At 68.8% G+C, this 56,075-nt stretch carries 54 protein-coding genes, 1 tRNA gene and 2 pseudogenes (2 of these 57 cut by a window edge); 25 read left to right on the top strand and 32 right to left on the bottom strand.

Annotated elements, in window-relative coordinates; genetic code table 11:
- The 3 genes from J2S55_RS26460 to J2S55_RS26450 form a co-directional block, all read left to right on the top strand.
- On the top strand, positions 1–615 hold the 3' portion of the coding sequence (locus J2S55_RS26460) for an MFS transporter (RefSeq protein WP_306866143.1). The gene continues 621 nt to the left of window position 1, outside the view; 615 of the gene's 1,236 nt are visible here — the last part of the coding sequence; its start codon lies off the left edge, out of view; it ends in the stop codon at positions 613–615.
- 325 nt (positions 616–940) lie between these two features.
- Positions 941–1,162: a leucine-rich repeat domain-containing protein gene (locus J2S55_RS26455; protein WP_306866140.1), complete on the top strand. Its 222-nt coding sequence runs from the start codon at positions 941–943 to the stop codon at positions 1,160–1,162.
- Positions 1,163–1,168: 6 nt separating this feature from the next.
- The gene (locus J2S55_RS26450; RefSeq protein ID WP_306866138.1) at positions 1,169–2,149 is read left to right on the top strand and encodes a hypothetical protein; all 981 of its coding nucleotides are present in this window, start codon (positions 1,169–1,171) and stop codon (positions 2,147–2,149) included.
- A 176-nt stretch (positions 2,150–2,325) separates the two neighbouring features.
- On the opposite strand, the gene J2S55_RS26445 is transcribed toward J2S55_RS26450, so the two are convergent.
- On the bottom strand, positions 2,326–3,627 hold the full coding sequence (locus tag J2S55_RS26445) for an FAD-dependent oxidoreductase (protein ID WP_306866136.1): 1,302 nt from the start codon (positions 3,625–3,627) through the stop codon (positions 2,326–2,328).
- A gap of 293 nt (positions 3,628–3,920) precedes the next feature.
- On the opposite strand from J2S55_RS26445, the gene J2S55_RS26440 reads away from it, so the two are divergent.
- The 3 genes from J2S55_RS26440 to J2S55_RS26430 all read left to right on the top strand — a co-directional run bounded on the left by J2S55_RS26440 (position 3,921) and on the right by J2S55_RS26430 (position 6,831).
- Positions 3,921–4,790 carry a TIGR03619 family F420-dependent LLM class oxidoreductase gene (locus J2S55_RS26440; RefSeq protein WP_306866133.1) on the top strand — a complete coding sequence of 290 codons (870 nt, stop codon included), beginning with the start codon at positions 3,921–3,923 and terminating at the stop codon, positions 4,788–4,790.
- Between the two features lie 134 nt (positions 4,791–4,924).
- The gene (locus J2S55_RS26435) at positions 4,925–5,758 is read left to right on the top strand and encodes a patatin-like phospholipase family protein (protein WP_306866131.1); all 834 of its coding nucleotides are present in this window, start codon (positions 4,925–4,927) and stop codon (positions 5,756–5,758) included.
- Between the two features lie 38 nt (positions 5,759–5,796).
- A complete protein-coding gene (locus J2S55_RS26430) occupies positions 5,797–6,831 on the top strand; it encodes a 1-acyl-sn-glycerol-3-phosphate acyltransferase (protein WP_306866128.1) in 1,035 nt (344 codons plus the stop codon).
- 134 nt (positions 6,832–6,965) lie between these two features.
- Here the strand turns inward: J2S55_RS26430 and J2S55_RS26425 are convergent, their stop codons facing one another.
- From J2S55_RS26425 to J2S55_RS26410, 4 genes are all read right to left on the bottom strand, one after another.
- Positions 6,966–7,169: an SHOCT domain-containing protein gene (locus tag J2S55_RS26425; RefSeq protein ID WP_306866126.1), complete on the bottom strand. Its 204-nt coding sequence runs from the start codon at positions 7,167–7,169 to the stop codon at positions 6,966–6,968.
- Entirely contained in the window at positions 7,166–8,731 is a 1,566-nt protein-coding gene (locus tag J2S55_RS26420; protein ID WP_306866125.1) for a cobyric acid synthase, read from the bottom strand. The genes J2S55_RS26425 and J2S55_RS26420 overlap by 4 nt, the downstream gene beginning before the upstream one ends.
- 372 nt (positions 8,732–9,103) lie before the next feature.
- Positions 9,104–10,117 (bottom strand): cobalamin biosynthesis protein, encoded by a 1,014-nt coding sequence (locus J2S55_RS26415; protein ID WP_370879701.1) that lies wholly within the window; start codon positions 10,115–10,117, stop codon positions 9,104–9,106.
- A complete protein-coding gene (locus tag J2S55_RS26410; protein WP_306866123.1) occupies positions 10,101–10,901 on the bottom strand; it encodes a phosphotransferase enzyme family protein in 801 nt (266 codons plus the stop codon). Before J2S55_RS26410 ends, J2S55_RS26415 begins: the two co-directional genes overlap by 17 nt.
- 326 nt (positions 10,902–11,227) lie before the next feature.
- On the opposite strand from J2S55_RS26410, the gene J2S55_RS26405 reads away from it, so the two are divergent.
- Positions 11,228–11,301, top strand: a tRNA-Arg gene (locus J2S55_RS26405).
- A gap of 246 nt (positions 11,302–11,547) precedes the next feature.
- Here the strand turns inward: J2S55_RS26405 and J2S55_RS26400 are convergent.
- From J2S55_RS26400 to J2S55_RS26355, 10 genes are all read right to left on the bottom strand, one after another.
- Positions 11,548–12,930 (bottom strand): tyrosine-type recombinase/integrase, encoded by a 1,383-nt coding sequence (locus J2S55_RS26400; RefSeq protein WP_306866121.1) that lies wholly within the window; start codon positions 12,928–12,930, stop codon positions 11,548–11,550.
- The gene (locus J2S55_RS26395; RefSeq protein WP_306866119.1) at positions 12,927–13,118 is read right to left on the bottom strand and encodes a helix-turn-helix transcriptional regulator; all 192 of its coding nucleotides are present in this window, start codon (positions 13,116–13,118) and stop codon (positions 12,927–12,929) included. The genes J2S55_RS26400 and J2S55_RS26395 overlap by 4 nt, the downstream gene beginning before the upstream one ends.
- A complete protein-coding gene (locus J2S55_RS26390; RefSeq protein WP_370879700.1) occupies positions 13,115–14,869 on the bottom strand; it encodes a replication initiator in 1,755 nt (584 codons plus the stop codon). The genes J2S55_RS26395 and J2S55_RS26390 overlap by 4 nt, the downstream gene beginning before the upstream one ends.
- On the bottom strand, positions 14,866–15,066 hold the full coding sequence (locus J2S55_RS26385; protein WP_306866118.1) for a hypothetical protein: 201 nt from the start codon (positions 15,064–15,066) through the stop codon (positions 14,866–14,868). Before J2S55_RS26385 ends, J2S55_RS26390 begins: the two co-directional genes overlap by 4 nt.
- On the bottom strand, positions 15,066–16,511 hold the full coding sequence (locus J2S55_RS26380; protein ID WP_306866115.1) for an FtsK/SpoIIIE domain-containing protein: 1,446 nt from the start codon (positions 16,509–16,511) through the stop codon (positions 15,066–15,068). The genes J2S55_RS26385 and J2S55_RS26380 overlap by 1 nt, the downstream gene beginning before the upstream one ends.
- 81 nt (positions 16,512–16,592) lie before the next feature.
- On the bottom strand, positions 16,593–16,907 hold the full coding sequence (locus J2S55_RS26375) for a hypothetical protein (protein WP_306866112.1): 315 nt from the start codon (positions 16,905–16,907) through the stop codon (positions 16,593–16,595).
- The gene (locus J2S55_RS26370) at positions 16,904–17,176 is read right to left on the bottom strand and encodes a hypothetical protein (RefSeq protein ID WP_306866109.1); all 273 of its coding nucleotides are present in this window, start codon (positions 17,174–17,176) and stop codon (positions 16,904–16,906) included. Before J2S55_RS26370 ends, J2S55_RS26375 begins: the two co-directional genes overlap by 4 nt.
- On the bottom strand, positions 17,176–17,604 hold the full coding sequence (locus J2S55_RS26365; RefSeq protein WP_306866107.1) for a plasmid replication, integration and excision activator: 429 nt from the start codon (positions 17,602–17,604) through the stop codon (positions 17,176–17,178). The genes J2S55_RS26370 and J2S55_RS26365 overlap by 1 nt, the downstream gene beginning before the upstream one ends.
- Positions 17,605–17,726: 122 nt before the next feature.
- On the bottom strand, positions 17,727–18,458 hold the full coding sequence (locus tag J2S55_RS26360) for a GntR family transcriptional regulator (RefSeq protein ID WP_306866105.1): 732 nt from the start codon (positions 18,456–18,458) through the stop codon (positions 17,727–17,729).
- Between the two features lie 143 nt (positions 18,459–18,601).
- Complete coding sequence (locus tag J2S55_RS26355; RefSeq protein WP_306866102.1) at positions 18,602–18,901, bottom strand: hypothetical protein; 300 nt, start codon at positions 18,899–18,901, stop codon at positions 18,602–18,604.
- 645 nt (positions 18,902–19,546) lie between these two features.
- Here J2S55_RS26355 and J2S55_RS26350 point away from each other — a divergent pair.
- Positions 19,547–21,040: an NsdA family TPR-like regulatory protein gene (locus J2S55_RS26350; protein ID WP_306866099.1), complete on the top strand. Its 1,494-nt coding sequence runs from the start codon at positions 19,547–19,549 to the stop codon at positions 21,038–21,040.
- On the opposite strand, the gene cutA is transcribed toward J2S55_RS26350, so the two are convergent.
- Together cutA and J2S55_RS26340 are read right to left on the bottom strand one after the other, a co-directional pair.
- Entirely contained in the window at positions 21,006–21,350 is a 345-nt protein-coding gene (gene cutA, locus J2S55_RS26345; protein ID WP_306866096.1) for a divalent-cation tolerance protein CutA, read from the bottom strand. The two genes, J2S55_RS26350 and cutA, sit on opposite strands and share 35 nt — an antisense overlap.
- A gap of 241 nt (positions 21,351–21,591) precedes the next feature.
- Positions 21,592–22,197 carry a hypothetical protein gene (locus J2S55_RS26340; RefSeq protein WP_306866093.1) on the bottom strand — a complete coding sequence of 202 codons (606 nt, stop codon included), beginning with the start codon at positions 22,195–22,197 and terminating at the stop codon, positions 21,592–21,594.
- Positions 22,198–22,562: 365 nt separating this feature from the next.
- On the opposite strand from J2S55_RS26340, the gene J2S55_RS26335 reads away from it, so the two are divergent.
- The 6 genes from J2S55_RS26335 (at position 22,563) to J2S55_RS26310 (ending at position 27,691) form a co-directional block, all read left to right on the top strand.
- Positions 22,563–22,784, top strand: a complete 222-nt coding sequence (locus J2S55_RS26335) for a hypothetical protein (RefSeq protein WP_306866091.1) — start codon at positions 22,563–22,565, stop codon at positions 22,782–22,784.
- 193 nt (positions 22,785–22,977) lie between these two features.
- Complete coding sequence (locus J2S55_RS26330; protein ID WP_306866088.1) at positions 22,978–23,313, top strand: Imm8 family immunity protein; 336 nt, start codon at positions 22,978–22,980, stop codon at positions 23,311–23,313.
- Between the two features lie 695 nt (positions 23,314–24,008).
- Complete coding sequence (locus J2S55_RS26325) at positions 24,009–25,067, top strand: WD40 repeat domain-containing protein (RefSeq protein WP_306866085.1); 1,059 nt, start codon at positions 24,009–24,011, stop codon at positions 25,065–25,067.
- 480 nt (positions 25,068–25,547) lie between these two features.
- Complete coding sequence (locus J2S55_RS26320) at positions 25,548–26,171, top strand: DUF6000 family protein (protein ID WP_306866081.1); 624 nt, start codon at positions 25,548–25,550, stop codon at positions 26,169–26,171.
- Positions 26,172–26,567: 396 nt separating this feature from the next.
- Entirely contained in the window at positions 26,568–27,098 is a 531-nt protein-coding gene (locus J2S55_RS26315; RefSeq protein ID WP_306866078.1) for a transposase family protein, read from the top strand.
- A 131-nt stretch (positions 27,099–27,229) separates the two neighbouring features.
- Positions 27,230–27,691, top strand: coding sequence for a Clp protease N-terminal domain-containing protein (locus tag J2S55_RS26310; RefSeq protein ID WP_306866076.1), 462 nt, complete (start codon positions 27,230–27,232; stop codon positions 27,689–27,691).
- 95 nt (positions 27,692–27,786) lie between these two features.
- Here the strand turns inward: J2S55_RS26310 and J2S55_RS26305 are convergent, their stop codons facing one another.
- Together J2S55_RS26305 and J2S55_RS26300 are read right to left on the bottom strand one after the other, a co-directional pair.
- Positions 27,787–28,560, bottom strand: coding sequence for a bacteriocin fulvocin C-related protein (locus J2S55_RS26305; RefSeq protein WP_306866073.1), 774 nt, complete (start codon positions 28,558–28,560; stop codon positions 27,787–27,789).
- A 450-nt stretch (positions 28,561–29,010) separates the two neighbouring features.
- Complete coding sequence (locus J2S55_RS26300; protein ID WP_306866070.1) at positions 29,011–29,418, bottom strand: helix-turn-helix domain-containing protein; 408 nt, start codon at positions 29,416–29,418, stop codon at positions 29,011–29,013.
- Positions 29,419–29,749: 331 nt separating this feature from the next.
- Here J2S55_RS26300 and J2S55_RS26295 point away from each other — a divergent pair, with 331 nt between their 5' ends.
- Positions 29,750–29,983, top strand: coding sequence for a hypothetical protein (locus J2S55_RS26295; protein ID WP_306866067.1), 234 nt, complete (start codon positions 29,750–29,752; stop codon positions 29,981–29,983).
- A gap of 587 nt (positions 29,984–30,570) precedes the next feature.
- Positions 30,571–31,569, top strand: a pseudogene (locus J2S55_RS26290) (IS256 family transposase); the annotation flags it as partial.
- Between the two features lie 25 nt (positions 31,570–31,594).
- Here J2S55_RS26290 and J2S55_RS26285 read toward each other — a convergent pair.
- Positions 31,595–33,250: an IS1182 family transposase gene (locus J2S55_RS26285; RefSeq protein ID WP_306866064.1), complete on the bottom strand. Its 1,656-nt coding sequence runs from the start codon at positions 33,248–33,250 to the stop codon at positions 31,595–31,597.
- 98 nt (positions 33,251–33,348) lie between these two features.
- On the opposite strand from J2S55_RS26285, the pseudogene J2S55_RS26280 reads away from it, so the two are divergent.
- Positions 33,349–33,597 (top strand): annotated as a pseudogene (locus J2S55_RS26280) (transposase); the annotation flags it as partial.
- A gap of 308 nt (positions 33,598–33,905) precedes the next feature.
- On the top strand, positions 33,906–34,970 hold the full coding sequence (locus J2S55_RS26275; protein ID WP_306866061.1) for an IS110 family RNA-guided transposase: 1,065 nt from the start codon (positions 33,906–33,908) through the stop codon (positions 34,968–34,970).
- A 672-nt stretch (positions 34,971–35,642) separates the two neighbouring features.
- On the opposite strand, the gene J2S55_RS26270 is transcribed toward J2S55_RS26275, so the two are convergent.
- Positions 35,643–35,861, bottom strand: a complete 219-nt coding sequence (locus J2S55_RS26270; protein ID WP_306866058.1) for a hypothetical protein — start codon at positions 35,859–35,861, stop codon at positions 35,643–35,645.
- 393 nt (positions 35,862–36,254) lie between these two features.
- Between J2S55_RS26270 and J2S55_RS26265 the strand changes: the two genes are divergently transcribed.
- Complete coding sequence (locus tag J2S55_RS26265; RefSeq protein WP_306866055.1) at positions 36,255–36,821, top strand: GNAT family N-acetyltransferase; 567 nt, start codon at positions 36,255–36,257, stop codon at positions 36,819–36,821.
- Between the two features lie 113 nt (positions 36,822–36,934).
- On the opposite strand, the gene J2S55_RS26260 is transcribed toward J2S55_RS26265, so the two are convergent.
- The 8 genes from J2S55_RS26260 to J2S55_RS26225 form a co-directional block, all read right to left on the bottom strand.
- Complete coding sequence (locus tag J2S55_RS26260) at positions 36,935–37,753, bottom strand: protein phosphatase 2C domain-containing protein (protein WP_306866053.1); 819 nt, start codon at positions 37,751–37,753, stop codon at positions 36,935–36,937.
- Between the two features lie 417 nt (positions 37,754–38,170).
- Complete coding sequence (locus tag J2S55_RS26255) at positions 38,171–39,763, bottom strand: AMP-binding protein (protein ID WP_306866050.1); 1,593 nt, start codon at positions 39,761–39,763, stop codon at positions 38,171–38,173.
- Between the two features lies 1 nt (position 39,764).
- Complete coding sequence (locus J2S55_RS26250; protein WP_306866047.1) at positions 39,765–41,123, bottom strand: carboxylesterase/lipase family protein; 1,359 nt, start codon at positions 41,121–41,123, stop codon at positions 39,765–39,767.
- Positions 41,120–42,430, bottom strand: coding sequence for a M28 family peptidase (locus J2S55_RS26245; protein WP_306866045.1), 1,311 nt, complete (start codon positions 42,428–42,430; stop codon positions 41,120–41,122). Before J2S55_RS26245 ends, J2S55_RS26250 begins: the two co-directional genes overlap by 4 nt.
- Entirely contained in the window at positions 42,427–43,236 is an 810-nt protein-coding gene (locus tag J2S55_RS26240) for a carbohydrate ABC transporter permease (protein WP_306866042.1), read from the bottom strand. The genes J2S55_RS26245 and J2S55_RS26240 overlap by 4 nt, the downstream gene beginning before the upstream one ends.
- On the bottom strand, positions 43,233–44,114 hold the full coding sequence (locus J2S55_RS26235) for a carbohydrate ABC transporter permease (RefSeq protein ID WP_306866039.1): 882 nt from the start codon (positions 44,112–44,114) through the stop codon (positions 43,233–43,235). Before J2S55_RS26235 ends, J2S55_RS26240 begins: the two co-directional genes overlap by 4 nt.
- The gene (locus tag J2S55_RS26230) at positions 44,111–45,364 is read right to left on the bottom strand and encodes an ABC transporter substrate-binding protein (protein ID WP_306866036.1); all 1,254 of its coding nucleotides are present in this window, start codon (positions 45,362–45,364) and stop codon (positions 44,111–44,113) included. Before J2S55_RS26230 ends, J2S55_RS26235 begins: the two co-directional genes overlap by 4 nt.
- A 10-nt stretch (positions 45,365–45,374) precedes the next feature.
- The gene (locus J2S55_RS26225) at positions 45,375–46,232 is read right to left on the bottom strand and encodes a poly(ethylene terephthalate) hydrolase family protein (protein WP_306875575.1); all 858 of its coding nucleotides are present in this window, start codon (positions 46,230–46,232) and stop codon (positions 45,375–45,377) included.
- Between the two features lie 65 nt (positions 46,233–46,297).
- On the opposite strand from J2S55_RS26225, the gene J2S55_RS26220 reads away from it, so the two are divergent.
- Positions 46,298–46,984, top strand: coding sequence for a TetR/AcrR family transcriptional regulator (locus J2S55_RS26220; protein ID WP_306866033.1), 687 nt, complete (start codon positions 46,298–46,300; stop codon positions 46,982–46,984).
- On the opposite strand, the gene J2S55_RS26215 is transcribed toward J2S55_RS26220, so the two are convergent.
- From J2S55_RS26215 to J2S55_RS26205, 3 genes are all read right to left on the bottom strand, one after another.
- On the bottom strand, positions 46,954–48,840 hold the full coding sequence (locus J2S55_RS26215; RefSeq protein WP_306866031.1) for a hypothetical protein: 1,887 nt from the start codon (positions 48,838–48,840) through the stop codon (positions 46,954–46,956). The two genes, J2S55_RS26220 and J2S55_RS26215, sit on opposite strands and share 31 nt — an antisense overlap.
- Positions 48,841–48,860: 20 nt before the next feature.
- The gene (locus J2S55_RS26210; RefSeq protein ID WP_306866028.1) at positions 48,861–50,441 is read right to left on the bottom strand and encodes a zinc-binding metallopeptidase family protein; all 1,581 of its coding nucleotides are present in this window, start codon (positions 50,439–50,441) and stop codon (positions 48,861–48,863) included.
- A 69-nt stretch (positions 50,442–50,510) separates the two neighbouring features.
- Positions 50,511–51,521, bottom strand: a complete 1,011-nt coding sequence (locus tag J2S55_RS26205) for a LacI family DNA-binding transcriptional regulator (protein WP_306866026.1) — start codon at positions 51,519–51,521, stop codon at positions 50,511–50,513.
- Between the two features lie 157 nt (positions 51,522–51,678).
- Here J2S55_RS26205 and J2S55_RS26200 point away from each other — a divergent pair, with 157 nt between their 5' ends.
- The 5 genes in view from J2S55_RS26200 to J2S55_RS26180 are tightly spaced (at most 14 nt apart) and all read left to right on the top strand, a layout consistent with a single transcriptional unit that may run on beyond the window.
- On the top strand, positions 51,679–52,968 hold the full coding sequence (locus J2S55_RS26200) for an ABC transporter substrate-binding protein (protein WP_306866024.1): 1,290 nt from the start codon (positions 51,679–51,681) through the stop codon (positions 52,966–52,968).
- Complete coding sequence (locus J2S55_RS26195; RefSeq protein WP_306866021.1) at positions 52,962–53,816, top strand: carbohydrate ABC transporter permease; 855 nt, start codon at positions 52,962–52,964, stop codon at positions 53,814–53,816. The genes J2S55_RS26200 and J2S55_RS26195 overlap by 7 nt, the downstream gene beginning before the upstream one ends.
- The gene (locus J2S55_RS26190; RefSeq protein WP_306866018.1) at positions 53,813–54,631 is read left to right on the top strand and encodes a carbohydrate ABC transporter permease; all 819 of its coding nucleotides are present in this window, start codon (positions 53,813–53,815) and stop codon (positions 54,629–54,631) included. The genes J2S55_RS26195 and J2S55_RS26190 overlap by 4 nt, the downstream gene beginning before the upstream one ends.
- Complete coding sequence (locus J2S55_RS26185) at positions 54,628–55,617, top strand: serine hydrolase domain-containing protein (protein WP_306866015.1); 990 nt, start codon at positions 54,628–54,630, stop codon at positions 55,615–55,617. Before J2S55_RS26190 ends, J2S55_RS26185 begins: the two co-directional genes overlap by 4 nt.
- A gap of 14 nt (positions 55,618–55,631) precedes the next feature.
- Positions 55,632–56,075, top strand: the 5' portion of a protein-coding gene (locus J2S55_RS26180) for a family 78 glycoside hydrolase catalytic domain (protein ID WP_306866011.1). It continues 2,160 nt past the right edge of the window; only the first 444 of its 2,604 coding nucleotides appear in the window; it begins with the start codon at positions 55,632–55,634; its stop codon lies beyond the right edge, outside the window.

Genomic DNA, 56,075 nt, shown 5'->3' with positions numbered 1-56,075 from the left:
CTGCGCGACCACCGCATCCTGCGCGCGCTCGCCGCCTTCGCCGGCGTGCTCAACTTCGCCAACGCCGCCTACTTCGCGGTCTTCGTGCTGTGGGTCGTCGGCGAGGAGTCACGGGTTGGCCTGCCCGCCGGCGACTACGGCGTCCTCACCGCGGCGCTGGCCGCCGGGGCGGTGACGGGCTCCCTGCTGGCCGGGTGGGTGGCCCGCCGCGTCGGCCAGGTCAGGACGATGCTCACCGCCAACCTCGCCAACGGCTTCCTGCTGCTGGTGCCCGTCCTGCTCCCCACCCCGGTGGCGATCGGCGTCACCGCCGTGTTCCTCGGAGCGACCAACGCCGCCTCCAATGTCATCCTGGTGTCGCTGCGGCAGCGGCTCATCCCCGAGAACTTGCTCGGCCGGGTCAACTCGGGCTACCGCCTGATCGGCATGGGGGCCTCGCCCCTCGGCGCGGCGGCCGGCGGGGTCCTCGGCACCTACGCCGGGCTGCCCATGGTCTTCTGCACCGCCGCCGCGCTGTGCGTCGTCGCGGTCGTCCTCGTCTCACGCGCCGTCTCCACCCGCTCGGTGGCCGCCGCCGAGGCGGCGTCCGACCGGCCCGTCCTTCAGCCGGCATGACCGGGACACCCGGTACGCCCAGATCGGCGCGGCACGTGATCAGCCGGCAGCGGGCTGAGGTGGAACGGCGACAGCCGGCGGAGCCAGGAGGCCGCCTCCACGTCATCGGCGCAGGGAGAGAGCTGGCTGATCTTTGACTCGTGAAGTTCGGCGGCCTGAGAGTCTCACCGGTCCACGGCCTCCCCGTGATCGACAAGTCGTTCACCAGTGGCGACCCCTAGCCTCGCCCTTGTTCCTCTGTTCCTCGTTCCTCTGTTGTTCCTCGGGTCCGAGGCGGTACGGCGGGAGCGGATCCGGGCACGCGCGCGACATCGAGGGAAGCATCTTGGGCGGGATCGGCTACGACGAGGAAGTCGTCGGAGACGGGATCAGCAGGTGCCTGAGTGACGGATCGACCGTACTCGGCATGCCCTGGCAGCACATCGACGTGTTGCCCGAGCCGGTGAACGACGGCCTCACCCATGTCGTCGAACTGGACCTGAGCCACAACCGGCTGACCGCTCTGCCCGAGTCGCTGACGGGCCTTTCCCGCATCGCGCGTTTCTGACCCGCGATGACAGATCCGTACCGCGGGGTGCGTGTTCCGCCGCCTCGGGCTGAGCCGGCAGGTGGCGTCCGCCAGGACGGTGCCCTTCGGGAAGAAGATTTCGATACCCAGAAAGGCGACAAGAACGTGTTCCGGCAGAAAGGCGCGGTAAAACCGCGCCACGTACTGTGCGTGCTCGGCTCGGACCTGGACGTGGAGACGGTACGAGAAGTCGTCGGCGACGTCGCGGGGATCGGCTTCACCGTCGACCGTGAGGGGCACCGGCGGGCCTTCGACCCACGGATGCCGAGTTCGTTCGAGGCTTGCATGGCGGACGTCTCCTTCACCGAATCGGACTGGGAGGCGGTGAAGGGGCACGACTCAGTGGTGTACGTGCTGTCGCCGCCGATGCAGCAGCACCGCTCTTTCGACCCCCGGTACGCCACACCCGCCGACGACGCGATCTCCGAGGAGTTGTGGACGCGGACGTTCGACGTCTCACGGCGGATGCTGGAGGTGACGGCCGCGCTGTTGCGTTCGGGCGCCACCGCCGTGAAGAACGAGAGCAGCGGCCTGACGCACGGCCGGGACCGGTGGCTCGCCCTGGCCGACAAGGTGTCCGGCGCGCCGAATTGGGCGGAGTCGGCCATCACGCTGTTCCGTGCCTGGGTCAAGCGGCCGATCAGCGATGGGAGCCTGATGAGAAGTTGCGGCATGCATCTGCTGGGTGCGCCGGATGTGGAGGTCGACCTGGTCCAGCCGGTCTCGCGGCACCTGCCCGGGGAACTCCTGGAGGGCGGCGTGCAACTGATTGACGAGGTGGCGTTCTACCTGCTGGTCGAGTCGCGGGCACTGGAGATCACCGACGGGGAGGGGTTCCGGCTCGCACCCGATGCGCAGCGCTGGATCATGCACAGGCACCCTTGCCAGGGCTATGAGGAGGACAGTTTCTTCTTCAATCCTTACGGGTACTGGCGCTTGACGCCCGACGGGTCTTCCCCCGGATAAAGCTCGGTGACAGAGCCCAAGATCTTGCCTCCGGCGGGGGCGCTCCAGCCCTGGGATGAGCGGGCTGCGCGAAGGCGGGGGAGATACGCGGATATCCGCACAGTACGGCCCGGGCGAGCCCTCCGCGCGGCCCGCCCGGCCCGGGTGAACCTCCCGGCCCGCCGCCCGGCCCCGGCTCAGCCCCGTACGGCCCGCCACACCACGGCGGGCCGCATGAGCGCCGAGGGCGGGTCCAGCAGACCGCTCACCCGGCTGAAGGCGACCGCGACCCGCGGGTCCCGCGCGGCGACCCGCTGCAGCCTGCCGATGTAGGCGTTGAGCAGGCGGACCCGCAGGGTCCGTTCCGCCTCGGCCTCCCGCAGGGCGAGGTCGGCGCCGGTGGACAGCTGCCAGGCGGGATCGAGGGCCCTGGCGACGGCGGCGAAGTAACGGCGGGCGAGGCCGTCGGCGCCCCCGCGCAGGCACTCGCGCATCGCGAGCGCGTCCAGGGCGCCGATCGACATGCCCTGGCCGTAGATCGGGTTGAAGTTGCAGATCGCGTCCCCGGTGACGAGCAGCCCTTCGGGGAAGCGGCCCAGCCGCTCGTAGCGGCGCCGCACGCTGGTGGGGATCCGGGCCGAGCCGATCTCGCCGAGAGGTTCGGCCGCGCGCACCGCGGCGGCCACGTCGGCGGGGGCCACCTCGTCGAGCCAGGCGAAGAACCCCTCGGGGTCGGTCGGCGGGCGCATCCCAGCGCTGCCGCCCAGCGTCACCAGCCAGCGGTCGCCCTCCACCGCGCAGAGCGCGGCGCCCTTGGGCTGCCCCCGGTAGGTGCCCACGAGGATCATGCGGTCCTCGCCCAGCGCCCCTGCGGCGAGTCTGAGGTACCACGTCGCGTAGGCGACCTCGACCTTGACGGTCTCCTCCTCCGGCCGCTCGTACCCCATGGACTCCAGCCAGGCGAGCGTCCGCCCGCCCCGGCCCATCGCGTCGACGACGAGATCGGCGGGCAGCTCCCGCTCGCCGCCGTCCCCGGCGATCCGCGCGCCGGTGACCCTGTCCCCCTCGGCCATGATCCCGGTGACCTGGCTGCGGTCCGCCGTCACCAGGTTCGGCAGCCGCCGTACCCTCCGCAGGATGTGACTCTCCAGGAAGGGACGGGTCGCCGACACTCCCTTCTCACCGGTCGGCATCCGCGCGAACTCGTGGCCTCCCATGATCATCCGGAGCTGCACGATCATCTCGTACGGCACAGCGCCCCCGGCGACCAGTTCCCCGGTCAAGCCGGGGAACAGCTCCTCCAGGATCCGCAGGCCGCGCGGGAGCAGGGCGTGCGCGTGGAACCCCTGGGGCACGCCTCTGCGGGGGGTGTCCTCCCCCAGCGCGTCGCGTTCGACGAGGGTCACCCGGTCGTAGCGGTCGGCCAGCACCCGCGCGGCGAGCAGCCCGCTGACCCCCGCTCCCAGGACGATCGCGTGCTCTGCGGCCTTACGGGCCATGGATGCCTCCGGGATGGCGGGGATGATGCCATGCAATCTGCCGGAAAGCCCATGAAAGATCGAGACTTGACGGCCTCACCGACGTGACGGCGTCAGGCCGGGCCGTCCCGCCGCTGAGCCGGTGGCCGGGTCGCGGCGCGGCCGGATCGGCCGCTCCCCGCAGTCGTGACCGGACACGTGTTGCCTTGACACCGGCGACAGGGTTCTAACGTGACTGCGACGGGCGGGTGAGGAGGCCGGAGCCCGGCCGACGGCCACACAAGTCATCGCACCGGCCGACCAGAGGAATGACGATGAAGTTCGCGATCAGCTACAACACCGCCTACTACGGCGCTGACCCTGACAGGATCGTCGCCTGTGCCCGGCACGCCGAGGACTGCGGTTTCGAGTCGCTGTATCTGCCTGAGCACATCGTGCTGTATCCCGGAGCGATGGCCGGGCCCTTCGAGCTCCCGCCGTCGCTGCCCTACGTCGATCCGCTCGACTGCCTGAGCTTCGTCGCCGCGGCCACCCGACGGATCCTGCTCGGAACGGGTGTGCTGCTGCTGCCGTACCACCACCCGGTGGTCCTCGCCAAACGCCTGGCGACCATCGACGTGCTGTCCAGGGGGCGGATGCGGCTGCTGACCGTGGGGCTCGGCACCCTGCCGGGCGAGGCCCGGGCGGTGGGGGTCGACTTCAGCACCCGCGGCCGCCGTGCCGACGAGGCGATCGACGTGATGCGGCTGCTCTGGGCCGGCGGCGAGGACGGCGTCAGCTTCGCCGGGGAGTTCTTCTCCTTCGACGACCTGTGCAGCTTCCCCAAGCCTTATGGGGTCACACACCTGCCGATCCACATCGGCGGATCGAGCCGGGCGGCCGCGCGCCGGGCCGGGCTCCGCGGCGACGGATACTTCCCGGGTGGCGCGCTCGATCCGGAGGAGCGCGCCACCCAGCTGGACCTCGCCCGGTCGACCGCCGCCGAGGCCGGCCGCAGCCCGGAGGCACTGGAGTACACCCGGTGGGGATCGATCGACATGACCGCCGAACAGGTCGAGGCACTCGCCGCACAGGGCGTGACCCGCATCGTCGTGACCCCCACCGCCACCGAGCCGGACCGGCAGCGCGACGAGATGTCCACGTTCGCCCAGCGGTTCGCCCTCCCCGAACACCTCCCCAGCTAGGCCGGTACGGCATCACCGGCACGGCGCCCGGGGCGACGCCCGCCCGGGGCAATGTCCGCCCGGCACGGCAGGCGGGCACGGGCACGCGGGCCAGGTCTGTCGTGAGGCCGCGACTCCGGGTCTATCGTGAGGCCATGAATGTGGACACGGCCTTCGTGCTCGGCGGCGGAGGCGTGCTCGGCGCCCACGAGGTGGGCATGCTGCAGGCGCTGGACGAGGCTGGCATCAGGCCGGACGTGATCGTCGGCACGTCCGTGGGAGCGCTGAACGGCGTCATGCTGGCAGCCGCCCCCGGCGACGCGGTGGCCGCTCTGACCCGGCTGTGGCGCTCCGACGTGGTCCGCACCGCCTTCGGCGGGTCGTGGATGACCCGGCTGTCCACCCTCGCCAGGACGGGCACCCACCTGCACTCCCCCGGCCCGCTGCGCGGCCTGCTGGCCGAGATGCTCCCGGTCTCCAGCATCGAGGACCTCGCCGTGCCGTTCCAGTGCGTGGCCGCCTCCGTCGAACGCGCCACCGCCCACTGGTTCACCGAGGGCCCCCTGGTCGACGCCGTCCTCGCCTCCTGCGCCGTCCCCGGCCTGCTGCCCCCCGTCCGCATCGGCGACGACCACTTCCTCGACGGCGGCCTGGTCCACAGCATCCCGGTCGGCCGCGCCGTCGCCCTCGGCGCGCGCCGCGTGTACGTCCTGCACGTCGGCCGGATCGAGCGGCCCCTGGTCGCCCCGCGCCGCCCGTGGGAGGTCGGCCTGATCGCCTTCGAGATCGCCCGCCGCCACCGCTTCGCCGAGGAGATGGCCGCCCTCCCCGCCGACCTCGAGGTCCACGTCATGCCCGCCGGCGGCGGGACCCGCCCCGGAGTGGACCTCTCCCAGCTGCGCTATCGGGACGCGTCACGTATATCTGAATACATAGAACGCGCCTACAGGGCATCGTCCCAGTATCTGGCCCAGCACTCGACGCGCTGAGCCGGGCCGTTCAGGCCATGTCCCGGCAGGAGGTCTCCATGCTCCCTCCCCGCATCCTCCGCCGCCTGATCCTCGCGCCCCTCGTCATCGTGCTCACCGTGGTCGCGGTGGTCACGCTCCCGATCTGGCTGCTGGTGGTGACCGCGGCCTCCCTGCGCCTGCCGCCCCCGCAGCGGCGCGGCACCCGGCTGGTCTGGTTCGCGGCGGCGTGGCTGACCCTGGAGTCGATGGCGCTGGTCGCCTGCCTGGGGCTCTGGGTGGCCGGCGGGTTCGGCGGGAGGCTCCACCGGGACGAGCAGCAGGAGCGGCACTACGCCCTGATCCGGTGGTTCCTGTCCCGGGTGTACGGCGCCGCCGTACGGATCTTCGGCCTGAGCGTCGAGGTCGACGAGCCGGCACGGACCGCCGACGAGCTCTCCCGCCGGCTCACCCGCCCGGTCATCGTCCTGTCCCGCCACGCGGGCCCCGGCGACTCCTTCCTCCTGGTCCACCATCTTCTCAGCGTGTACGGCAGGCGCCCGAGGATCGTGATGAAGGCGATCCTCCAACTCGACCCGTCCCTGGACGTGGTGATCAACCGCCTCCCCAACGCCTTCGTCCCCCGCAGGACCGCCGAGAGCGGCATCCTCACCGAGATCCGCCGCCTGGCCTCGGACATGGACGCCGACGACGCCCTGGTGATCTTCCCGGAGGGCGGGAACTTCACCCCCAGGCGCCGCCTGCGGGCCATCCTCCACCTGGAGCGCAAGGGGCTGGCGGAGGAGGCGGCCCGGGCCCGCCGGATGGAGCACCTGCTGGCCCCCCACCCCAACGGGGCCATCACCGCCATCGAGTCCTGTCCCCAGGCGGACGTGGTCTTCGTCGCCCACACCGGCCTCGACGACCTGGTCACCCTCGGCGACCTCTGGCGCAGGCTCCCGATGCGCGCCGAGATCAAGGCCCGGTGGTGGCGGGTGCGGGCCGCCGACGTCCCCCGCGACCGCGAGAGCCGGATCCACTGGCTCTTCGACCACTGGGAGGAGATCGACGCCTGGATAGCCAAGAACCGGCCCGCCCCGGCGGCGAAGACCTGACCACACCCGCTCGACCTGGCCTCGACCTGCGCTGTCGGATGAAGCGGCGCTGGGCCCCGCCGATCAGCCGCCGGCCGGCACGGCGCCTCCCCCCGGGTCCTGTCACCAGTCCCGGGAGAGGCCGGACACGCGGCTCACCAGTCCTGGGAGAGGCCGGACATGCGGCGGAGGTATTCGTCCTCGTCGATCTCACCGGCCGCGTAGCGGCGCTTCAGGATCTCCTTGGGGTCGTCGAGCCCGGGCCGGCGCGCCCGCGACGCGCGGAACACCAGGGCGGCGCCGAGGACCACCGCGGCGACCACGGCCATGATGAAGAGGATCAATACGACCCGGGTCATCTTTCACTCTCCATGCCTCTGTTCTGCGAGATGCCTCTGTTCTGCGAGATGCCTCTGTTCTGCGAGAAATCCGGTGCGCCGTGCGGAGACCCGCCAGGAGGCAGCAGCGGCAGGCCCCGCGGGGCGCCGCCTTCCAGGAGCCGCAGCAGGGCATCGGTGTCCACATGGCGTTCGATCAGGTCGCCGAGGGCATCCAGCCGCTCCTCACGCGCCGCGGCGAAGGAGACGCCGGGGGCGGGGGTGAAGTCACGGCCGGAGACGGCCGCCACGTCGGTGAGGAACGCCCGGCGGAAGTCGTCGTTCTCCAGGGCCCCGTGCCAGGTGGTGCCCCAGACCGAGCCGGACCGGCAGCCGTCCAGGAAGGGATCGCCGCCCTCGGCCGTCACGATGCCGTGATGGATCTCGTAGGCCGCGACGCGGCAGCCGTACGCCTCGCCGACCGGGCGGCCCAGCGTCTTCTCGGCGGCGAACTCCACCGTCGCGGGCAGCAGCCCGAGCCCCTCGACCGAGCCCGCCCCGGACTCGACGTCGTCGCGGATGGTCCGGGTGAGCATCTGGTAGCCGCCGCAGATGCCCAGCACGGTCCGGCCGGGCAGGGCGTCGGCCAGGCCGGTGGCGCGCAGCCAGGCCAGGTCGGAGACCGTCGCCCGGGAGCCCGGCAGCACCACCAGGTCGGCGTCGTCCAGCTCGGCCGGGGAGGTCACGAAGCGGACCACCACACCCGGCTCGGAGGCCAGGGCGTCGACGTCGGTGAAGTTGGAGATGCGCGGCAGCCTGACCACCGCGACTCGCAGGGTCTGCCCGCCGTACGGCGGGCGCGCCCCGACCGCGGGGCGGTTGTCCAGGGCGAGGGAGTCCTCGACGTCCAGCCAGAGGCCGTCCAGCCAGGGCAGCACGCCGTACACCTCGCGGCCGGTCAGCTCCCTGATCATGTCGAGGCCGGGTTCGAGGAGCTCGCGCGCCCCCCGGAACTTGTTGATCACGAACCCGGCGATCAGCGCCTGGTCGGCGGGCTCCAGCAGGGCCACCGTCCCGTACAGCGAGGCGAAGACCCCGCCCCGGTCGATGTCGCCGACCACGACGACCGGCAGACCGGCGGCGCGGGCCAGGCCCATGTTGGCGATGTCGCCCCTGCGCAGGTTGATCTCCGCCGGGCTGCCCGCGCCCTCGCAGACCACCACGTCGTAGGTGTCGCGCAACCGCTCCAGCGCCTCCACCGCGACCTGCCGGAGCCGGTCCTTGACGTCCCAATACTCCATCGCGTCGACGTCGGCCAGCGGCCTGCCCATCACCACGACCTGGCTGCGCCGGTCGCTGCCCGGCTTGAGCAGGATCGGGTTCATGTCGGCGGTGGGCTCCAGTCCGCACGCGGCGGCCTGCATCGCCTGCGCCCTGCCGATCTCGGCGCCGTCGGCCGTGACGAAGGAGTTCAGTGACATGTTCTGCGCCTTGTACGGTGCGACCTTCACGCCCTGCCGGGCCAGCCAGCGGCAGATCCCGGCGGTGACGACGCTCTTTCCGGCGTCGGAGGTCGTCCCGGCGACCAGCAGGGAGCCTCTCACGCGCCCACCGGACACGATCGTGCGGACGGCGCGGCGGACGCGGTCACGGTGCGAACGGGCCTGGGATCGCCGGGACCGGTCAGGACCACGGGCAGCTCCTCGAATGGATCGACAATCATGGTGACCAGCATGACGCGCGACATGCCGCACCGCCCACTCAGGTCATGGGATTGTCAACGCCAGGATCCATGACGCCCATCCGTGTCATCCGGCCACAGGCGTGTGAGCCCATACCGCCCACCCGCTCATGACGCGGAGCCCGTACCGCGCGTGACCACCGGCGCGAGGACCCCAGCACCGCGCATGACCACCGGCGCGAGGACCCCAGTACTGCATGTGACTACCGGCGCGAGGTCCGCACGCCGCACATGACTACCGGCGCGAGGTCCGTAGCGCCGCGAGAACGGCCAGGCCGGCGGCGGCGCAGCCCACCGCCCGAGCCAGCCGTACGGACCTGCGGATGTCCTTGACCGACGGCTTGGGCCCGTCGCCCATCTCGGGCCGGTGCTCGACGCGGTGGCCGTAGACGTTGGTGCCGCCGAGGGTGACGTCCAGCGCCCCGGCGAAGGCGGCCTCGCACCGGCCCGCGTTGGGACTGGGGTGACGGTGGCCGTCCTTGCGCAGCACTGCCGCCGCCCTGCGGACCGAACCGCCGGCCAGCGGGGCGGCGAGGACGGCGAGCACCCCGGTGATCCGGGCGGGGACGAAGTTGGCCACGTCGTCGAGCCGGGCCGCGGCCCAACCGAAACGCTCGTAGCGGGCGCTGCGGTGGCCGACCATCGCATCCAGCGTGTTGACCGCCCGATATGCCAGCAGCCCCGGGACTCCGGCCACCGCGCCCCAGAACAGCGGCGCCACCACGGCGTCGGAGGTGTTCTCGGCGATCGACTCGACGGTGGCCCTGGCCAGCTCGGGCGCCTCCAGCAGCGAGGGGTCGCGTCCGCACAGATGGGACAGTCTCCCGCGTGCCCCGGCCAGGTCGTGAGCCTCCAGGAACTCCGCCATGGCCACCCCCTCGCGCCCCAGCGTCGTGCCGCCCAGCACCGACCAGGTCGCCACGGCGCTCAGCGCGCCCCTCGCCACCGGGTTCCCGGCGCGGGCCGCGGCCACCCCGAGCAGCGCCGCCGGGCCGACGCACAGCGCCACGTACAGGACTCCGTTGGGCCGGGCGTCGCCGTACACCCGCCTCTCCAGCGCCGCGGCGGCCCGCCCGAACAGCGCCACCGGGTGGGCGCGCCGCGGGTCGGCGAAGACGGCGTCGAGCGCGACCCCGGCGAGCATCCCCAGCGCCTCGGCCCGTCTCGACGCGGGCCGGCCGGACGAGAACCTGAATCCCGGTCGCTCAGACGAGAACCTGGACGCGGACCGGTCAGATGAGATGGGCATGGAGCTCGTCCTGGTTGGTCTCGAGCCAGGCGCAGGCCCGGCGGATGCGCTCCCCCGCACCCCCGTCCCACATGCGGGACCAGCCGCCGCCTGTGGTGAGAGCCTTGGTGCGCATGGCGTGGTAGGAACGGTCGAAGCGGAGCCGGGCCAGATCGAGGAGACGGCGGCGGTCGCGCGACGCCAGGCCGTACGCGTCGCAGAACAGCCGCAGCCGCGGACCGACCTCCAGATCGCGCTGGAGGGGCCCCAGATCGAGGGGGTCGGCGATCGGCGCCCAGTGCCGCAGGGTGGTCACCACGTCGAACAGCCGGGTCGTCGGCCGGGCCATGTCGAAGTCGATCAGCGCGGCGGGGAGCCCGTCACGGAAGATCACGTTGTCGAGGTTGACGTCGCAGTGGCCGATCAGCTCGGGGGCCGCGTCGTCGTTGGAGCCGTCCTCCCAGACGGCCTGCGGCGGCGGGACGAAGCCCGCCGAAGCGTCATGGAAACGCCGCAGCAGCCCCGCCAGAGCGGCGAGCGACTCGTCGGTGACCGCGTAGGCGGCCGGCGGTGTGACCGCGGAGTCACCCTCGACGAAGGTCAGGACCTCCCGCCCCTGCGCGTCCAGTCCCACCACCCGGGGCGCGCCGCCGAACCCGGCCGCCTCCAGATGCCGCAACAGCGCGTGCACGGATGGAGTGGAAGGCCGGGTGGGCCTGCGGACGGTGTCACCGACCCGCACCACCCCGTCGGTCACGTCACCGCCCAACAGGGGGATCTCCTCATGGACCGTGCCGGCGAACATGACATACGAGCCTAGACCGGTCCACCAGCCGAGAAGACCCGTTTCGGATAACCATGTCCCCCCACCAAGACATCTCCGGCCCGCCCGTAAAGCCCTCCCGCCCGGCCACCCCCGATCTTTTCCACGCGGATCGCCACCGGTTCCAGGAGAGTCACCACCGGCCCGCCGGAGCCGCCAGAACGGTCGCGGCGCCGGTCAGCCCCCCGGACAGGCACCTCAGACACCCCCTCGACAGCACCGGCCACCGGCCCCGTAAAGTGATCCTCGCGACACGACCGCCGATCCGATGCATGGACACTCCTCAGATCATGCACAATTAGGCGGGAGCGCCCTTAGCTCAGCTGGATAGAGCATCGGACTTCTAATCCGACGGTCGCAGGTTCGAATCCTGCAGGGCGCGCAACCAAGACCAGGTCATCTCCACTCTGACCTGGTCTTTTGCATGTGTACGGCCCGCACGGCTCATGCAGCCGCAGGCAGTCGGACGCAGCCATGTGCCAGTACTCGCGGAACATACGCGGAATGCTCCGGGGCGCGTTTTCCCAGGTGGGGTCGGGGATTTCGGAGGCATGCGGAACGATTCCGGGGCTGGAACGACGAAGGACCCCGAGGGGTCCCGGAGTCCTGTCGATGTGCGGTGTCGAGGTCATGCGGCGAGCGCGTCCAGGATGCGCTGGTTGGCCACGTCGCGTTGGCCGTCGATGCACTTGGCGTAGACCTTGAGCATCACATCCACCCCGTGGCCGGCCCGTTCGGCCGCTTCCGGCGCATGGACTCCGGCGTTCAGCCAGAGGGAGACCGCCGCGTGCCGCAGGTCGTACGGCCGGGTCGCCAGAGGCAAGGCGACCTGGTCCGGAGTGAAGGCGTAGGTCCGGGCCTCCTTCCAGACCTTGGCGTAGGCCGATCCGGAGATCAGGCCACCCGTGCGAGTGCGGAACAGCCGGCCATCCTCACCGACGCCGTGCTTGTCGATGTGCTCACAGAGGATGGTCACGAGCTCCGGCGGGATCGGAACCTCTCGGGTCTCCTTCGTGTGCCGGTGCTTGAGGCCGCGATCGTCATGGGCCTCCCCCGAGTCGGTGAACCGCTTGTTGCTCTGCGGCATGGTCTTCTCCAGGGTGAGCAGACCCCACCCGGTCGCCGGAAGCTGACAGTCCTTCTTACGGAGCCCAGCGGCCTCAGCCGGACGGAGACCGCCGAAGTACATGCAGGCGAACATGGCCGCCAGCATCAGCCCCCGCGACCGGCCCACATAGGTCACCGCGGTGAGCAGCTCACGGGCCTGGGCCGGGTTGACCACCGAGCGCCGATCGATCTCCCCGTTGGACTTGATCTTGCGGAGCTTCACCTTGTGCAGCGGATTCGCCGAAAGCTCCTCCAACTCCACCGCGTACTCCAGCACGTGATGGAAGACCGCCCGCTTGCGCCGGTAGGTCGAGGTGGCCGCCGCCTTGCCGTCCAGGAGCAGCGCCAGGGCCTCCAGGGCCGCCCGCGTGTGCTTGGCCTCTTCAAGAGCACTCAGGGGCAGCGACGCCGCCTCCAGCCACCGCACCGCACGAACGATCTCCGGCGAGGGTTCCGGGCGACGATCCTCCGGGAGGAAGGAGAACTCTCGCAACGCCCGCCGGATGACCTCCTCGTCGGGGCGGCCGGGAAGGTCACGCATGAGAACGGGTGTCACGTTGGCCAGTGCGTCCGTCATGCCCTCGCGAGTCTTGGCCGCCGCATGAGGCCACCAGGCGTGAACGTAGGTCACCGCGAAGGCGTACCAGGTGCGCGCATCCTTCGCCTTGCCCATCGATGAGGGAAGACCGCTTTCCAGGTCGAACGCCTCACCGTTCTTGGCCGCCTGTCGCAGGGACGACAGGAAGCTCTCGGCCAAGCCCTTGGTCTTGAAGGTCGAGGACCTCTCCCGGTTGCCCACGGTCCAGCGAACGGTGTGGGAGACGATACGGGGCTTCTTGCCTGTCCCCTCAGATCGGGTGTTGGCGCGAATCCCCCAGAACTTCACCTTGTACGAGGTGGTCACGCTACCTCCCGGAGGCTCTCAAGCCAGGCTTCGAACTCGCTGCGGTAGACCCGGATCTTGCCGTTGGGCAGCCGGATACCGGTGGGGAACTTGCCGATCTCACGCCAGCGGTAGAACGTGCGTTCCGAGATGCCACCCAGTTCGTCGAGGATCTCGGGAACGGTCATCAACTCGTCCCTCTTCTTCATGCCGCCACCCCCAGCGCTGGAGTTGCCGAAAGTTCTTCGATGGGTCGTCCTTCCGCTCTGGCCTGAAGTTCGAGAAGGCGTTTTCGAGTGCGGTGGCGGTTGGCGACGCCACGCAGCAGGCGTTTGGCCAGCGGAGCGCGGTTCGGGTCCTTGGTGGAGACCGGCCGCCAGACGTAGCGGTGCGGGTCGGTCGTGGTGTCGTCGGGCAGGCCGAGCATGTCGAGGACCCAGGCGCGGCGGTCCTGCTTGTGTTCGCGGAGGGTCTTGTTCGACCACTTGCGGGAGACCAGAACGCGGCGTCCGGCGTAGCCGAGGTGTTCGGCCTTGTGCGCCTTGCTCTTGCACCGGCCCGGTGTCATGCCGGGTTTGGCGCCCTTGGGCTGCACGCCGTAGCGCAGCCAGTTGGGGCACGTCGGCGAGCAGGGTTCGTAGCGCAGCGCCTCGACCATCCGGGCGGCGTGGTCACGGCGGGCGGAGTTGTCGTCGTCGGGGTCGAGGGGGTCACCGAGGCTCTTGGTCAGGTATTTGGTGAGGTAGCCGATGCGCTTGTGAGCGTCCGGCGAGCCGGCCACGATGCCCTGGACATCGACCTGGTCACCGAAGCGGAGCACGTGCAGGGGTTCGGCCGCGTCGTCGGCGTCGAGCCGGTCGAGCGCCTGATCCCAGGTGGGCAGCAGTTCCCCTGTGGTGGGGTCGAGGTAGTCGCCGGACTGTCCGTCCGGGTAGGCGGCCCCGTCGCCGAGGTCGGCCCGTGCGCTCCAGACCGGCAGATGCTCGCCGTCGAACTTCACTTGATCTACCTGGGGCCACCACACCTGGTGGTAGGTGGCGGCGGCAATTTGCTTGATCTCCGCGCGGGGCAGGGTGCCGCGGATGGCCATGTGCAGATGCGGCGCGAGCCGTTTCTGGGGTTCGACGGTGGCGAAGTACTGCACGTCGTAGCCGGCCACTCGGCGGAGGTTCTGCACGAACCGGTCGACCAGCTTGGAGAAGTGCAGGGCGTCGCGGACGGCGCGGGCGTAGTCGTAGGCGGCCGGGTCGACCGGTACGCCCAGACCGGAGCGGATCTTGCCGTAGGACGGCAGGGTGAGGGTGACGAACAGCGATGGCCGGTAGACCCTGCCGTCGGCGGCGATGAAGGTCCGGCCGAGGGTGGTGTCCTGCTTGGCCCGCTTGGGCAGGTCCGGGGCGTCCTGGCGGCGCCGGGTGGAGCGGGAGCGCTTGGGAGCCGTGCGACCGCTCAGGACGGTGCCGCGCATCCCGGCGGCGTTGATCTCGGCGTCGATGCCCGCGATGGCCTCGTCCCAGTCGGCGGTGTCTTCGCCGGCGCGTTCGGCCTCGTCGCGTTTGGCCTGCACGTCGGCCCGGAACTCGATCAGCCACCGCTGGTCGGCGGTGGAGGGGTGGGGTTCGGCGATGGGCTCGGCCTCCAGGTGCCAGCCCTCGCGGCATTGGGCTCTGCGGAGTTGCTGGTTGCGTTTGGCGCACGGCGGGCACTTGGCCTCTTGGGTGGTGCCGCAGGGGAGGTCGAACGGTTCGGTCGTGCCGGTGTGGGTGTCCAGGCGGCGCATCTCGATGGGGTGGATGCAGACGCCGTTGAGCTTGGCGACCTCGACGGCGACGTCCAGGGCCAGGGGCAGGGTGTCGCGTACCAGGCGGGGCAGCGTGCGATCCGCGGCGTTGACGGGATCAGAGCCGTTCGGCGGGGTGGCGGTGGAAGGGGTGGACGGGTGGGCGGGGGTGTCGGTCACATGGCCTCCTTCCGGCCGGGGTCGAGTACGTCGGCACACAGCCGGTAGGCGTCGCCGTAGGGGTCCCTGCGCAGCCGGGCGGAGTCGAGGTCGACGATCACGATCACTTCGGCGAGGTCGGCGCCGTCGACGGTCCGCAGCCGGCGGAACGGCAGGGCGTCGATCTCGTCGGCGGTGCCGCAGATGGTGATCCTCATCAGGCCCCCTCTCCCGTCTGGGGCAGGGGCAGGGTGTCGGCGGCGAAGGCGGCGACCATGGCGCGGATGTCGGCGTCGCAGACGTAGCCGGCGCGGGCACGCGTCGGCTCGGGCGAGGTCTCCAGCCGGGCGTAGGCGATGCCCGCGCCGAGCGTGGGGTTGGGTGAGATGAGGTCGGCCAGCGCACCGCGATCCCGAGCGCCGTCGCCGAGCACCATGTCGACCTGTTCCGACTCATCCAGCCGAAGGGCGATCTTGTCGGGGAACAGGTTGCGGATGCTCAGCACGTCCTTGCGCGGGTCCTGCAACGCCGCCAGCACGCCCACGCCGACCGCCCGGCCCTGCGTGGTCAGGGTGGCCAGGGCGGCGGAGATGCGGAGCTTGAGGCCCTTGTCGGACTGGTAGGCGGTCAGGAACGCCACCTCGTCGACCACCACCAGGACGAACGGATCCTCCACCATGGGGATGTGGTCGCGCTGGACTCCGGCGAACCGGCCCGCCCGCTCCTGCATCACCTTCACCGCGGCTTCCAGCAGCTCGGCGCAGGCGGCCGGATCCGCGGCGTAGCGGTCGAACAGCGCCCGGCCGAAGGACAGCTCCATCAGCTTGGGGTCCAGCGCCCACACCTGCACCAGGCCCGCGCGGACGGCGGGCAGCAGCCCGCGGATGACGGACCAGATGATCGACCCCTTGCCCGCCCCGGTGGCGCCGGCGACCAGGAGGTGAGTGCCGTGGACCTTGAGCCGCCAGGGGGTGCCGTCCTCGCGTTTGCCGATCTCGACCGGTCCGACCGAGGGCACCCCCGGGATGGGCAGCGCGGGTAAGGGTGTGGCCAGTGGGTCGCGGCGGGGGAAGGCCAGCAGCAGCCGGCCCGGCCGGGCGACGGTGACCCGGCAGGAGGTCGCGCCGAACCCGTGGGCCAGGTGGTCGATGCGGTCGGCCCAGTCGGTGACCGACTGCCCGGTGAGCATCTTCACGGTGACCAGGTCGGCCCAGGAGGTGCAGGAGACCTTGGCCAAGTGAGGCAGGTAGTCGCGGCCGCGCACGTGCCGCCCCAATCCGGAAATGATCATCACGGGTTGCCAGTGCCGCCGGTAGATCCACACCAGCCGCCACCAGGCCAGCAGCCGCCAGCCGATCCGGCGTAGGAACGAGGAACGGTCGGCCAGTGCCCAGGCGGTGAGGCCGACGAGGGCCAGGGTGACGAGGGCGGCGCTCCACTGCCAGCCGTACAGGGTCCAGATCACGCCGGGAACGGCGACGACGGCCGCGGCGATCGGGTGGCGCCACAGCAGGCGTACGGCGCCGGCCAGCAGCCGCCAGGCGAAGATGACGAGGGTGACGATCGCCGGGGTCTGGACGACGGCCGGGCGGAAGACCACGGCGGTGTCGGGGGTGGTGGAGACGAGGTGTTGTGCCTCGTCGCCGGGCAGTTTTTTGAACATTAGGCTGGTGCCCTCTCTTGATTCGCATCCGGGGAGATGAGGGGCCGCCGGAAGGACCAGTTCCAGCGGCCCCGCCTCATGTCAGGCCGCGCTCTCGTCGGCCCGGTCGGGGTTGTCCTGCTGCTGGGTGTGCAGGCGCTGGCATTCGGCCAGGTAGCAGGCGGCGGCGTCGGTGATCTTCCGGGCCAGGGCGACATCGGCGGCGGTGACCGGTCCGGCTCCGGTGGTGGAGATCTTCAGCTCGCCCTCGGCGCTGTAGAAGTCCAGGGTCGGCCGTCCCTCTCCGACGCCCAGCACCATGACCTGTAGGTCGGCGGTGTAGAAGGCGACGTTGAGCCGGGTGACTCCCTCGTCAATCGACGCGGTCAGGTAGGTGTAGGGCTTGCGCTCGCTCATGCCGCCGCGCCCCGTCCGTTGGCCAGGCCGTGGAAGGAGCGCTCGACCGAGCGGGCGAACCGGTCGGCCTCACAGGCGAGCTGGCGGGCGAAGGCGACGTCGGCGCCGGTGACCTGGTCGCCGGCCGTGGTGGTGACCAGGACCGACAGGGCGCCGAAGTCGAGCGCCAGGACCGGCGTGCGGGACGGGTAGGGGTGGCTGGTCGCGTGGGCACCACGGCCGGTGTTCAGGGTGATGATGCTGACGCGGTGGGTTCTGCGACGGGTCATCAGGCGGCGTCCTTTGCGGTGGTGACGGTGTTCTTGGTGGGAGTGCCAGCGGTGCGGGGGGCGCGCATCGCGCGGGCCCGGATGGACCAGGCCAGGCGGCCGGTGTTCTGGCCGACGTACGGCGTGACGGTCATGGCGTCGAACTCGACCGGCGTGAACGGCAGGCCCGGCAGCGGGGCCGGGGGAACCGGCTGGACCGGGGACAGGATCTTGACCGACACGGTCTTCTGGCCGGCCTTGACGGTGGGGTCGGCGTCCATGACGGCGACCTGCCAGACGAGTTCGCCGGTGGTCTTGTCCTTGGCGTAGACGGTGCGGCCGTTGGTGGAGGCGTCGAAGTCCTTGACCTGCTCGACCTCGCCGACGATGTAGCAGCCGTGCGGGAAGACCTGGTCGAAGCCGATCGGGATGGGGCCCTGGATAGCCATAGCGCAACATCTCCTTGTCTTGACTGGCCAGTCTGCTTGACTGACCAAGTTGCATCTTCATTAAGCACGAAGCCCGCTTGGTTAGTCAAGTGCACCAAGCGGGCTTCGTGAGGAAAGTTTGATTACCGGATCGGGTAGGCGTCTTCCAGCTCGTGGCGATCACCCGGGAGAACCGTCTCCACCACGGCCCACGGCTTGCCGGTGGCGTCGCAGGCGACGGCGTAGACGGTCAGCAGCGCAGCCGAGCTCTTCACGTCCAGGAGCTCGCGCTCGTCGGCCGTGGGGTTGCGCGCGGTGATGTGCTCGATGATGTGATCCAGGGAGACGCCGGCGGCACTCTCCACGTAGCGCCGGATCCCCTGCCGGAGATCGGTCGACTCGGCCAGCGCTGTACCCTCGCCGATTTCCGCCGGTACCCACGTTGCGGAGATCTCGGTCGGTTCGCCGTCGCGCTCCACCAGGATCTTGCGCAGGGTGACGGGGGATTTCGGCTCGATGCCCAGGTAGGCGGCGATGCGGTTAGGGGCCTCCACCGGTCCGGCCGTGAGCAGCTTGCTCGCGACCTGGGTCTCTGTCCGATCAAGGAGTTCGCGGCCCGCCCGAGCCTGTTGGCTCGTGGGCATCGCCGGGCGGCCGCGTACGAAACGGCCCTTGCCCTGCTGCGTGACGATCCAGCCTTGATCGCGAAGTACGCCGAGCGCCTTGACCACCGTGGGCCGTGCCATCCCGAACTCCGCCATGAGCGTGTGTTCGCTGGGCAGCAGCGAGCCCGCAGGGTACTCGCCGGAGTCGATACGCCGTTCCAGCTCGGCGATCAACTGCGCGTACTTGGGAGGCGTGTATTCAAACGACATTAAAGCCTCACATTCAACATGCCTGTCTAGTCAAGCAGGCTATCAGCGCATGTTAAAGATGCGAAGGGCTTCATCCGACAGGAAGTCGTCACCCCGCGACGCGGCGGCATGGGCACGGGGGTGGACCATGCCGCCGCGCCCGCCTATCGGGCCTTGCCGGAGAGCAACGCCCTCCATACATCGTCGGCCTCACGGATCGGCCAGCGATAGGTCTCGTGAACTTGCCGGTTGTCATCGAGCTGGAGCGTGCGCCGGATGAACGCCTGTCCTCCGGCATGGCACAGCTCATACATCGTGGCCCGGCAGTGACAGGTCCAGGCGTTCACACGCAGTCGCGTCACACCCTTGTACGGCGCATGCCAGACCAGCCGCATGTGATCACGTAGTGGCATCACCACGTGCGGGCTCAGGCAACCGCCTTCCCCGATCACTGCGGAGCCCATGGGCTCGGTCCCGGATGGGGATGCGTCCTGCGCAGCTCCGCGTAGCGGTCGGCCACCCGGCATGCAGTCGTCACCGGATCATCGGCAGGGCCGAAGGCATGCCATCCACGACGATCACGCTCCGGCCCCTCGCCCGTGCCCCACCGGAAAACGTGACCATCGGTCCACACGACCAGCCCGAACCAGACCGACACCAGCGCGAGCCCGTACCCATCGTGAACGTCCGAGGCGATCCCCAACTCCGCCAACTCATCATGTAATCGCCGTGCCGCGTTCAGAGGCGTGGTCGCTCTGTTCCGTCTGATGGCCGGAAGCTCGTGCATCTCCATTAGGCCGCCACCTCGCCGAGGCCTGAGCAGTCGAAGCACTCGACCCGGACCGGCTTCACAACCTGGCCGTCAATGCGGAACTCGACGTCCGCGCGGCTCCTGCGGATCCAACGCCAGCCGCGACCGCAGCAGGCCTCGCACCCCTCATTCGTCGGCTCACCCTCGGCAATCATGGGTCAAGGGTGTTCACCTGGACTTACGTAACCCATCCCGAGCCGGAATCCTCCGGCTGAATAGTCGATATCCCTTGACGGGATAACCCTCAGCGGGAAGCGTTGGATATCCGGCAGCCCAAGTGCAAAAGGGGACGCGTCCTATGCCCGCAGAAGCGACTGAACCAGTCGTTATCCTGCCGAAACTGTGGCAACGCCCTGAAATGCTGACGGCCCTCCGAAACCGTAATATCGGTCAACTCTTCCGGCTAATCCGCCAATACACAGGGTTCAGTCAGACCCGTATCGGTGTCGCGGTGAATCTCAGCCAGGGCAAGGTCAGCGAGATCATGAAGGGGGCCGCCCAGGTCACTTCCTTCGAGGTGTTCGAGCGCATCGCCGAGGGTCTGCGCATGCCCGACTCCGCCCGCATGGCTCTGGGCCTGGCTCCCACCTGGCCGGCAGCACCACGGGTGATCGACGCCGTCCCCCATCCCGCCTCAGTCATCCCGTCTCGGGATGGAACGCCAACAAGTGCCTTGCTTAGCCTGGAGAGCGCTGTTGCCGTTGGCCAGCCTCAGGGCGCCGATCCATGGGACGTCGACGTTCTGACCCTGGCCTGGATTGTGGGAAGGCTGGACGCTCACGTGGACCGCCGAACGATGCTCATCCTCGCCGCTGGAATGACCGCCGAAACCGCGGCCACCATCGCCGACCCCTGGGAGCGCCTGTCCCGCGCGCTGACCGGACCCCAGGCACTCGACGAAGACACCATCGAACGCCTCGAAGCCCGCACCATCGGCTTCCACCGCCTGGAGTACGTGCTCCCCGCCCGCGCCATCTACCAAGGGCTCACCACGCACATCAACGAACTGAGCAACCTGCTTCAGAGCGGCCCGCCCGACCGGTTCCGCCGACGCCTGGCGGCAACCGCCGGCGAAGCAGCCACCCTTGCCTCCTGGATCGCCTGGGACCTCAAGCAGGTCGGTCAGTCCGCCTCATTCGAGCGTGTCTCCGCTCTGGCCGCCAAGGAGAGCGGACACCCGATCATCCAGGCCTGTACCTATGCCTACAGGTCGTATGCCGTCGAAGGCCACGACGCCCACGAGGCCGTACGGCAGGCCCAGCAGTTCCTTCCCGCCCAAGGCGACGACGCCACCCGGGCATGGCTGCTCAGCCGGGAGGCCGAGGAGCTGGCCGCCCTTGGCGACCGACGCGCCATCGATCTGCTGCACCAGGCCGAAGAGGCCTACGGCCGTGCACGACCCCACCGCGAACGCGCCTGGACCCGCTTCCTCGACCCTGGCCGCATGGCCGCCTTCCAACTGTCCACCTACGTACGGCTCGGCGACGAACGCCGAGTGATCGAGGCCGGCCAGGCCGCGCTGTCGGCCGTCGCCCAGGACGCCGACCACAAGAAGGTGGCCGTCATCTACGCCGACATCGCCCAGGCCCAACTCCAGATCGGCGACGTTGCCGAAGGAGTCGCCTACGCCCGCCGCGCACTCGACGCCGTCCAGCGCGGCGAATCCACCTGGGGCCTCCAGCACCTCACGACGGTGGAGAAGGCCCTCGCCACCCAGCAGGACCAGGCCGCCCGGGAACTACTCGGCGACATCGTCTCTACGCGCCGGAGTCTGGGGCCGTCTCCCGCCTGATCCACTCCAGGTAGTCAGCGGTGCCGGCCACCAATGCAACTGCGACGATCTGCGGCACCTCATACGAGTGCAACTCCCGCACCCGCCGGGCAAGGTCCTCGAATCGCTCAACGGTGGTATTCATCAGCAGCAGCAACTCCTCAGAGCGCTGAATCTCTCCCGCCCACCAGTAGGTGGACTCGATCGGGGCGACGATCTGACAACCAGCGGCCAGCCGTTGCCCTACCACTGCCGAACAGATTCGATCCGCCTCCTCACGACTGCTGGCAGTGACACGGACCTCAAGGCAATCCAAAGCGTTCTGGAGCATCCCGCCACACTGCCGAATTGTTCTTATGGTTATCAAGCGGCGGCGCGCCGCGCCGCCGTACCCGGCCCTCCGCCGCCCGCCGGCCGGGCGTGCGGCCTGGGGGCCGGTCCCGGCCGGCGGCGCCCCGGGCCGTAACCGCACCGCGCACCCGCCGTACCCAATCCACTCGCCGACCCCAGCGACGCGCCGCTCCAGGGCGTGCGCTTCCGCGGCATCCCACGCGCAAGGCTGTCAGCGACAACTACAACGCAGCCCCACGGACACAAACGACACGGTCCGGCTCCCCCAGCCCTCGCGTGTCGACCCAACCCCGACCAGAGACATGCCCAGCGCGCATCAGACAGTCATGCTGACCAGGAGGCGCAAGCACACGGTTGTAGCTCTGCACCAGCGCTTCCCCCGTGTCAGAGAAGAGATACCGGGACGCGTAGACCTGGTCGGCGTGCAACCATTCGTAGCGGACGACGGAACGGCCAATGATGGCCTCGAACCAGTCCGCGGCCTGTTCCGCCAGGTACTCGGAAAAGCCTGACACGTCTACCGCGAAGCTGGTCGCTGTATCGGGCAGCGAGAAATCCTGGTTGTGGAGGCGATCACCTCGCAGATGGTGGCTCTCCAGATGAACCCCGACGGTCAGCAGGAGAAGGTTCTCCTTCGGCGCATCGATATCGAGGTACGCGACGAGCGCAGAGCCGTCCTCAGGCGGTAGCAGGCCACTACATGCCGGGTCCTCCGACCACCTCAGCGCACGCGTCCGCAAGGCTGCGACGAAAGCATTCTGAGCCTCGTCCAGCTCTTCGTCACATTCGAACCAGCCGTGCCCATCCACGGCGACACCGTAGAGCACGGTGTTCCAAACAGGCCATCGCACAACGTGAAGAAGATCGAATAAGCTCTTGCCCCCGGCGGGGGCGCTCCGGCTCCGGGATGGATCGCCAAGGACGTGCTCATCACCGCCGGCCCGTTAGTGGCTGAGGTAGGAGGCCTGATCATCCCGTCTGCCATCGACCCGGGACAAGCCGAGCAGACCCCAAGCCAGGGCGCCAGGTCGTTCGTCCAGTGGGGCGCTCCACCTGGCGCCCTGGCTCGTGGCCCGCTTCCCCTACGGGCGGGTCGACGGCAGACGGGATGATCAGGCGGGCGGAGTGTGCGGCATGAGGCCCCATGCTCCCTATGCTGCGTCACAGCGACGCGATCAGAGGAAGGCCCGACTTGTCCGAGCGGATCACCTGGACCATGCACCACTTCTCCCAGGCCAATCCGAAGGGACCGGGACAAGCAGACGTGCCCGCGCTCCTTCGCAGGGTGGCAGACAGCATCGAGGACCTGGGCAACGTCGAAGTCCACGACATGATCATGCACAACGAGATCACCGAGGACGGCGACTGGCCAAGTCTCACCGTGTACTTCGACTACGTGACCGACCACGCCTGACCTGGAATCCAGCTCTGGCCGCCGTGCAATTAGCGTGCAATTAGACAGGGGGACGAGGGGTCAACCACGGTCACTCACGACCAGCCTGGCGCCCAGCTCAGCAGCCCTGCCTGCTGTACTCCATACACTTCCCAAGCTGACAGCTCCTCCACCACGCCACTCACTGAGCGATCATTGGACGATGAGAGCACGAGTGGCCGACTTTCGCTGGCCAGATCTTGAAAGTCGGGGTGTCGGCGATCCCACCCACGCCTGTGAACTGCTGGAGATGTACGTCGGCCCGCAGAGCGAGCCAGGAGAGGAGCGGTTCCAGCTCACCGTCTGCACTCCACCGGCCCTCGCTGACCAGTTGCGACATCATCCCTTTCTCATCGGCCGGCACTGGCTCTTCGTCCGAGAGCTTCATCCCACCGAGGTGACCAATTGGCTGAGCGACCGCATCGCCGTACTGGAAGCCCCCACTTGGGCCGAACTCGCCGCGAAGATCGGCCGAATCGGAGAGTGGGAGTTCGAGGACTACGAGGACTGACGCTCCTGATACGGCCAGGCATGTGAGACCGCCATGTAGCATCGGCGCTCCGATTCTGGGAGCCAATGTGGGAGCCAACGGACCGCACGGCTCCGGACCGAGCTGGACTGATACGAACAGGCAATCCACGCGTGGCCTGCATGGTGAACCAGTCCGAACGGCTCCGGACATCGTTCGGGAATCTACGGATCAGAAGGTCCGGGTATACCGCTCGCGTACCAGTATGGACGGGCAAGCCCAGGGGAATCACGGGAGCCGTGGACCTCGCGGGGAGTCAGGCGATTGTGGATGCGATGGCTCCGGGGTGAGGATTGATCACCGTTTAGCGTGATCTACGGTGCAGGAGGCGTCATGATCTGAACAGCAGACGTGACGGCTCGCTTTCTCGGCTACCTGGGGCCGAATGGCTCCGCCCGGCCGTCCCGAGGTGTGATGTCGGACAGAAAGGACGGTGCGTGGTGCCCGATACGGGTCGGCTGGAGATGGATGATCCCGAAGCATCCGGCCACGACACGACCGGGCCGCACGCGAGTGCTCCCCCCGACCTCGCTCGGCCCTCACCCGCCGACCTCGCGACGCCGGTCATAACGGTCGCGGAGGACACGATTCCCACTGGGAACAGGACCCCGATGGCTCCGGCTGTGACGGCGAGGCCGGTGCTTTCCCGCCGACGCCTCGGGTGGATCGTCCTGGCGATGGCCTGCGTGGTGCTTGTCGCACTCGTCGTGAACTTCTGGCCTTCCGCAGAGCTGTTGGGCCGCCATACCGGCTCTGTCCAGACAGTGGCGGTCGGGCAGGTCAACGGCCGACTGGTCGCTGTCACCGGTGGTGATGACGCAACCGTGCGGGTGTGGGATCTAACTACTCGCGTCCTCATTGGCGAACCGATGACCGGTCACACTGGTGTTGTTATGGAGGTGGCGGTCGGGCAGGTGGACGGCCGACCGGTCGCTGTCACCGGCGGTGGCTTGGACGACGCGACCGTGCGGGTGTGGGATCTGATCACCCGTAAACCCATCGGCGAACCGATGACCGGCCATACCGATGCTGTTGCGGCGGTGGCGGTCGGGCAGGTGGACGGTCGACCGGTTGCCGTCACCGGCGGTGGCTCGGGCGACGCGACCGTGCGGGTGTGGGATCTGATCACCCGTAAACCCATCGGCGAACCGATGACCGGCCACACCGGCGACATCTTTGGGGTGGCGATCGGGCAGGTCAACGGCCGACCGGTCGCCGTCACCGGCAGCACCGACAAGACCGTGCGGGTGTGGGATCTGATCACCCGTAAACCCATCGGCGAACCGATGACCGGCCACACCGGCGACGTCTATGCGGTGGCGATCGGGCAGGTCAACGGCCGACCGGTCGCCGTCACCGGTGGCGGCTTGGACTACGAGAATGGCGGCGGGGACGACGAGAGCGGCGGCTGGGACGACGGGACCGTGCGGGTGTGGGATCTGATCACCCGTAAACCCATCGGCGAACCGATGAGCGACCGCGTCGGCACCGTTTTTGGGGTGGCGATCGGGCAGGTGGACGGTCGACCGGTTGCCGTCACTGGTGGTGATGACGGGACCGTACGGATGTGGGACGTGACCACCCGTGTACCTATCGGCGAACCGATGACCGGCCACACCGATGCTGTTGCGGCGGTGGCGGTCGGGCAGGTGGACGGTCGACCGGTCGTCGTCACCGGCGGTGGACTGGACGACGCGACCGTGCGGGTATGGGACCTGAGTGCCTACACAGGATGAGTCATGACCGCCTGGAAGCCTTTTCGGCTATGCGGGGACGGCAGCGCCAGCGTTCCTCGCCCGCACGGACAACCGGCGCGAGCCCGTTTCCAGCCGTACTGGAAAACAGGTCTGAAACTCAGGTCGCTCGACGTCAGGTTTCGGGGTGGACTCCGAGACTGCCGTTCCTGCGGGAACACGGCCACCTGCCCCCTCCCCGGGCATCCCAGCAACGATGGCGGTCTCAGGCGATCAATGAGCCTTCAATGGTCGCTATGCAATATGTGTGCAATGATCATGGATCCCATTGCGGCAAGACGCGGTCGTGTCGCAGGTGAGAGGCCATGCCTCAGCCGGAACGGTCACGGGCTGTAAAACCGCTGGCTGTTGGTACCCGCTGAAGCGCTCCCGGAAGTGAGTTCTGCTGGCTGGCTCCCATCATTGACCACGAGGACTCCCTAATGATCATCATGCTCTTGCGTCGCACGTCAGGATGTGTCCATGACTGATCCGATAGACGACCTGACGGTCGAGGTCATTGAGCGCTATGCGGTCGCCGCGCCGGAGCATGGAACCGCCCGTTACCTTGATCTTCTTCATGGCAACTTCGTCAACCTGGCCGACTGGGAGCGAACCAGGTTTCTCCGCTCGTTGGGCCAGGACGCTCAACAGGTCACCGACGCCGACCTTGAACGCATGCTTCAACGGGGAGAGTTCGCCGGCTGGCGGGAAAGGCTCGCCGCGGCGTGGCTCATCGGCCTTGACCGGCGTACTCAGTTCCGCGAAGTTCTGACCGACCTCCTCCTGGAAAGCGACCTCGTCTACGCCGGTCAGGGATACAGCTTCGCCATCACCCGATTCGGGCAGCCGGAAGACGCTGGCATTCTCACCGCCTACCTGGAGCGGTACCTGCCGCAGCGCGACTGCCATTACGACCAGGACTGGGTCCTCGGCGGACTCCTCCACCTCGACGAGATGCTGGGCACGGACCACGCCCCGGGATTCCTCACTCCCGACGGTCTCTGGAGGGGCTCCTCGTTCTCACGCCAAGATCCGGCCGACTGCCACCTCCGGATCGCCGGACTTCTCCGTTTCGCCGACCAGGCGATGGAAGCCGGCGCCTGAGGCCGCTCTTACGATCGCCTGGCGGTGGCTGATCTTTGTGCGTGGTTGTGGGCGATCGACGGGTTGGGGCTTCGTACCTCAGCCTCAGCCCACCGGATAACGTGGCTGGTCACGGTTCATCCTGGCGACGTGGTGGAGACGCCGAAGACTGCCGAAAGCCCGGCAGAAGAGGCGGACTCCAAGATCCGGAGTATGCGCGGAATAGCCGGTCCCGGAGGAGACTCGGCAGCCCACGAAGCGCCAGGTCGGAGCGTCGCGAAGGGTAAGAAGCGCCCTCCACTTCTAATCCGACGGTCGCAGGTTCGAATCCTGCAGGGCGCGCTTCGCATGAGCAGCCAAGAGAGCCTCTGACCAGCGCGTACGCCGGCCAGGGGCTCTCATGCTGTGTGCGGTGGTGTGCGGCTGCTGGCGGGCGACTGCTGGCGGGCGACTGCGGCTGGCTGCGCCAAATACGTGCGCAAGTTTCCGGGTTGGTTCGCGATCACTCGACGTCCTCCCCTGCTGATGGTGCTGGGCTGGTTCCGCGGCGAGAGCGACATCTGCAGGCTCGGCCGCGATCACCGCGTCTCCCACGTCACCGCCTACCGTTACATCCACGAAGGCATCGAGGTTCTGGCAGCTCAGGCGCCGAATCTTCACGAGGCTCTCGACCGCGCCCAGGCCGAGCAACTGGCGTACGTGATCATGGACGGCATCCTCATCCCGACCGACCGCTGCGCCGAGCAGACCCTCAGCCTCGACAACCACACCTACAACCGACTCCTGCGCGCCCTGCGCTGCCTCGGCAAAAACGGATTCGCCCTGCTTAAAGGCCGCTGGCGCACTCTCCAGCACATCACCGTCAGCCCCAGCCAAATCAGCGACATCGCCCGCACGGCTCTCGTCCTCACCCACTTCGAGCACGGCCACCTACCAGGAATTCATTGATATCACCTTAGTATTGCCCAGTGAAATTTCACCATGTAAGATAATATGCTTGACATCCGGACCTTCGGTCCAGTCCCGTATATAGGAGAAAATCCATGCGGAGAATGCGGAGAAGAAGGAAAGTCTTACGCATGCCTTTAGATCTCCTACTCACCGAGAACGCGACTCAGGTTCTCGACTTGGCCAAGGAGGAGGCTGCCGCCCATCGCCATGGACAGGTCTCTTCTGAACACCTACTGCTGGCGCTGACCCGCTTTGATGCAGGGATTGCTTCAGACGTCCTAATAGAACTGGGGATCAACCCTCAGGACGTACGAACCAGGGTTGAACAGCGGATAGGACAGGGGGCTCACGAACCTACAGGGGAGGTCTCTTTTACCCGGCAGGGGGAGCGGATCCTGGAGTTGTCACGCCACGAGGCCGCCCAGCTCGGAAACGTACATATCGGCACCGAGCACCTTCTGTTAGGGCTCATTAGGGAGGGGCAGGGTAATGCAGTAAGTGTCCTGGCACGCCTCGGCGCGGATCTCCCTGAAACCCGTCGTGGAGTTATTCGCGTACTAATAAGGGACACTGAAGCACAGCAGACGTAGCCCACGATGTGGGCAGAAATACAAAGATAGAATCCTCAATGAAAGCCATCGAGGACTCTATCCGATTTCCTAACTAGTCTGCCTCAGTAAGCAGCCTAGGCGCTTGGCGAATCGTCGCCCACCACGCACGTGCACATGCACATGCCAGTGCAGTCGTAGCTGTGCAGCCAGCCGCATGCGTCCCAGAGATTCCTACAGTCGCGATACCAGTAGCATTTCCAGCTACCCCCGCACCAATCGCTCTCGGGAGAACATTCGCAATCGACTGCGGTGACGAGATTGTTATCGGTAGGACCAGTCCGCACTGGCTCCGCTGGGCCGAGGTTGGCCACCAAGTTACGCGCCTCATCCTTACCGAATGCGTCGATTACCTCGAACTTGAGGCGTTCATCTCCCCTATCTTCATCCGGAGAGCGCCTTAGGAGGTTTGATTCAATCCTGACGTAGGCTTCGAGATCGGTCAAGATCCGCTGCTGCCTGGACGACAGGTTGGGATGGGTTCGACGGTACTGCGCAAAGTGATCGATCCACAGGCGAGACCTGACGCTCGGATCAAGCTTCGCGTAGATCGCCCTACGATAAGGCGCGCTATGCTGGGAGAACGCCACATAGTCCTGTGGAAGTCGGTCGAGATTGGCCATCACCCAGGCGCGAGCCTTCCCGGGGTCGTCGGCCAGGGCGGGCGCCTTGCCAGTGAGGACGATGCTGGCCGCGATGCTGATTCCCGCACTTAACTGGAAGAAGCGTCGTCGCCCGACCGAATCTTGACTCGACTCTGTCGCCTGACCAGCGTGGCTCAGTTCGCCGAGAGCCTTAAAAAGTTTGATGGCGGTTTGTGGGCCGAGGCGCACAAGAAGACGCAGACCCATTGCAAGCCCTGTCCAGGCACGAATTCGATCGCCATCAACTCGGACAAGGGTAGGTACCCATGGCGCATCGGCACCAAGGACTTCCGTACGCCACCGCTGCATATCTTCGTGCGCTAGTGGCAGCACTTCAAGCCTTCCCCGCGCGGTGTCCCTAGCGACATCCGCGATTTGGCTGCACCTCCCACATGAAGCGTCGAAGCCAAGGACCCAGCGCATGCTCGAACTATCGCTTTACTCTCCGTTCCGCTTGATTGGCTCTGCGTGCAGATTGCATCGCAAATTCACATATCCCCGAAGATGTATCGCAATGGCTAGATATGCCCGATAACACAACTGTCAGAATGATCGATGTTTGTTATGTAAGAAGTCAAGATCCATCAACACTTGTAGTGTTGGCGCTCTTGTGGTATTTTCGACCGTCAATCGACGGGTCGAGTTCAGCCAGACATCTCAGCCTCTACTGAGTCGCAAAACGCTCAGTAGTTGTCGAGCGCTTCGGCAATCCGCCGTCGCGCTGAGCGGCACATCACGCACCCGGAGGCCCTTGGGGTACATGGCCACCGCCGCGGCAGCCAAGGTGGCACGGTTCCGGTTGAGGTAACGACGGCCCTCCAGCCACCGGCGTTGGCTGGCCGCCACCGGATCGGGAGACGCTCCCGCCTGAGCGGGATGGCCATTCCCGGGATATAGCTCATTGAGTGGAATGCCCAACAGTTCGGCGACACGTGCGAGGAAATCCACATCCTTGATGACCCGGACACCACGTTCAATCTTGGAGACGCATGTCTGGTCGATCAGGAGACGGCCAGCAAGCTCGCCTTGCGTGAGTCCATTCGCAGACCGGTACGACTTCAGCATCTCCCCAGCGGCGAGGAGGCCCGCTCCATCTCTGTGGATGCACGATTAGCGAGCCAGTCAGGGTTCGCACCAGTCATGCTTGCATCATTGCCAATGAGGGGCGCAAAGCACAGCCGAAACCAATTTTCTCTCTGCCGGAGATCAGAGATGAACGCCCTAAAATACTTTATTATGCAGCCTTTTATTCCTCGGCCCTTGAGGTGGTGAAGAGCTTCTATCCTGCACGCTCTCCTCTTAAGCCGGCGTCCGTGCAAACGTGATGAACATGACCGTCTCACCTCCTGCCCCGGACCGCTCCCCCGTGGAAGCTCCAACGCTGAGAGTCACGATCGTGTCCAACACTGAGCTCTCAAAAGAGGACTTCGCCTTTCAAACCCAGATGATCGGCAAGGTCGCCACCTGGAACCCGCACACACGCATATGGAGTACAGAGCTGCCGGCCGACGATCCGCGGCGGATGGCGGAGGTGCTGGCGCACCTGTTCGAGGTCTCTCGCCACTACAGGGCTGTAATCCGCGTCTGGGCCGATGGCACCGACTCCCCAAGCCAGCCCAAGGAGGGGTGAGAAGGGACGACGCGAGGGTTGCCCCCTGGAGCGTTGACAGGCGTGACAGCGTTGACACGGTCGAGTGTCCATGCAGGTCACCTGTATTTTCGGGAGAGCGGTCGTGCGTTGACACGCGATGACAGCCGTTGACAGCAACTCGGGGTCTCCTTTCATGTCAACGCCTGTCACCCCTTGTCAACGCACGGCCGGGCACCTTAGGAGCCGTCCTGACGTGCTCGAACAAGGCTCCGCGTCAACGCTGTCAACGCTGGGGGCGTGACGGGGCGGGGATGCGCGTTTAACGTGAGTCCGTGAGACTTCCCTGGCTCGAACGAGTTCGTGCGTGGCATACGGCCAAGTTTGGCAGGAATGACGGAGCCCCCGAAGCTCATCCTGGGACGGAGCGTCCCAGCATCCCCCGCCTGTACCTCACAGCCCTCGTCGGGGCAGCGTGGCTGTTCTGGCTCCCATGGGCTTACGCGACGGTTGCGTCCACGGAGGTGGTGTATGAGTTTCCCCAGCTAGATGGCGTGGCGCCGTGAAATGAGGACGGCCATCGCGTGATCCTTCAGGTTGCGAAACCATGATCGAAGGAGAACAAAGCGATGGCCGTGAACAACAGTGTGGACCCTGCCGCCTGGCTGGCTCAGCAGATCGAGACCGGGGACTCGGATCTGTTGCGATCCATGGTGAAGACCATGGCCGAGGCATTGATGTCGGCCGAGGCCGACGGTCTGTGCGGCGCCGACTACCGTACCCGCAGCGACGAGCGCACCAACCGGCGCAACGGCTACCGCAGCCGCGACTGGGACACCCGGGCCGGCACCGTCGAGCTGGCGATCCCCAAGCTGCGCTCGGGCTCCTACTTCCCGGACTGGCTGCTGGAACGGCGTCGCCGGGCCGAACAAGCGCTGATCAGTGTGGTGGCCACCAGCTACCTGCTCGGGGTCTCGACACGGAGGGTGGACAAGCTGGTCGAGCAACTCGGGATCAAGCACATCTCCAAAAGCCAGGTCAGCGAGATGGCCAAGGTGCTCGACGCCCAGGTCGAGGCCTTCCGCACCCGCGCCTTGGACGCCGGTCCGTATGCCTTCGTCTGGCTGGACGCGCTGACGCAGAAGGTCCGTGAGGGCGGACGAATCATCAACGTGCATGTCCTGGTGGCCACCGCGGTCAACGCAGGCGGCCAGCGGGAGATCTTGGGGTTGGAGGTCACCTCGGCCGAGGACGGCGCCGGCTGGCTGGCCTTCCTGCGCGGGCTGGTCTCTCGTGGCCTGTCAGGGGTGCAACTGGTTATCTCTGATGCCCATGCCGGGCTGGTCGAGGCGATCGGCGCGACCTTGCCGGGCGCGTCCTGGCAGCGCTGCCGCACTCATTACCTGCGCAACCTGCTCACCACGGTCCCGAAGTCGGCGCAGCCGTGGGTGGCCACGCTGGTGCGCACGATCTTCGACCAGCCCACCAGTGAAGCGGTGTGGGCCCAGCATGCCTGGGTCATCGACGCCTTGGAAGCGAAGTACCCAGCGGCCTGCGAGCACCTGGACGCCGCCCGGGAGGAGGTGCTGGCCTTTGCCGCGTTCCCGCGGGAGATCTGGAAGCAGATCTGACACTGTTGGCCAATCCCGGTGGTCAGGCGGCGACCGCGGTTTGGAGCTTTTCGAGATGGTGGCGGCGACTGGTGGATAGAGGGACGCCGGTGAGCCAGGCGTCGATGCGGACGAAGTTGATCGCGGCTGCTGTCAGGACGTGCTGCACATGGGTCTTGGCCAAGCCGAGGTAGCGGGATCTGCGCAGCTGGAAGCCGCGCACTGCCTGGGAGATGGTGCCTTCGATGCCGGAGCGCAGAGCGTACTGCTGTTTCCAGGCTTCGGTCTGTTGGGCGGCCCGGTTGCGCTGCAAGGTCTCGTGGACTTCGCGTGCGTGGAGGGTGAGCTGACGGGGTTCGCGTTTGGCGCGGGTGCATTTGGCGCGGACCGGGCAGGAGGTGCAGTCGGACTTGGAGAAGTCGACGTGGATGGACTCCTCGCCGGCCTTGGTTCGCCAGGGCGCCCAACTGGTGGAGGTCTTACCCTGTGGGCAGGTGACCGTCTGGTTGTGCCAGTCGATGGTGAACCCAGAGCTGTCGAAGCCCTCCCCGGCTTTGGCCTGCCAGCTGCAATCTTCCCGGGCGGGCCCCAACAGGTCGATGCCGTAGGTATTCCGGCTGGTCACGACAAGCTCGCCGCCGGTGTATCCCGAGTCGATCAGATGGATATCCGGCAAGAGATCACGTTCGGTGAGCCTGGCGTGGATGACGGGGATCAGGTCGTTGTCAGCGACCTGCGCGGCGGTCGTGGCGACGTTCACGACCACGTGCGGGACGTCTGGCTCGCAGGTCTCGGTCAGGTGAGCCTTGTAGCCGACCCAGCCGCTGCCGCGTTTGACTCCGTAGCGGGCATCGTCGTCATAGGGCGAGGCTTGCCGCTCGCCCGAAGGAGGAAGATCCTTCGGCTCTCGCCAGCGGCGGCGGCCTTGTTCGTCGAGGCGGAACTGCTGGTCCCAGACCCGCCGCAACACCCCGATGGCCGGGAGTTCACGAAGCCAAGCCGGAGCCTCGTCGGAGTCGATGCAGCCAAGCAGCCGATCTCCGTCGGCGCCGATCGTCTCGGCATAGGCCAGGCGTTTCGCGTCGTCCTTGGGTAGCTGGTACTCCTCTACCCGATGACCGTAACGCTGGGCCCAGCCCTGCTCGATCAGCGGGGCGAGCCAGTTGGGAGCGACGATGGCCACAGCGGCGAGCGCGGCCCGCATCGTCTCGCCGACAAGTTCCAATCGGTTGACTGCGCGGATCGCGGCGAGAACATGGGTGGAATCGGTGCGCTGGCGGCCACCGGCCTTCACCAGCCCCGCCGCCTGCAACCGCAAAAGCATCAGATCGAGCAGCCGATCGGGCCCGGCCTCGATCAGACGTGATCGGAACTCGCTCAGCACCGAGAAGTCGAACCCTGGATCAGTCAACTCCAGACCCAGGGCGTATTTCCAGTCGATCCGTCCCCGCACTGCATCAGCGGTCTGCCGGTCCGACAGCCCTTCCAGGAACTGCAGCACGCTGACCAGCGCCAATCGGCCCGGCGACACCGCAGGCCGTCCGCGCCGAGAGAACATGCCGATGAACTCGGCATCCCGGAACACCTGTCCCAGAGCGTCCCGCAACCGGATCGGCAGGCTTCCCTTCGGGAAGGCTGCTGCGCAGATGCGGGCGGTCTCTTCGGGAATGTCATGATCCTCGATCGGGCGCAGGGACAACCGAACCTCCTCGGCAGCAGCCCCGATCTAACAGAAGGATCATGATCCCACCGCCGTCACTCTCCGCGCAGGCAGTCTCGCGGATTCGCCAACAGTGTCAGATCTGGTCCAATAACCCCCAAGAGCGGCTGAACAAGGAGATCCGCCGCCGCACCGACGTCGTCGGCATTTTCCCCGACCGGCAAGCGATCATCCGGCTGGTCGGCGTGGTCCTGGCCGAACAGACCGACGAATGGACCGAGGCCCGCCGCTACCTGGGCCTGGACATCCTCGCCAAAGCCCGCGTCCGGCTCCTCGTGGATGACACACCGACCTCGAATCCACTTCCGCAGACACTTAACGCTTAACCTGCAGAAACAGGATCACGCGAAGGTCAACTCATACACCACTTCGCTGGACGTGACCACAGCGCATCCGCTGATCTTCACGCAGGATCAGGGGATCAACGGTCCGAAGCCTCACTCCTCGGCTCTCGCCCACCAAGTGCTGGGTTGCACTTCGGGTTGCAATGCAGGGAGGTTCAGAGCCGTTCAAGACGGACCACACATGCCATCTGATGCGATGAAGGAGCGGGGCCTCCGCTCCCCGCGACGTCCCCTGGTCCGTAAGCGGATGCTTGGGGTGTCACACGTCCTCACGACGAGGGAGGCCCCTGATGAGGACAGACTACGACGGCATCCAGTACGTGGGAATGGATCTGCATCGCCACCGCAGCGTGCTGGTGTCCATGACCGCCGACGGCGAGCGCCTATGGACCGAGAAGATCGACAACAGTCCGGCGGCGCTTCGCCAGACGCTCGCTCAGGCGGGCCCCGAGCCGAAGGTCGTGCTGGAGGCGACCCACGGCTGGTACTGGGCCACCGACACCCTCCAGACGGCCGGCGCCGAGGTCCACCTGGCCCACCCACTGGGCGTCAAGGCCTTCACCTACCGCCGGGTCAAAAACGACCGGCGCGACGCCGCCGACCTGGCCGACCTGCTGCGCATGAACCGGCTGCCCGAGGCATGGATCGCCCCCGAGCCGGTCCGGCAGCTGCGCGAGCTGACCCGCTACCGGATCAAGCTGGTGCGCCTGCGCGCGGGCGGCCGCGACCAGATCCACGCGATCTTGGCCAAGCGCGGCATCCCGGCCGCCTGCCGCGACATCTTCGGCACCGGCGGCCGGATATGGCTGCAGGCCGTGGCACTGCCCCAGCCCTATGCCGGCAAGCTGGGCTCGCTGCTGCGCCTGACCGACGCCCTCACCGACGAGATCGGCCTGCTGGAGGAGGTCATCGCCGACCTGCTCGCCGGTCACGCGGGCTATCGGGCGATCCAGGCCTGTGACGGCATCGGCCCGATCCTGGCCGCCGTGATCGTCGCCGAGGTCGGGGACGTGCGCCGCTTCAAGCGGCCCGAACAGCTCGCCTCCTGGGCCGGCCTCACCCCGCGCCATCGCGAATCCGACTGCAAGGTCGCCCGCGGGCACATCACCAAGCAGGGCCCGCCGACCCTGCGCTGGGCCCTGGTGGAGGCCGTTCAGCGGGTGCCCGCGACATCGGTGATCGGACAGGTCAAGGCCGGCATCCTTGCCCGCCGCAGCCCCGAGGCAAAGAGCATCGCCAAGATCGCCGCCGCCCGCGAGCTACTGGAGCTGGTCTTCTACGGCTTGCGTGACGGCCGCATCCGCCGGCTGGAGCGCCACCGCACCCCGGCCGCTGGTGCGGACACAACCGAATGAGGGCCCGTAGGCCGGTGACCGGCGCGAGGCCGCCCGCAGGTCTGTTCCCCGCCCCCCGGATGCGGCGCGAGCGAGTCCTCTGATTGGCCCCGCCGGTCGCCTGTGAAACGCCCCATGCCACCCCCGCACGCCATGCGGGAAGGACCCACCGCGAAGGGATGACCGCAGCCGACCGGCCTGCCGCCCGCCGAGCTGCCGATGGGGAACGCAGCCACAACCGCATACCCGTCCCGGCGTTTCACCAGTGTCCGCCGACCGCCGGGGCCCGCGTCAAGATCGTACGTCCTCGCTCCGCTGCGGGCGCTCCATCTTGACCCAGGCCCCTCGTCGGCATGCCTGAAACCCATAGCCGGGACCAAAGAAAGACGGGAAACAACGGCAGGCCCGGCCTCTCACCGCTACTTGACCAGCCCCGCTCCTTCAGGGATGACCTGCATTGAACCGTCCGGAACGGCCCGAGGGCGATCTTTTAATCCGCAGGTTCTTAGGTCGGCTGTGGCTTTTCTGCCATGCAGAAGTGAGGATGATCTCCGGTGCTGTCCAGCGTCCTGACATCGTGCCCGTCGTGTGCCCGATGGGACAGGAAGCGAGGGGATCGGCGGGGAGTCACGGGAAACGCGATCAGTGCCATTGTCGATGCCACATTTGTCTTGAGCTATGCGTTGGGCGATGTCAGCCGTAGCGGTCGAAGAGCTCCTGCAGATAGTCCTCCAACCGGGAGGTGAGCAGCGTGGAAGTCAGATCGGTGCGTCCGAGTTCGCGCCAAGGGCCAGCGACCTTTTCGGCATCCGGCGCGAAGGCCAAGGCGTCCAATGTCCGCCAGTACAGATGGGCGGCGGGATCGACGGTCAGCCGGCCGCCTGCGGCGACGTACCGATCGGCGAAGAGCATCCCGGCAGGAGCGCCGTGGAGCAGTGCCATTGCCGTGGAGCAGTGGGCCACGTCCAGGTCAGCCGGCGCGACACCCTCCCGGTCGTGCAGTCACTCCTCAACGAGACGCAGTCACCCCAGCCGACGGGCGCCCGCCATATGATCAGGCGCACGCCATAGGCCTACCTGATCCACAGGCTCTACTGACGGCTCCTCCATGGCCGAGTCGTGCCGTTCGAGCCACCGCCGGACCAGCACCGGCAGGTCGGCACCGCGTACCGGCCGCCGGTCCGCACATCCGATCTGCGTAAGGCGTCAAGCCGAGTTGGCGCCTGCGGGCCGCTGACTGTTTTTCGCGAGGGGATCGGGGGCGACTGTTTTTTCACGAGGGGGTCGGATGCCAGACTGCCGGTCATGAGTGGTGGACAGTCCTCCGTCGTGATCCGGCCCTACCGAGACGAAGACCGTGATGCCATCGTCACGCTGGCCCCGCGCCTGACCGAGGGGGTCGCGGCCTGGCGGGATGCCGCTGCCGTATCCGTCGCCGTGCGCGGCTGGGTCACCTGTTCCCTGGGCCAGGGCAACAGCGACGGCCACGGCGTGCTGGTGGCGGTCCGCGACGGGCGTGTCGCGGGCTTTGTCACCGTGACCACCCGCCGGCACTTCACCGGCCAGGTGGACGCCTATATCGGCGAGCTCGTCGTCTCTGCCGAGGCAGAACGCATGGGGATCGGGCGTGCCTTGGTGAACGCCGCTGAGTCCTGGGCGCGCGACCACGGCCTGCAGCGCATCACGTTGGAGACCGGTGCGGCCAATGTCCGCGCCCGAAGTTTCTACCAGGCGCTGGGATACGCGGAGGAGGAGGTGCGGCTGAGCAGACCGGTATCGGTTGACGATCAGGCGGCGTCAGCGTTGTCCGGTGGCACCGTCCCTGATGGTGGTCGGCCACCCGCAGGCGGGAACGCCGCGGACTCGTCGTAGAGCTTGCGTTCCCGCGGGCGGTGAAACAGGCAGCCGAGCATCCAACCGCTGCCGGCGGTTCAGGCAGTCGGGTCCATGATCTCGGGAGCCGCTGGTGGTGGGTGGAGTAGCGGTCAGATGTGGCAAGAGACGGCCGTGGCGTCATCGTGCGCCTTACCGCGTGGCCAGCGGGAGCCGTCCGGATCGCTGCGTTCGGCCTCGCGGACTCGGCGGATCAGCTCTTCGGGGCCGGAGTCGTCGAGCAGGTCGAGGGTCTGTCGCCAGGTGGCCAGGCGGAAGCGGTCGACGAGGCGGGATGCTCCGTCGCTGAGCAGCGCGGCGGCACGCACGCGGGCGGCGGGAACCGTTCCGGTGAGGGCCTGTTCGGCGGCGAGGGGGTCGACGGCGGCGACCCAGAACCCGCCGTCGCGGTTACGGTGATCGCGCAGGGTCTCCACGTAAGCACGGTGGGCCGAGACATGCCCGGGGCTGCCGGAGGCGAGCGCGTCCATGGCCGTCCGGTGGGCCGCGCCGACCTGGGCCTCCCGGTCGTCGCAGACAACCATCGGCTCCGCCGTACCGATCACGTCGAGGATGAGGACGGAGTCGGCCAGGACGAGGAAGTCCAGCGTGTCAGCCGTACGGCGGAGCATGACCACGGTGGCCGAGGGCGAGCCGGGATGGGTCAGGTCGCAGACGAAGTCGTGCAGGGAGGCCACGGCTTTGATGCCCTCCGCCAGGATCTCCGTCAGCGGCTTGCCGTCCTGGGCCAGGCCGGCCAGGAGGGTGGAGCCGAGGGAGCGCGCGTACCAGGTGACACCGTGAACACAGCCGGATTCCGAGCCGGGCGGGGTGCCTGCGCCGTCGAGCAGGACGATCGCGTCCGGTGTGGCACCGACGAAGTCCTCGTTCGGACGGCCGGGAACTGCTTGGGTGGCGAAGGTGACACGCATCGGGTTCAGGTCTCCTCGTACCGGTGGAGCGGGCTGGCCGGTTCCACTCTGACCGCTTCCCCCGTCGCCGGGTCGTATTCCGCCCCCGCCGCAAAGGCTGGGGGCCATCTTTTGATCCGGGTGTATCGAATTTCCACCGAGGCACACACGCCATGCGCCCGCCCGAGCAGGTTCAATCCCATCCCTGACCATTGTGCTCTTGGCCGGCACCGAGGCAGGCGACGATTCGAAAAGCATCCGGCGCGAGGAAGAGTCGAAAGTGATGACGAGATTCGATCTCCGCCTCCCCGTCACGGCCCAGGAGCCCGGCGAGCATCATCCGATCCACGACATCAGCGTTCCATATGACGCGACTGATGAGACAGCGGCCGAGAGCCACGGCAACTCCCGCACACGGCCGCAAGCCTCACCGCCGGCTCACTGGTCGAGCCCGAGCAGGCGCACGCTCTCCTCGCGCATCTCGACCTTGCGGATCTTGCCGGTGACCGTCATCGGGAACCCGTCGACGACGTGGACGTAGCGCGGGATCTTGTAGTGGGCGAGCTTGCCGGCGCAGAACTCCCTGACGGCCTCGGCGGTCAGAGGTGTGCCGCCCTGGCGGACGACGACCCAGGCCATGAGCTCCTCGCCGTACTTCTCGTCGGGCACGCCGATCACCTGCACGTCGGCGATGTCGGGGTGGCGGTAGAGGAACTCCTCGACCTCGCGCGGGTAGACGTTCTCGCCGCCCCTGATGACCATGTCCTTGATCCGACCGACCACGTTGACGTAACCGTCGGCGTCCATGGTGGCCAGGTCGCCGGTGTGCATCCAGCGGGCGGCGTCGATGACCTCGGCCGTGCGCTCCGGCTCGTTCCAGTAGCCGAGCATCACCGAGTAGCCGCGCGTGCACAGCTCGCCGGGCTCGCCGCGCGGCACGGTCAGCCCGGTCGCCGGGTGCGTGATCTTGACTTCGACGTGCGGCATCACCCGTCCGACGGTCTCGGTGCGGCGCTCCAGGCCGTCGTCGGACCTGGTCATGGTGGAGACGGGCGAGGTCTCGGTCATGCCGTAGCAGATGGCCACCTCGGCCATGTTCATCTCGGTGACGACGCGCTTCATCACCTCGACAGGGCAGGGCGAGCCCGCCATGATGCCGGTGCGCAGGCTGGACAGGTCGTACTGCCCTGCGAGGGCGAGCTCGGCGATGAACATGGTCGGCACGCCGTACAGGGAGGTGCATCGTTCCTGCTGTACGGCCCGCAGCGTCGACTCGGGGTCGAAGCCGGGCGCGGGGATGACCACGCACGCGCCGTGGGAGGTGGCGCCGAGGTTGCCCATCACCATGCCGAAGCAGTGGTAGAAGGGCACCGGCAGGCACACCCTGTCGTGCTCGTCGTAGTGGATGAGCTCGCCGACGAAGAACCCGTTGTTGAGGATGTTGTGGTGCGAGAGCGTGGCGCCCTTGGGGAAGCCGGTCGTGCCGGAGGTGTACTGGATGTTGATCGCGTCGTCGGCGCTCAGCGACGCCATGCGCTCGCGCAGCCGCTCCTCGGGGGCGGTCAGCGCCAGCAGCCGGTCCCAGCCGGGGTCGCCGAGGTAGACGACGTCGGCGAACCCGATCTCCTCGACCATCGCGCGGTAGTCGCTGCCCTTGTGCGTGAGCGCGCTGATGAGCAGGCGCAGGCCCGACTGCCTGACGACGTAGTCGAGCTCGTGGGCGCGGTAGGCGGGGTTGACGTTGACCAGGATCGCGCCGATCTTCGCGGTGGCGTACTGGACGATCATCCATTCGGCGCAGTTGGGCGCCCAGATGCCGATCCGGTCGCCCTTGGCGATGCCGGAGGCGAGGAGCGCGAGGGCCAGCCGGTTCACGTCGGCGTCGAGCTCGGCGTAGGTCCAGCGGCGGCCGGAGGGCACGTCGACGAGTGCCTCGCGGTCGCCGAAGCGCCGCACGGTCCGCTCGAAGTTGTCGCCGATGGTCTCGCCCAGCAGCGGGGTCCGCGCCACCGCGCTCGAGTAGGACTGCATGTCACAACCTCCGGTCGGTGAGTTCATTGAAGACCATGGTGTGCCCGAGTGGCCAGCCGGGATCGCCCGTGCGGGCGAAGCGCACCCAGGCGGCGTGCATCGCGTCGGCCAGGGCCTGCGGCGCGCCCGGCCCCGCGGTGCGTTCGACGCCGGGCGCGTCGAGCACGTCGAAGACGAAGGGCAGGTCGAGGTTGTGCACCGCGCCCACGCGTCCGCCACCGACCGGGCTCTCGACGGGCGACTCCCACCGGAACTCGTAGGCGTAGGCGGGCCTGGCCTCGCGGATCCAGCGCGTCTCGCGGGTGAACAGGTGCTGGGTGAAGGCGCGTCCGACGCGCTCGGCGGGCGTGAGGCCGGGCCCGTCGACCTGGACGCCGAGGTGGTCGAGCACAGCCTGCGCGGCGGCCTCGTCGAGGTCGGCGGCCAGGCGGCGGACGAACACGTCGGCCTCCTGGGAGGTGCAGCCGACCAGCAGTGGGAGGTGTGCGCTCGCGCCCGCGCGCAGGGCGGCCAGCGGGACGGCCGGGATCAGGTCGCCGTCGACGACCGGTTTGACCGGCACCGACTCGTTCAGCCCGCCGGAGTCGCCGGTCAGCGCCGGCGGCTGTTCGGCGACGAGCGCCTCGGGGGACAGCCTGGCGAAGGAGGACCTGGTCGGGTCGGTCCCCAGCCGGGTGGCGAGCGTCTTGGCGTAGTCGCGCGCCTCCTGCTCGGTGGCGACCAGGTTGGCCGAGCCGCTCATCACGATCGCGCGCCGGAACAGCCCTTCGGCGCGGGGCATCGTCAGCAGGGTGGCGACGGCGGCGGCGCCCGCCGACTGCCCGGCGATCGTCACGTTGCCGGGGTCGCCGCCGAAGGCCGCGATGTTGTCGCGTACCCATTCCAGCGCGGCCAGCCAGTCGAGGACGCCCCGGTTGAGCGGGGCGTCCTCCAGGGCCAGGAAGCCCTCGAAGCCGAGCCGGTAGTTGATGGCCACGCAGACCACGCCGTCGCGGGCGAAGCGGGGGCCCTGGTGCCAGGCCGCCCCGTTGCCGCCGATGGAGAACGCGCCGCCGTGGATCCAGACCAGGACGGGCAGCCCGGCCCGGCCGGTCTCAGGGGTGCGCACGTCGAGGTTGAGGCAGTCCTCGCCGACCTCGAAGACGTCGGGCGCGTACAGGCCGATGTCCTCACCGGCCGCCTGCGGGGCGGCCGGGCCCCGCGTGACGGCGGGCCGTACGCCGTCCCACGCGGGTGGCGGGACGGGCGCGCCGAAGCGATGCTCGCCGAAGGGCGGGGCGGCGTACGGCACGCCGAGGAAGGCGAGCACGCCCTCCTCGGCCCTGCCCTCGACCAGCCCGGCAGTGGTTCGCACGATCATGCGCGGCGCCATCCGGCCGTCCCTTCGACGATTCTGATCGCCGCCCGGGTGAGCGGCTCAAGGCCGGCCTCGTGCACCTTGTCGAGGGTGTCGGCCGAGTCGAACAGGTACATGGGGGCCGACAGGAAGTGCACGAGCGGCACCCCTTCGGGGTGGAAGAAGGCCCCGTCGGTGGGCGGCATCGGGGAGAACACGTCCGGCGGCAGCACGAACGAGCGTCTCAGGTCCTCCGCGACGAGGGCCTCCGCCACCAGGCTCTCCAGCTCCGGCTCCCTGGTGGTGAACCACCAGCCGGGTTCGGGGTCATCGGTGGGCACCAGCTCGCCGTCCACGACCACGCACCGCCGGGCGGCGTGCTCCAGGTGGAGCTGGAGCACGACGTCGCCCAGCAGGCCGCGGTTCTCCTCGATGAAGGCCCGGGTGCCCGCGGCGTGCGCCATGTGACCGGCGGTCAGCAGGAAGATCAGGTTGTGCGGCCGGTCCCGCTCGGGCACGCCCGCCCAGTACTGGGCGGCGGCCAGCACCAGCGCGATCCCCGAGGCGTCCTCGACGGCCGAGGCCCAGGGCGCGTCGTGGTGCGAGCCGATGATCACCCACTGGCCGGAGCGGCCGGGGAGCGTGCCGATCACGTTGTGCGAGACGGCCGGGCCCGTCTCCGACTCGACGGTGAGCGTGCCCGTGCAGGGGCCCTCGTCGACCAGGTCGAGCACCCGCCGCGAGTCGCCGCCCGACAGCCAGACGGCCGGGAGGTCGCGGTGCACGGCGTCGTAGGGCACGTAGTAGTCGCGTGTCTCCCACGGCACCCCGGTCAGCGCCCCCGCGAAGGCGGCGGCGCCGCCGTCCATGACGCCCTGGATGACGTCGAGGTAGTCGAGCTGGAACGGCAGCGTCTGGACCAGCCCGTCGAAGACGCCCTCGGGGTCGTGCACGGCCGTCGCCAGGTCCCTGAGGTAGGACTGCGGCAGCTCGGTGAAGGTGTACTCGGGCACGACGATGGCGCCCGGCACGACCTCACGGCTGACCGGCGCGGTCACGACCGCCTTCGGCGTGGTGTACGGCAGGGCGGACGCCGCCACCCGCACGACTCTCGACGGGTCGGCGTCCAGGCGCACCACCAGGGCTGCCGTCACCGGCCGCCAGACGGGCAGCTCGACCGGCGCCAGCCGTACGTCGTGGAGCCCGAACTCGATGAAGCGCTCGGCGGCCCACGCGGCGGTCCAGTCGTCGGCCGGGTAGCCGGGACGCCTGATGCCCCGCGAGGTGACCGTCTCGATCCACTCCATCATCCGCGCGGTGTCCGGGATCATCGTTTCAGCCCTCCGAAGGTGAGCCCCGCCACGTAGTAGCGCTGCAGCGCCACCATCAGGATGAACGGCGGCACGGCGGTGACCAGTGCCGCGGTGGTGGTCAGGTGATAGTTGAAGCCGACCTCGCTCTGGAAGTTGGCCAGCCCCACCGGCAACGGCCACAGCTCCTGCTCGTTGGCCACGATCAGCGGCCACAGCAGGTTGTCCCACTGCGCCAGGAAGTGCACGAGGAACAGGGTGATGAGCGCGGGCTTGAGCAGCGGCACGGCCATACGCGCGAAGATGCGGAACTCCCCCGCGCCGTCGACCCGCGCGGCCAGCAGCAGCTCCTTCGGGATGCCGAGGGCGAACTGCCGCACCAGGAAGACGCCGAACGCGCTGATCATGCCGGGCACCATCATGCCCTGGAAGGTGTTGACCCAGCCGAGTTCCTTCACGATGAGGAAGACGGGGATGACCAGGACCATCGGGGTGAGCGCGAGCGTGCCGACCACCAGCGCGAACAGGACCCGGCGGCCGGGGAAGGACAGCTGGGCCATCGCGTATCCGGCGGCGGCCGAGAAGATCACGTCCAGGACGCCGGTGCCGACGCACAGGATGAGGCTGTTGCGCAGGTAGGTGGGCAGGTTGCCCTCGCCGAACAGCAGCCCGATGTTCTCGGGCAGGTGGAAGCCGTTGAAGACCAGCCCGCGCAGGTCGGTGTCGTCGGGCGCCGAGGCGACGACGAGCATGGCGTAGACCGGCAGCAGCATGGACCCGACCGCGACGATCAGCCAGACGGTGCGCAGGACCGTTCCCGCTCTCATTCGTCGCCTCCCTTCAGGAACCCGAACTGCAGCGCCGAGACGATCACCATGGCGGCGAGCAGCACCATGCCCATCGCGGCGGCGTAGCCCATGTGCTCGTAGGGGAAGGCGTTGGCCCAGATGTAGTACGGCAGCACCTGGGTGGCCTCGGCGGGCCCGCCGCCGGTGAGCAGGAAGGCGGGCACGAACGCCTGCATCGATCCGGCCACCGAGATGACCAGGACGAACAGCAGGGTCCTGCGCAGCAGCGGGAGCGTGATCCGGGTGAACGTGGTCACCGCCCCTGAGCCGTCGATGGCGGCGGCCTCGTACACCTCGCCGGGCAGCGCCTGCAGCCCGGCGGTCAGGATGATCACGAACAGCCCCATGCTCTTCCAGACGACCATCACGACCAGGGCCCAGATGGCCAGGTCGGAGCTGGTCAGCCAGGACTGCGGAGCGATCCCGACCAGGCCGAGGAGGGTGTTGGCCAGGCCGCGGTCGGAGTAGATGATCACCCAGACCATGGACGTGGCGGCGAGCGGCATCACGGCCGGGATCATGACGAGCGCTCTGAGCCGGCGGTTGAGCCCTCCCGGCTTACTCAGCGGCACGGCCACCAGCAGGGCCAGCACGATCGTCGGGACGACCGTGCAGACCGTGTAGACGACGGTGATCCACGCCGAGTTGAGGAAGCCGGGGTCGGCGAACATGCGCTCGTAGTTGGCGAGGCCGATCCAGTTGGGCGTCCCTGCCATCTCGTAGTCGGTGAAGCTGAGATAGATGGCGGCCAGGAACGGGACGAGCCAGAACACGACGAAGAAGACGGCCACCGGAAGGGTCAGCGCCACGCCCGCCATGGCCTGGGGCCGGACCCTGCCCCCGCCGAGCACGCTCACTGGACCAGTCTCACGGTGGAGTCGAAGGCCGCCGCGGCCTGGGCGGGGGTCGACTTGCCGTGGGCGACGGAGTCGACGGCGCCGGCCGCGGCCTTCGCCAGTTCGAGGGTGCCGGGGGTGATCGGGCCGAAGTCGACATGCGGGAGGCTGTCGGCGACGATCTTCATGATCTCGGACTTGCCGCGCGGCCCGGCGTCGCGCCAGCCCTTGGTCGGGATGATGATGCCGTTGTCGAGGTTGGCGGTCACCGACGGGGCGCCCTGCAGGTAGTTGACGAGGTGCCAGGCGGTGAACTGGTTGGGCGAGTCCTTGGCCACGCCCCAGCCCCAGGTGTAGGCGGGGACAACGGGCCGGCCGCCGGCCCAGGTGGGCATGGGCGCGACGCCGTACTGCTTGCCGAAGGTGAGCTTGTCCTTGCCCAGCTTCTCCAGCGCGGGGCCGAGGAAGGCGCCGCTGACGACCATGGCGGCCTCGCCGGAGTAGAACAGGCCGAGCGCGCCCAGCGGGTTGGAGAGCTTGGGGTTGCCGATCCCCGACATGTACGTCAGGGCGTCGATGCCCTGCTCGGTGGCCAGCGACGCCTTCGCGCCGCCCGCCGCGACGAGCTCGCCGCCCTTGCCCCGGACGAGGGCGGTCAGCGTCATGAGGGCCCACTGCGGGTCGCCGTAGAGCCACTGCAGGCCGACCCGCCTGCGGTCCCCGGAGGTGAGCCTGGCGCTGTACTCGGCGACCTCCTCCCAGGTCGCCGGGGGCTTGTCGGGGTCGAGTCCGGCCTCCTTGAACCGGTCCTTGCGGTAGTAGAGCATGCAGGGGTTGAAGTCGATGGGCACGCCGTAGGGCACGTCCTGGTAGGTGAGCGGGGTGGTCGTGCCCGGCTCGTAGTTCTGCAGCGGGAGCGCCTTGGTGTCGACGGGCGCGAGCCGCTTCTTCTTGGCGTGCGCGGGGAAGCTCCAGTGGCCGATCTTGAAGACGTCGGGCGGGGCGCCGCCGCTGAAGGCGGTCAGCAGTTTGGCGTCGAGCTGGCCCACGGGCAGGTAGAGCAGCTTCACGTCGACCTTGAACTCGGCGATGTAGCGGTGCACGAGCTCCTGGAACTGCCGGCCGGTGTCCTGCGAGCCGTGCAGCCAGACGGTGACCTCGCCGTGCGGCCCGCCGTCCGCGGCCTGCTGCCGAGGCTGGTCCTTGCCGCATCCGGCGAGCAGGGTGAGCGCGCCAGCGGCGAGCAGCCCACGCCGCGTGAGATCCGCCATGGTGGTTCTCCTAGGTGAGGTTCTTGAGGGCCTGGTTCTGCCAGGCGGTGTTGGTGGGGAGCTCGGCGGTGCCGCCGGCGAACGCCCCGCGGGCCTGGGGGTCGGCCTGGAGGCGGTATCTCAGCCAGGCGGTCACGTAGCCGAGGAAGGCCCCGCCGGTGTTCTGGATGTCGTTGTGCCCCGCGCCCTTGAGCAGTGCCCGGCCCGCTCCGGCGGTGGCCTGGTCGTAGTAGCCCTGCACGGTCGCGGCCGAGGAGATCAGCCAGTCGTCCGCGCCGCTGAGGAAGAGCACCGGGCAGGTCAGGTCGGCGACGGAGAACTCGTCTCCTGGACTGGCCATCCACTGCGCGGGCACGGCGATCGGCACGACGGTCTTGATCAGCCCGGCGGAGTCGTTGGCCGCGTTGATGGATCCGCCCGCGCCCTGGGAGTGGCCGACCGCGGCGACCTGGGCGGTGTTCAGCTTGCCGTGGAAGACGCTGGCGGGGTCGGTGGCGAGGCCGATGAGGTGCTGGGCGGCGGCGAGGATCTCGGCGCCGGTGCCCGTGGTCGTGTCGGTGGAGGCGACCACCGCGAAGCCCCACGAGGCGAGGTGGTTGAGCAGTCCCGGATAGTTGTCGGGGGTGGCCCACGAGCCGTTGCCCCATGTGACGATCGGGTGGGTGACGCCGCCCGAGCCCAGGGTCTGCGGGTAGTAGAGCCGGTGGCCGCCCGAGGTGCCGGTGGCGACCGGCCACGGACCCGCCGCCTTGTAGATCGTCTCGATGGTGGAGGCGGCGTTGGCCTCGGTGGTCCATGACAGGAATCCGGCCGACATGAGGCCGAGCGCCCCTGCCCGCAACGCCTGCCGACGGGTGAAGTTCTCCATGGTCACCTCGTGGATTATTTGGAGACGTGAACGTCTCCAAGAGAGGGAAGTACGATCGGGGAGCGATGTCAAGACATGAACAGAAGGAAGTTCCAGCGGCCCGGCCACTCCCCAGGGGGCGGCACGGACTCTCCCCCGACACGGTGCGCGCCTCCCAGCGGGACCGCCTCGTGGAGGCCATGCTGAGGCTCGTCGCGAGGCGTGGATACGCCGCCACGAGCGTGCCGGACGTGATCGCCGCCGCGCGGGTCTCGCGCAACGCCTTCTACGCCCAGTTCGCCGACAAGGAGGCGTGCTTCCTCGCCGGATGCGAGCGCGACCTGCCCGAGATGATCGACTCGATCCACACGGCCGCGTCGGGGGCGGGCGACCGCTGGAGCGAGGCGCTCTGGCTGGGGATGGTCGCCTACCTGCGGTGGTGGCAGGAGCGCCCGGAGTACGCGCAGGCGTACTTCGTGGAGTTGCCGAGGGCGGGCGAGCGGGCCGTCGAGCAGCGTGACGCCGCCTACCGGCCCTTCCTCGACATGTTCGGGGCACTGGCCGCGCGGGCCAGGCTGGAGGACCCCTCGCTGCCGCCGCTACGTGCCGCGGTGCCCCGCCTGATCGTCTACGGGGCCACCGAGTTCATCGCCTCGGAGGTGCGTGAGGGCCGCGTCGCCACTCTGACGTCGTCGGCCGGCGACCTCTATCACTACGTGGCCGCCCTGCTCGCCGGCCCCGATCACGGCATCCCTACCACCCCTTCCGCCTGAACCAGCCAGCCTTCGGGGAAGCACCCCTCCGCCGCCATGTGGGCGACGGCGGCCAGCAGGCCGCCGTTGCCCGGCAGGTAGAGGGGCAGCAGTCCGGGCCACTGGTGGTTGTGGCCGCTGGCCAGGTAGGTGTTCTTCGGGGCGTCCATCAGCAGCGCGTCCACGGCGGTGTCAGGCTCGCCGAGCCTGGCCGCGCACATGGCGAGCATCGGATAGTCCCAGCCCCAGGTGCTCTCCAGGTCCCAGTCGGCGAGCACGTCGTGCAGGGTGGCCCGCATGGTCTCGGGGTCGATCAGCGGGGTGGGCGGCACGAACCCGAGCGCGCCGGTCATCGAGGGATGGTCGGTCCTGATCGTGTACGGCTCCACGCCGATGGCCGTGTAGACGCCATCGCGCACCAGCGGCCGGGCCAGGCCGTGCAGGACCCGCGCCCACTCCGGGTCGGGGTCGAGGCCGAGCAGGCCCCGCCACCGCTGGGCCGTCTCCAGCCCCCACCACCAGTAGGCCAGCTCGAACGCGGGATCGCGCACCGACCGCCTGGACTCGTAGTAGGACTCCTGCGCCGGGACCAGCGGCGGCCCCAGATGCCCGCCGCCCGCGAAGGAGGCCATGAACTCGGCCGTCTCGAACACCAGGTCCCGGTAGTCCTCCAGCGCCCCCGGGCGGACCCGGCGGAGCAGCTCGGCGAAGTAGATCAGGTGCGGCTGCTGCCAGACGATGAAGGCGCCGATCTCGCTCGGGCTCTCCCTGCCCTCCGGACCCACCTGCTTGGGCCAGCGGGCGCCGCGGAAACCCTGCCGTCCGGCCGTGGCCCTGGCCCGCGGCAGGATCGAGCGGTACCACGGCAGGCTCCGCTCCAGCAGCTCGGGCCTGCCCCACAGGGCGAAGTGGGCGGCGTGCCACCAGTGCATCTCCAGGTGGAACTTGCCGCTCCAGGAGTTGACGGCCAGCCCGGTCTCCTGCGGCGGGGTGGAGCCCGCGCAGTTGACCGCGGTGAGGTACTGCGAGAGCACCACCCGGCGTTCGAGCTCGGGCGCTCGCGGGTCGGTGCTGCCGTCGAAGCTCACCGCTCCCCCGCTCGTCCAGAACCTCTCCCAGTGGGCGGCGGCGGCCGTACGGACCTGGGAGAAGGACGGGAGGGCGGCGCCGACGGGGTGGCGGGCGAACTCGACGACGAGCTCCAGCTCGTCGCCCTGGATCAGGTACACGTGACCGCCGGGCGACGTGAGCCGCGCCGACCCCGCCCACCCGGCGGCCACGTGGTATCGGTCCGCGTCCAGGACGCGGGTGAAGTCGCAGCGCGAGCCGTACGGCGTGCGCGTGAGCGTGTGCGTGGTGGTGTGCCTGTCGGGGCTGTCCCAGTCGGCGGTGGTGTGCCAGCCGTCGCTGGCGTAGGGGAAGGCGATCCTGATCCCCGCGCCGCCCACGACACGGATGGCCAGCAGGTCCCGCTCGGGGTGACAGACCGTCTCCACCTCGTACGGCAGGCCGCCCAGCTCGAAGGAGCTCGACAGCGTGCCGGTCCACAGGTCGAGGGTCTGCGCCGACCGGCCGAGCGGGGCGGCCTCGTCGACGTCGAGGCCGATCCGGCCGAGATGCAGGCGGTGCGGGTTCACGTGCAGCCAGCCACCCGCCTCGGTGGCCGGATACAGGTCCGGATAGCCGACGCCGTCGTAGTCGGTGAGCGCGTCCTCCAGCACGTGGCCCTTGGGGTTGGGCATCGTGTGCCAGCCCCACTGCGCCTGCGTGCCCAGCGGCGCGAAGGTCTGCAGCCCGGTGGCGTCGGCGGTGAAGGCGAACTCCCCGTTGCCGACGGTGAGCGGACACCCGGCGTCGGCGATGGTGTGCCGACGCACGAGCGTCCTCCTGTCCATGCTCACGCGCACCCCGGCGTGCCGGAGGCGCGCTGCTGACGCATGGCGGTCACGTCGCCCGCGACGGCCGACTGGGCCATCGGGCCGAGGTCGAGCACGACGTCGGTGAAGGCGAGCGACGCCTTGCGCATCGCCGGCAGGTCGATCGCCTCGGTGCCGAACTGCGGCGAGAACAGCGTCTTGGGCGCGGCGATGGGCGCGATGACGGGCAGCAGGTGCTGGTTGTACGGCGTGCCCTCGCCACCGAAGCTGCAGTGGCGCGGCACCGTGGCGAGGTCGGCCGCCGACAGGCCCTTGAGGATCGCGGTACGCCTCACGTCCCAGTACTCGATGTGGCCCTTGACGAGTTCGCGCAGCGGCGTGCTCTCGCTGACCGGGACCAGCAGCAGTTCGGTGAGGGTGGGGCTGGCGACGAGCTGCTTGCCCGGCAGGCCGTTCGGCCTGGCGACCGCGTCGTAGCGCTTGGCGCCGAGGTGTTCGAGCACGACGACGGAGGAGACCTTGCCCTGGTCGTACTCGGCGTCGAGCTGGGCGGCGAGCTGACCCGCGCCGCCCTCACGGACGTCGGGGCCGGTCAGGTGCTGGTAGAGGTGGCCGGTCACGAACGCGAACTGCACGGTGCGCGGACGGCACTCCACCGGTAGCGACGACAGGTAGCGGGCCATCTCGATCATGGTGAGCGGGCCGTTGTCCCACACCGGGCTCATGCCGTCGGTGTGGCTCTCCACGACGATCTTCTGGGCGCTCCCGCCGGGAAGCGTCGCGAGCAGGGTGCGGGTCGTCGTCGGCGTCCAGGCGGCGTTCACGGTCAGCGCGGCCTGGACCGGCTGCCCGGCGGCCAGCGCGTCCTTGATCTGCTTGCCCTGGTCGGCGCCGACGTACGCGCCCGGCACGCCGTACGGCAGGCCCTCGTAGGGCGCGTACATGCCCTGGATCTGGGCGTGCGGGAGCTGGCTGACCTCGATCACGCCCACCGCGCCCGCGGCGGCGGCCGCCTTGAGGTCGGCGTCGGCCGCGGCCGGGGCCTCCATCGACTCCGAGCCGAGCATGTTGATCGTGAGGCCCGGGTCGTACATGGAGTAGCCGAGGCCGAGCGGATAGAACAGCAGGTTGGGCACGTTGGTCCACGGCAGGTCCCTGACGACGATCTTCCCGGCGGCGTTGGCCGCGGTGATGTTCGTCCCTGCCGCCAGGTGGACGAGCGGCGCCGAGACGCCGCCCGCGCCGGTGGAGGAGGAGAACGGCACGGGGGCCGCGACCTGCACGGCCGTACCGCCGACGGTCAGGCCGGTGCCGAGGCTGTCCCAGCGGTCGATGGCGTAGGGCAGGGAGGAGAACTGGAGGCCGGGGATGGCCGCCATCTCGTCCTCCAGCCAGTCGACGTAGTCGGCGTGCGCGGTGGAGCCGGTCGGCCTGGGGCCGAACGTCTCCTGCCGCTCGGCCAGGGCGCTCAGGCGGGCCTCGGAGGCGAACGCGGCGGGGTCGACCCTGACCGGGCAGGTCAGGGCGGCCGTCTGGGCGAGGGCCGGTTGCGCGGGCGCGACCAGCGGGAGGAGAAGGGCGAGGAGAGTGAGTCGTCTCACGTAGGGGGTCCTTCCATCGAATCGTTTTAATGCGTGGTCCGCGACAGTCCCCCGACGTGCGGTTGGTTCTCAGAGGCGAGGCGGTCCTGTGGTTCCGCGGACGATCAGCGTGGGCGACACCGACGAGGTCACCGACCGTGAGCGGCCCTCGATGCGTTCGACGAGCAGGCGCGCGGCGGTCGCCCCGATCACCTGCCCGTCCTGGTCGACGCTGGTGAGCGAGATGCGTTTGAGCGAGGCGATGCCGATGTTGTCGTATCCGGCGACGGAGAGGTCCTCCGGCACCGACAGGCCCGCCTCGTCGGCGGCGCGCAGCACGCCGAGCGCCGCGATGTCGGCCCCGGCGAAGATCGCGGTGGGCCGGTCGTCGCGCGCGAGCAGTTCCCGCGCGCCCTCGAAGCCGCCCTCCTCGGTGAAGGAGGTGGCCAGCACGTCGTCGGCGAGTCCGTGGGCGCGCATCGCCTGGCGGTAGCCTTCGGCGCGCACCATGTGCGGCAGCCCCTGGGCGCGGGCCCGCTCCAGGTGGGTGATGTGCGTGATGCGGGTGTGCCCGAGCCCGACCAGGTGGTCGACCACCAGTCGCGCCCCCATCACGTCGTCGTCGACGACCGAGTCGTAGGCCGCGGCGCCGCCGTGCCTGCCCACCACGACGACCGGGGTGGCCGTCGCGATGGCGGCGAGTTCGGCGTCCGTCATGACCGGCGAGATCAGGATGAGCCCGTCCATGCTCCGGTCGATCATGGCGTCGGTCATCCTGGCCTGGGTCTTGGGCTCGATCCCGCCGGGTCCGAGCAGCACCTGGTACTCGGTGTCGCCCAGCCGGCCGGTGACGCCCTCGATGATGTCGGGGAAGAACGGGTTGCGGGTGTCCGAGAGCATGACGCCGAGGGTGTAGGTGCGTCCGCGCAGGGCGCGGGCCGCGGCGTGCGGGCGGTAGCCCAGCTCGTCGATGGCCTGCGTCACCTTGGCCTGCATCTCCGCGCTCACGCCGTAGGCCCCGCGCACCACCTTGGACACGGCGGCCGTGGAGACCCCGGCCCGCCTGGCCACATCGGCGATCGTCACCCGTCCGCTCGTCACACGCCATCCTTTTGGGTTCTCGTAGAACGAACTACACACTTTGCTGAGAGCAGAGGCTAGCCCGCTACCGCTCCTCAGGTCCACCCCTTGACGGGCGTTTCTACCTTGCCGTAGAACGTTCTACACAATTCTCCCCCACATGAACAGGAGCACGGGCGTGAGAGCACCATCTCGTCCGCTCGGCGCGGCGCTCGGCGCCGTCCTCGCCCTGTCCCTCTCCGGCTGCGGGTCGTCCGCCCCGGAGGGGACCGGTCAGGTGAAACTGACCCTCTGGCACAACAGCGCGGACCCGGCACCGCTACTGGAGATGTACAAGAAGTTCGAGAAGCAGTCCGGCCACAAGATCGAGCTCGTGTCGATCCCGTCCGACGGCTTCGAGGACACCACCCAGACCAAGTGGGCCACCGGCGACCGCCCGGACATCCTGGAGTACCACGCGACGGTGAGCGGCCTGCTCGCCCTCAACCCGGCCGAGAACCTGCGCGACCTGACAGGCGAGGCGTACATCGCCAGGTCCGGCGACCTCTACCAGGCCGCCGGGTCCGTCAACGGCAAGGTCTACGCCGCCATCACCGGCTTCCCCCAGGTCTTCGGCCTCTACTACAACAAGAAGGTCTTCACCAAGGCCGGGCTGACCCCGCCCACGAACTTCGCCGAGCTCGCCGCCGCCTGCCCCAAGCTCAAGGCCGCCGGGGTCACGCCGGTCTTCGAGTCGGGCGGGTCGATCTGGCCGGTGCAGATCCTGCCCATCCTCTACCTGGCAGGCGCCAACCAGTCCAACGCGTACGGCAAGGCCATCGCGGGCCACAGCAGCACGCTGGCCGACGCCGGCTCGCCCTTCGTCTCCGGCCTGACCGCCTACGCCAAGCTGAAGACCGACGGCTGCTTCAACAAGGACATCGTCACCGCCAAGTTCGAGGACTCCATGAAGGCCCTCGTGACCGGCGAGGCCGCCATGGTCGCCCAGCACTCCGACATGCTCCCGGCCCTCCTCGCGGCCGCGGGCGGCGACCAGAAGACCGTCGACGAGTCCGTCGGCTTCGTCGGCCTGTCGAGCGACAAGCCGCTCGTGACCTACGCGCCCGGCCCGATCGGCACGTTCTACCTACCCAAGACCGGTGACGCGGCGCGGGAGAAGGCGTCGCTCGACTTCGTGCGCTTCATGACCGGCCCGGCCTACGCCGAGTACGTCGCCGCGTCCAAGACCTTCCCCGTGTTCAAGGACGTGCCCGACCCGCAGGGCGTCTCGTCCGTGCTGCAGGACGTCAAGAAGGCGTACGACACCGGCGCGGTCATCGCCTTCAACTCCGACATCCCCGGCATGGGCGGGCTGGCCCAGCTCATGTCCGAGCTGATCGCCGGGCAGAAGGATCCGCAGAAGGCGGCGACCCAGCTCCAGGGCCAGGTCGAGCAGGCGGCCAAGGCGGCAGGACTGCCCGGATGGTGATGCGGAACAGGGCGGCCTGGCTGCCGTGGGCACTGCCCGCGATCGTGCTGGTCACGGTCTTCTTCGTCGCCCCGTTCCTGCTCAACGTCCGGTTCGCGTTCTCCTCCTGGACGAGCTTCCGGGCCGAGATCACCTGGAACGGGCTGGAGAACGTCCGCACGCTGATCGACCAGGACCTGCTGGCCAACGCGGTCACCGTGACCGTGCTGTACGCGATCCTGTGCATGGCGATCCAGAACACGGTCAGCCTCTCGCTGGCCCTGGCCCTCCAGCGGACCAGCGGGATCAACACCGTCTTCCGCTCGGCGTTCTTCCTGCCGACGCTCATCTCGCCGCTGGCCGCCGGATACATCTGGCGCGGGCTGCTCGCCCCCGACGGGGCGGTCAACTCCTTCCTCGGCATCGAGTGGGCGTGGCTGGGCGAACCGTCCACCGCGCTGGTGGTGGTCGCGTTCATCGACGCGTGGAAGTGGAGCGGGCTGATCACCCTCGTCTACATCGCGGGCCTCAACTCCATCCCGAAGGCGCTGCTGGAGTCGGCGACCGTCGACGGGGCCGGGCCGTGGACCCGGCTGCGGCGGGTGGTGTTCCCGATGCTCGCCCCGGCGCTGACCTTCAACGTGGCGGTCACGCTGGTGGGCGCGCTCAGCGCGTACGACGTGATCGCCGCCACCACCGGCGGCGGGCCCGGCGACCACACGCGGGCCCTGAACGTGGTGATGCGCCAGCAGTGGGGGCAGGGCTTCTTCGGCTCCGCCAGCGCGCTGGGGTTCACCGTGACGCTGCTGGTGATCGCCACCGCCGTGCCCCTCGTGTGGTGGCTGCGGCGCAGGGAGGTGACGGGATGAGAGCGGTCCTCAAGTACACGGCGCTGACGCTCTTCGCGATCCCGTGGGTGCTCGTGCCCGTCTGGCTCGTGGTCGTCAACTCGTTCAAACCCGCGGGCGAGGCCGCCGAGCTGGGCCTCGGCCTGCCCAGGACGTGGGCGATCGCCGAGAACTACGGCATCGTGCTCGACCGGGGCGGCTACCTGACGGGGCTGGTCAACAGCCTCAAGGTGACCGTGCCGATCGTGGTCGCCGTGGTGCTCCTCGGCGCGGCGGCGGCGTGGGCGTTCGGGCGCAGCCGGTCGCGGTGGCTGCAGGCGGCCTACTTCGTGATGGGGCTGTCGATCCTGCTGCCGCCGTCGATCATCCCGACCGTCTACCTGCTGCGCGCCCTGTCGCTGGACGGCGGCTCGCTCGGCTACGTGCTGACGATGACCGGCTGCCGCCTGGGCATCGTGATCTTCCTGGCGACCGGATTCGTCCGGGCGTTCCCCCGCGACCTGGAGGACGCCGCCGCCATCGACGGCGCCTCCCGCCCGCAGGTCTTCGTCCGCATCCTGCTGCCCCTGCTGCGGCCGGTGCTGTTCGTCGGCGGCGTGATCCTGATCATCAACGTCTGGAACGACTTCTTCTTCGCCCTCTTCCTGCTCCAGGGCAGCGCGAACGCCACGCTGCCGCTGAGCCTGTTCCAGTTCGCCTCCGGCACCCTGCAGAGCCTGAACTGGAACCTCGTCTTCGCCCACGTCCTGCTCACCACGCTGCCCCTCGTGGCGGTGTACGTCGTCGCGCAGAAGCGCGTCCTGGCCGGCCTCACGGAAGGTGCACTCAAAGGATGACCACTCACGACATCGCGCTCGACTGGGTCAGGCGCGAGATCAAGGAGGGGCGGCTGCCGTGCGCGGTGTTCGGCGCCGCCACCTCCGACGGGATCCAGGTGCTGGAGGCGTTCGGCGAGCACGACGGCCGCGCGACCAGGACCGAGGACCACTTCGCGCTGTTCTCGGTGACCAAGCCGCTGGTGGGCCTGGCCGCCCTGCGCCAGGTCGAGCGCGGGCTGCTGTCGCTGCGCCGCCCGCTGCGGGACGTGCTGCCGAACTTCGCCCGGCCCGACGTGACGCTCTGGCACCTGCTGACCCACACCAGCGGCATCGCCGAGCAGACGCTCACGCCCGACGACCTGCTGGAGCACCTCGTCACCGCGCCGTCGATGTTCGAGGCGGGCACGCTCAGCCAGTACTCCAACCTGGCCTTCACCGGGATCGCGGAGATGGTCCGCGACGTCACGGGCCGCGACGTGGCCGACGTGATCGACTCCGACCTGAACACGCTGGTGCCGGGCGGCGGGCGGATCACGTTCGACCCGGCGTGCGACGCGGCCGAGGTCCACCACCTCGAACTGCTCGGGCCCGGCTTCGACTTCGACAAGTTCGTACGGCTCCGCCACCCGGCGGGGGCGCTGTTCTCCCGCGCCGAGGACCTCCTGGCGCTGGGCGGGGCGCTGCTGCGCGGCGACCGCGAGCTGATCCACCCGACCACCCTGGCAGCCATGACGACCCCGCAGACGACGGGCCTGGTCAAGCTGCAGCCCGACCCGGTCAACGCCGGGCAGGACTGGGGCCTCACCTGGAACCTGCGCCACTCGGCTCCCGGGCTGCTCGACCGGCGGCTGTACGGGCACGGCGGCGCCTCGGGGTGCCAGTGGTGGATGTACCCGGAGCAGGACGCGTGCTTCGTGCTGCTGATCAACGTGATGGCGCCGAGCCTGTCCGGCGTCGACGTCGACGGTCTGCACAACGCCTTCACCACCGGGCTCGATGCGTGAACCGGGATTCGGGGGTGCTCGAAGTGCAGGTCTCGGGCGCGCAGACGCCGTTCATCCGTTCGGCCCCGCCCGGTCCACGGGCGGGCCTGACGTGCGGTCTGGCGGATCCGGTGGGCGTGGACGAGCCGTCACCCCGGCTGTCGTGGGACGCCCGGCTGCTCGGGGAGGCCACCGTGGTGGTGTCCTCGGACGGGCGCGAGGTGTGGCGGTCGTCCGTGCCCGCCGGATCGCACGTCGTAGACGTGCCGGGTGAGCGGCTGGCGCCGCTGACGCCGTACACGTGGAGTGTGGAAGGGCACGCGACCGGCGCGTTCACCACGGGCCTGCGGGCGCGCGGTGAGTGGGACGCCCCCTGGCTGGCGGGCGACCCTCAGGCTGCGGTGAGCCTGCGCGGGTCGTTCACGTGGCGCCCCGCTCCCGGGCGCGCCTGGCTGGCCGCCACCGCGCTGGGCGTCTAC

This window comes from Streptosporangium brasiliense (genome assembly GCF_030811595.1).
Lineage (GTDB): Bacteria > Actinomycetota > Actinomycetes > Streptosporangiales > Streptosporangiaceae > Streptosporangium > Streptosporangium brasiliense.
The sequence above is the reverse complement of the archived record's forward strand: the minus strand, read 5'-3'. Positions and strand labels throughout refer to the sequence as shown.

Coding starts and splice junctions, on each gene's coding strand:
- J2S55_RS26450 (WP_306866138.1), top strand. CDS start 1,169: ATGACAGATCCGTACCGCGGGGTGCGTGTTCCGCCGCCTCGGGCTGAG.
- J2S55_RS26445 (WP_306866136.1), bottom strand. CDS start 3,627: ATGGCCCGTAAGGCCGCAGAGCACGCGATCGTCCTGGGAGCGGGGGTC.
- J2S55_RS26440 (WP_306866133.1), top strand. CDS start 3,921: ATGAAGTTCGCGATCAGCTACAACACCGCCTACTACGGCGCTGACCCT.
- J2S55_RS26435 (WP_306866131.1), top strand. CDS start 4,925: ATGAATGTGGACACGGCCTTCGTGCTCGGCGGCGGAGGCGTGCTCGGC.
- J2S55_RS26430 (WP_306866128.1), top strand. CDS start 5,797: ATGCTCCCTCCCCGCATCCTCCGCCGCCTGATCCTCGCGCCCCTCGTC.
- J2S55_RS26425 (WP_306866126.1), bottom strand. CDS start 7,169: ATGACCCGGGTCGTATTGATCCTCTTCATCATGGCCGTGGTCGCCGCG.
- J2S55_RS26415 (WP_370879701.1), bottom strand. CDS start 10,117: ATGCCCATCTCATCTGACCGGTCCGCGTCCAGGTTCTCGTCTGAGCGA.
- J2S55_RS26410 (WP_306866123.1), bottom strand. CDS start 10,901: ATGTTCGCCGGCACGGTCCATGAGGAGATCCCCCTGTTGGGCGGTGAC.
- J2S55_RS26395 (WP_306866119.1), bottom strand. CDS start 13,118: ATGAAGAAGAGGGACGAGTTGATGACCGTTCCCGAGATCCTCGACGAA.
- J2S55_RS26385 (WP_306866118.1), bottom strand. CDS start 15,066: ATGAGGATCACCATCTGCGGCACCGCCGACGAGATCGACGCCCTGCCG.
- J2S55_RS26380 (WP_306866115.1), bottom strand. CDS start 16,511: ATGTTCAAAAAACTGCCCGGCGACGAGGCACAACACCTCGTCTCCACC.
- J2S55_RS26375 (WP_306866112.1), bottom strand. CDS start 16,907: ATGAGCGAGCGCAAGCCCTACACCTACCTGACCGCGTCGATTGACGAG.
- J2S55_RS26370 (WP_306866109.1), bottom strand. CDS start 17,176: ATGACCCGTCGCAGAACCCACCGCGTCAGCATCATCACCCTGAACACC.
- J2S55_RS26365 (WP_306866107.1), bottom strand. CDS start 17,604: ATGGCTATCCAGGGCCCCATCCCGATCGGCTTCGACCAGGTCTTCCCG.
- J2S55_RS26360 (WP_306866105.1), bottom strand. CDS start 18,458: ATGTCGTTTGAATACACGCCTCCCAAGTACGCGCAGTTGATCGCCGAG.
- J2S55_RS26355 (WP_306866102.1), bottom strand. CDS start 18,901: ATGGGCTCCGCAGTGATCGGGGAAGGCGGTTGCCTGAGCCCGCACGTG.
- J2S55_RS26350 (WP_306866099.1), top strand. CDS start 19,547: ATGCCCGCAGAAGCGACTGAACCAGTCGTTATCCTGCCGAAACTGTGG.
- cutA (WP_306866096.1), bottom strand. CDS start 21,350: ATGCTCCAGAACGCTTTGGATTGCCTTGAGGTCCGTGTCACTGCCAGC.
- J2S55_RS26325 (WP_306866085.1), top strand. CDS start 24,009: ATGGCCTGCGTGGTGCTTGTCGCACTCGTCGTGAACTTCTGGCCTTCC.
- J2S55_RS26320 (WP_306866081.1), top strand. CDS start 25,548: ATGACTGATCCGATAGACGACCTGACGGTCGAGGTCATTGAGCGCTAT.
- J2S55_RS26310 (WP_306866076.1), top strand. CDS start 27,230: ATGCCTTTAGATCTCCTACTCACCGAGAACGCGACTCAGGTTCTCGAC.
- J2S55_RS26305 (WP_306866073.1), bottom strand. CDS start 28,560: ATGGGTCTGCGTCTTCTTGTGCGCCTCGGCCCACAAACCGCCATCAAA.
- J2S55_RS26300 (WP_306866070.1), bottom strand. CDS start 29,418: ATGCTGAAGTCGTACCGGTCTGCGAATGGACTCACGCAAGGCGAGCTT.
- J2S55_RS26275 (WP_306866061.1), top strand. CDS start 33,906: ATGAGGACAGACTACGACGGCATCCAGTACGTGGGAATGGATCTGCAT.
- J2S55_RS26270 (WP_306866058.1), bottom strand. CDS start 35,861: ATGCTCTTCGCCGATCGGTACGTCGCCGCAGGCGGCCGGCTGACCGTC.
- J2S55_RS26265 (WP_306866055.1), top strand. CDS start 36,255: ATGAGTGGTGGACAGTCCTCCGTCGTGATCCGGCCCTACCGAGACGAA.
- J2S55_RS26260 (WP_306866053.1), bottom strand. CDS start 37,753: ATGCGTGTCACCTTCGCCACCCAAGCAGTTCCCGGCCGTCCGAACGAG.
- J2S55_RS26255 (WP_306866050.1), bottom strand. CDS start 39,763: ATGCAGTCCTACTCGAGCGCGGTGGCGCGGACCCCGCTGCTGGGCGAG.
- J2S55_RS26250 (WP_306866047.1), bottom strand. CDS start 41,123: ATGATCGTGCGAACCACTGCCGGGCTGGTCGAGGGCAGGGCCGAGGAG.
- J2S55_RS26245 (WP_306866045.1), bottom strand. CDS start 42,430: ATGATCCCGGACACCGCGCGGATGATGGAGTGGATCGAGACGGTCACC.
- J2S55_RS26240 (WP_306866042.1), bottom strand. CDS start 43,236: ATGAGAGCGGGAACGGTCCTGCGCACCGTCTGGCTGATCGTCGCGGTC.
- J2S55_RS26230 (WP_306866036.1), bottom strand. CDS start 45,364: ATGGCGGATCTCACGCGGCGTGGGCTGCTCGCCGCTGGCGCGCTCACC.
- J2S55_RS26225 (WP_306875575.1), bottom strand. CDS start 46,232: ATGGAGAACTTCACCCGTCGGCAGGCGTTGCGGGCAGGGGCGCTCGGC.
- J2S55_RS26220 (WP_306866033.1), top strand. CDS start 46,298: ATGTCAAGACATGAACAGAAGGAAGTTCCAGCGGCCCGGCCACTCCCC.
- J2S55_RS26195 (WP_306866021.1), top strand. CDS start 52,962: ATGGTGATGCGGAACAGGGCGGCCTGGCTGCCGTGGGCACTGCCCGCG.
- J2S55_RS26190 (WP_306866018.1), top strand. CDS start 53,813: ATGAGAGCGGTCCTCAAGTACACGGCGCTGACGCTCTTCGCGATCCCG.
- J2S55_RS26185 (WP_306866015.1), top strand. CDS start 54,628: ATGACCACTCACGACATCGCGCTCGACTGGGTCAGGCGCGAGATCAAG.